The following is a 57671-nucleotide window of genomic DNA, read 5'->3' on the forward strand; positions in this document are numbered from 1 at the left end:
CAGAATGTCGTCATCCTCAAAAACGATATCGACCCAAGGATCGGTGGGAGGGGTATATTCAAGCATTGCCATGGGAGATCTCTACAAAATAAAAACGCCGCGATTATATACCCAAATAGCACCCAAATGCAGGGTGCTGAAGAAAAGTTCAAACCAATAAAACAAAGTCAATCCTTTAGCATAAAAACTAAAAATAGCATGTTGTAAATTTAGTTTGACAACAAGACGCATAACTGAATAGAGTGCTAGATGCACACAGCATGATATTCGCAAAGAATACTTAAAATAAATACATCAAAACACAGCATTTAAAAGACATTACCGTTGCGCAGTATAGGGCGAGCGCTCAGCTTGTCATGTACTGCGGTATGTATCTCTTTAGAAAGATACATAAGATAAAAAGGACAATAAGCAATGGACTCCGCCGTTATAGATAAACCCCAATCCAAACTTTCCTTATTTTTTCGTTCGCTAGGCCCCGGCATATTAATGGCATCTGCTGCGGTCGGTGGCTCTCACCTCGTCGCATCAACCAAAGCTGGTGCGATTTATGGCTGGCAACTGGCGGCGCTGATTCTGCTCGTAAACCTGTTTAAATACCCTTTTTTCCGAGCGGGCGTACAGTACACCATGGGGACAGGGCTCACCTTGGTTGAGGGCTACGCGAAATTAGGTCGGCCTTATCTATGGCTATTTCTATTTCTGAGCGTGGTCTCAGCCGTAATCAATACCGCCGCTTTGTTGATGTTTAGTGCTAGCTTGCTGGGCTACTTCATTCCGTTTTCACTATCAATGGCATCACTCAGTATCATTGTGATTGTCACCTGCCTGATCATATTATTTGCTGGTCATTACAAAGCGCTCGATACGTTATCTAAGGTGATCATGTCGGTGTTAACCATCGCGACTTTACTTGCCGTTTCTATCGCCTTTGGTAACCCTGTTGAGCAAGTGGCCAACTTCGAGCCACCGTCACCTTGGTCGATTGCGGCAATTGGCTTTATCGTCGTAACAATGGGGTGGATGCCAGCACCGATAGAGATCTCCTGTTTAACCTCAGCATGGTTAAAACGCCAATCAAGCCAGCAAGAAGTAACGTATCGCTCTGCTCTATTTGACTTTAATGTCGGTTACATTGGCACGGCTTTTCTTGCCATTATCTTTGTATCATTAGGTTCTTTGATGCTTTATGGATCTGGCGTTGCGCTTGAAAGTTCTGGCGTTGGCTTCTCCCATCAATTGGTTGGCTTATATGCGGCGACGATTGGCGAATGGTCTCGTTACTTGATAGCGGTAATTGCGTTTTTCTGTATCTTTGGCAGCACGATTACCGTTATTGATGGCTACTCGCGCGTTATTTCTGACTCTCAACGTCTACTGCGCTCGCAACCAGACACTAACCCTAAAACCACTTCAGCGATCATGCTGGTGGTCGCCTTATTTGCATTGGGTATTGTGGTTTTCTGGGCTTCTGCGTTATTGCCTATGCTGAACTTTGCGATGATCCTCGCCTTTATGACCACGCCATTCTTTGCTCTGCTAAATTACACATTAGTGAGCACAACCGAGTTACCTGAGCCCTTGGCTGTTGGACCTAAACTGAAGTGGTTGTCGATTGCAGGCCTGATTTACTTGTTTGGCTTCTTGGCTGTATTTATCTGGTGGAAATGGTTGATGTAAATGAGTTAGCGATGAGTGATTAGTGCATTCCGCATAAAGAAACTAAACCGCAAATAAAGAAAAAGGTCTTCAACTGAAGACCTTTTTTAATGAACAATAAATGCTTACTTAGTTGTGGCTCACCACAATCAAACGTAGCGAGTCGAGCTGCACTTGAGCTTGGTTGATGTAACCAGTGAGCTCCTTAATTTGTGCATCAATGGCTTCAATTTCTTCGTCACGAATATTTGGGTTTACCGCTTTCAGCGCTTGCAAACGCTCAAGTTCTGCATTCAAGCTATGCTGCATATCTTGATGAGCTTGCTTGCGTACTTCCTCAACCTTCGCTTCGATAAGATTGTCCCCCGCTTCGATCAAGCGGTGTACGTCTTTCTGTACCGACGTGACCAACTTGCTGCCTAAGTGACGGTTTACAGGGCTGAGCTGGCGGTTAAAGCTTTCAAATTCCACTTGAGCAGACAAATCATTACCACGCGAGTCCATCATCAAACGGATTGGCGTTTTCGGTAAGAAGCGCGCGATGCCACTGCGTTTTGGTGCTTGCGCATCTACCGCATAAATCAGCTCAAGAAGAATCGTACCTACTGGTAGCGCTTTGTTTTTCAGTAGAGATACCGCAGACGTACCCACTCCTTCACTCATCAGAAGGTCGATACCACCTTGGATCATTGGGTGCTCCCAACTGATAAAGTGCATATCTTCACGAGATAAAGCCGTATCACGATCAAACGTGATCGTCGCCCCTTCGTATGGCAGGCCTGGGTAGCTTGGTACCATCATGTGCTCAGATGGGGTCACAATCAGTGCGTTTTCACCTTTGTCGTCTTGGTTCAAGCCAATCGTATCAAAAAGAGAAAGTGCGAAGGTGACCAGATTGGTATCGCCGTCGGTTGATTCAATTTTCTCAACGATTTGTTGTGCTTTTTCCCCGCCATTTGAATGCATTTCTAACAGGCGATCACGGCCTTGCTCCAATTGGGATTTCAGCTCTTTATTCATTTTTGCTGACGCTTCAATGATCTCATCTAGCGTGCTGGTGTCACCAGAAGCAAGGATTTCAATCAGATCATCAGAGTACTTATCGTAAACGGCACGGCCTGTTGGGCAAGTTTCTGCAAAAGCGTTTAAACCTTCATCAAACCAGCGAGCAAGAATGGCTTGCGAGGTACCTTTCAGGTAAGGAATATGAATGTCGATGTCGCGGTTTTGGCCGATACGGTCCAAACGACCGATACGTTGCTCAAGCAAGTCAGGGTTGAACGGCAAGTCAAACATGACTAATTGGTTGGCAAACTGGAAGTTACGACCTTCAGAGCCGATTTCACTACAGATAAGAACCTGTGCACCACCTTCTTCTTGCGCAAAGTAAGCGGCTGCTTTGTCACGCTCAAGGATCGACATACCTTCATGGAAGACGGTCGCACGAATGCCTTCACGCTCACGCAGTGCTTGCTCCAATTGCAGAGCCGTACTTGCACGAGAGGCAATCACCAGAATTTTCTCGCTGCGCTTCTCCTTTACCTTTTCAAGTAACCAATTCACGCGCGAGTCAAACTGCCACCAGCTTGCGTCATCGCCTTCAAATTCTTGGAAAATTTCTTCCGGGTAAAGGTTCTTCATCGCACGTGCTTCAGAACTCATCTTACCGCCGATCATCCCAGCAACACGCATTGACGTGGTGTATTGCGGTGGAATATCCATTGGCATCAGGTGCACGTTACGCGCAGGGAAACCTTTGATAGCCGCACGTGTGTTACGGAACAGAACTCGTCCCGTACCGTGACGATCCATCAAGTTGTCGATCAACTCTTGGCGCGCTGACGCTTTCGCTTCTTCGTCCGCTTCACTTTCGATAATGCGGAAAAGTGGTTCTACGTCTTGTTCAGACAACAACTCAGTAATCTGGTTTTTCGCTTCATCAGGCAGTTTTTCACCAGAGAAAAGTGAAGTAATCGCATCCGCTACAGGTGCGTATTGCTCTTCTTCCTCGACAAACGCTTCATAATCGTAGAAACGGTCAGGATCCAGCAAACGCAGACGAGCAAAGTGGCTCTCACGACCAAGCTGTTCTGGCGTTGCCGTCAGTAACAACACTCCAGGAGTACGTTCAGCTAAACCTTCTACCACTTGGTATTCACGGCTCGGTTTATCTTGGCTCCACTCAAGGTGATGCGCTTCATCGACAACTAATAGGTCCCATTCGCCTTCCAGTGCTTGTTCAAAACGCTTGCGGCTCTTGCGTAGGAAGTCTAAAGAACACAGCACGTATTGCTGGGTATCAAATGGGTTTTCTGCATCCGCAAAAGCTTCGATACAGCGCTCTTCGTCAAAGATAGAGAAATGCAGGTTGAAACGACGCATCATCTCAACCAGCCATTGATGTTGCAGTGTTTCAGGTACCACAATCAAAATACGTTCTGCACGGCCAGACAGCACTTGCTGGTGGATGATCATGCCCGCTTCGATGGTTTTACCCAAACCCACTTCATCCGCCAGTAATACGCGTGGCGCGTGGCGACGGCCAACTTCGTGCGCGATATAAAGCTGATGAGGGATCAAACCTGCACGCATACCACACAAGCCACGCATTGGACTCTTATGCTGCTCAAACTGGTTGGTTAGCGCACGGTAACGCAGAACAAAGTTGTCCATGCGATCGATTTGACCGGCGTACAACTTATCTTGAGGTTTATTAAAACGAATTTGGTTGCTCAGAAAAATCTCACGCAGAACAACGGCGGTTTCTTGCGTGTCTTCACGAGTGCCGAAATAGGTGTATAGACCTTCATCTTCCAGTACTTCTTCAACTTTTAGAGACCAACCTTCTTGGCAGTCGATGACATCACCAACGTTAAAGGTGACTCGGGTAACAGGTGCATCGTTACGTGCGTAAACTCGGTTTTCCTCTGACGCTGCAAACATCAATGTCACAGTACGAGCATCCATTGCTACAACGGTACCTAAACCTAAATCGCTTTCCGTATCGCTAATCCAGCGCTGCCCCAAAGCAAATGTCATGAATTGACTACCTCGTTATTAGTTCTTGATTCGTGTTTCTTGTTGGTCTACTCATGCCCGTAGGCATGGATAATAGTTTAGATCTGATTCTGGCTTCTGCTATGCCGATAGCATTCGTCATTCCAGTATGAACTGAGTATTTTTAAGCCAGCTCAACATGATAAATCGGACGTAGCCTATACGCAGAAAAAGGTCGCTAATCTTACTTGAAGCTGTGATTTAGGTCACGCCGAAACCGCATCAAGCGGAAACTTTTTTCCCAAACTATAAATGCAATCAAATTGTAAAATACTCATGCCAATTATTAAGTTGTAGAACGTAAATATTACGTATACTTCTAGTGAGGGGCGTTTAAAACCATTGCATATGATTTAAGCGCGTTAGTACACGATTAGGATCAACACGGGTTTGCAGTAAGTTGTCTTGCTACTCGGTTGCATACTAACCGACATCAGCCCGACAACCTCTATTGCAAGCAATCAGAGTTAGGCCGCTTCACACCTATTTGAGAACGACCTAACCACTCGCATGCAGAGCCGTATTACGGCAAGGAGACGCTATGGGCGATACCGATCGGAAACTGTTTGTACTTGATACCAACATTCTTCTTCATGAACCCTTTGCCATCTTCTCTTTCCAAGAACACGATGTCGTTATCCCCATGACCGTGTTGGAAGAACTCGACCGAATCAAAGACAGCAAACGCGATGTCGCAAGAGACGCTCGCGTGGCTATTCGCGCTTTGGAAGATTTGTTTAAAGAAGCAACGCCCGATGAAATTTCTGAAGGTATTCCTGTTTCTAAAGACAGCCCCGACCAAGGCACCATTTCCATTTTGGCGGATTTTGAACTGCAGGAAACCGTCAAAGCCTTCGCCGACAAAGCCGGTGACAACCGCATACTCAATGCGGTGCTTTATCTGCAAAACAAACGAGCACCACGTGAAGTGGTACTGATCACGAAAGACATTAACATGCGTTTACGCGCCAAAGGCGCTGGCGTACGCTTTGTTGAAGACTACCGAACCGATCAACTGATTGACGACATTCAATACCTCACCAAAGGTTTTCAACTGCGTGAGGGGGACTTCTGGAGTGATATTGAGGAAGTGGAAAGTTATGCGCTGGGCGGAAAAACCTATCACAAGCTCAGTCGTGAACCTTTTGAACCAACCTTTATTAACCAATATGTGATTGATGAAGACAGCGACTTTGCTGGCCGCGTGGAAACCATCAATGAAGACAAATTAACGCTACTCGACCTGAGCCGTGAACGCATGATGCACCGTAAGGCTTGGGACATCACACCAAAAAACATCTACCAAGGAATGGCGTTGGATGCCTTACTTGACCCGGATATTGACCTAGTGATTTTAACTGGTGCCGCTGGTAGTGGTAAAACGCTATTAGCCATGGCAGCAGCACTGGAGCAAACCATTGAAAAAGGCATGTTCGATAAAATTATCGTGACGCGTAACACGCCAGACATCGGTGAATCCATCGGCTTCTTACCCGGCTCAGAAGAGGAGAAAATGATGCCGTGGTTAGCGGCGGTGACCGATACCTTGGAAGCGCTACATAAACACGATCACTGCACTGAAGGCTCATTGAAGTACATCTGCGATAAAGCCAACATTCAATTTAAATCGATCAACTTTATGCGTGGCCGTTCGATCCAAAATGCGTTTGTACTGCTTGATGAGTGTCAAAACCTCACCGCATCACAAATCAAAACCATCATCACCCGCTGTGGTGAAGGAACAAAAATCGTCTGCTCCGGTAACTTGGCGCAGATTGACTCTCATTACCTCACCCCAGTGACATCAGGGTTGACGTACATGGTTGAGCGCTTCAAGAACTTTGAAGGCAGCGCAAATATTCACCTCAACGGCGTGGTTCGTAGCCGCTTGGCGGAATTTGCTGAAGAAAATCTATAATCGACACCGACTCACAAAGCAAAAGAGCGCTCTAATGAGCGCTCTTTTTATAACGATTCGAATGAGTTACTCAGTGCCACCCACCGTCAGTGAGTCCAATTTCAAGGTCGGCTGACCAACACCAACTGGCACACTTTGACCTGCTTTACCACATACGCCAACGCCCTTGTCGATACTTAGGTCGTTGCCGACCATAGAGACTTGCTGCATGGCTTCGATACCTGAGCCAATCAACGTCGCACCTTTAACAGGGCGCGTAATTTTGCCGTTTTCAATCAAGTACGCTTCCGATGCGGAGAATACAAACTTACCCGAAGTAATGTCCACCTGACCGCCACCAAAGTTTGGCGCATACAACCCTTTCTCTACCGTCGAGATGATTTCTTCTGGCGTATGTTCACCTGGAAGCATGTAGGTGTTGGTCATACGCGGCATCGGCAAATGTGCATACGATTCACGACGACCGTTACCTGTTGGGTTCACACCCATTAACCGCGCGTTTAGCTTGTCTTGCATGTAACCTTTCAGCACACCATTTTCGATAAGCGTGTTGTACTGGCCATTCACCCCTTCATCATCCACATTGAGTGAACCACGAAGGTCTTTTAATGTACCGTCATCAACAATGGTACACAGTGAAGACGTCACTTGTTGACCCATTTTGCCAGAGAAAACCGAAGATTCCTTACGATTAAAGTCACCTTCTAGGCCATGACCTACCGCCTCATGTAGCAATACGCCTGGCCAACCTGAGCCCAATACCACTGGCATCATGCCTGCTGGTGCGGCTTCTGCTTCAAGGTTTACCAGCGCCATGCGAATCGCTTCGTCTGCATAATGGAAAGCTTGTTTCACACCATTGCTTTCCGTTAAAAAGAAATCGTAACCAAAACGGCCACCGCCACCAGCGCTACCTCGTTCACGTCGTTCACCTTTTTGAGCGAGCACGCTAATAGACAAACGCACCAAAGGACGAATATCGCCTGCATAAGTACCGTCTGTTGCCGCAACAAGCATCTGCTCATGCACACCGCTGATGCTGATCGAGACTTCTTTAATCAATGGTTCTTTAGTGCGGATGTAAGCATCTAGAGATTTGAGCAATTCTGTTTTTTGCTGCTTTTCCCACCCAGCTAATGGATTCACAGCCGCGTAGTACGCTTGGTTTTCGGTGCGTTTAAACGCTTGGACTTTACCATTCTGCCCTTGTTGAGCAATACCGCGCGCCGCCATTGCACTCTGCTTCAGACCTTCAGGCTGGATTTGATCAGAGTAGGCAAAGCCGGTTTTTTCACCAGTTACCGCACGGACACCAACACCACAATCAATGTTAAAAGAGCCATCTTTGATGATGCTGTCTTCTAGAACCAGAGACTCATGCCAGCTGGACTGAAAGTAAATGTCCGCATAATCGATCTGGCGTGTCGCAATGCTGGCAAGCGTGTCAGCAATGTCTTGCTCTGTCAGACCATTTGGGGCAAGGAGTGCCTGTTCTATTTGGTTTGTGCTCATAGTTAGCTCTTTTATTTCCGTCTCAATTCATTTTGAAAGCGACTGTGTTGAGTCAGCGGCATATTCTGCCTTACTTGTTGGCTCTGTGACAAATCTATCTCTGTCACCAATAAGCCTACTTCATCCTGAAGCTGTTTATGAATACGTCCCCAAGGGTCAACGACCATTGAGTGTCCCCATGTTTTTCGTCCACATGGATGCGTTCCAGTTTGTCCGCTCGCCAAAATCCAACATTGTGTCTCAATCGCTCTAGCTCGCAATAATACTTCCCAGTGAGCTTGCCCCGTCACAGCGGTAAACGCAGCAGGCACCACAATGATATCCGCGCCTTCTTGGCGCAATACTTTATAAAGCTCAGGGAAACGAAGATCGTAACAGATGCTCAATCCAACGCTGCCGATATCGGTTTCCGCCACGACTATTTGATTACCCGCCATAAACGTATCCGACTCACGATAACTACCATAACCATCGGCTACGTCGACATCAAACATATGCAGTTTGTCATAGTGAGCAATGCATTTACCGTGCGGCGGCAATACAAGCGTTGTGGTCGTGACACCTTTTGCGGTTTGAATAGGCATGCTTCCGACAATCAGTGTTAACTGGTTCTTTCTTGCGATTTCAGAGAGCCGCTGTTGAATCATGCCACTCCCAAGTGGCTCTGCATGTTGATGGTACGCTTCGCGGTTGGCAAACAGCACCGTATTTTCAGGGGTAAGGACAAGCTTGGCACCTTGCTTACTCGCCAAAGCACACTGTTTTTCAATAAAGTCCAGATTCGCAGTGATATCTGGACCCGATGTCATTTGCATAATGCCAACACGTTCCATGTGTTTCCTCCTTATTCCATTTTAGTCGGTGAGTTATTTCGCCTGTTCACGCAGCTTTTCTGGTAGTTTGTATTCACCTTTACTTCGAGAAATTTCTTTTACCGTTGGAGAGTCTAGTGGGCCTTTCACTTCATAATTGACTTGAGTGAAGACCTCAACCACCGGAGAAATCACTGTTGAGATGGCTAAAACATACAACGCGGTTTGTGGTGCTACTGCAAACGCGGTCAGCATTGGTAGGCCTGATGTGATGTCTGGGGTGAACTTCACTTCCGCATCGACCATTCTGCTGTTCATATTGGCGATGCCGCGGATCTGCATTTCCCCTGCTAACGCATCCATCACGATATCGTTGGTGATAAATACGCCATCTTGGATTTTGCCCGTGCCTGTGATCGAGTTAAACGCCATGCCTTTGTCGAATACGTCGGTAAAGTCGAGCTGCATCTTACGGATGATAGAATCCAAACTGAACAAGCCTAACAAGCGTGCCGCACCACTGACTTCACTGATCACGCCTTTACCAAATTCCGTTGAGACATTCCCTTGCAAGGTTTGTGTCTTCATCGACCAAGGCGCGCCGTCCCATTCCATATTGGCATTGATCTCAAATGGTGCCTGCTGAATACCTGATGTGATACCAAAGCGCTCCATAAGGTCAGTGTTGTTATCACCTTTCATTTTCATGGTTAAGTTGGAATGGCTATTCTCTTTTGTCAGGTCCCACCAACCGCTCATATCAATACGGTTTTTGCCGCTGCTAAAGGTGATATTTTTCCACTCCAAACGGTTCTCGCGACGCTGTAAATCAACATTCACCTTCCCCACTTTGTAACCTTGCAACCAGAAATCATCGATGTTCAAAGTTAAGTTTGGCATCTCAGCGTGAAACTGGCGGTCAAAATCGGTAATCAAAGGTGCGTTTTGATCCTCACTGGCAAAGAGCGAGCTACGCTCTTTGGTCATCTCTTCAAACCCTGGAATATACAGGTGCAAGTGCTCCAAAGAGACCGATAAGTCATACGGTTTCAGATAGTTAGCCTTACCTTTAACCTCTTGACTGTCCACATCGAGTTGCCAGCTCAAACTCTTTTTGCTTGCGGAGAAGTCCACATCATGAAACTCAATCCCACCAAGCTGCAAGTTTGGCGTTTCAACATCAATCCGTGTCGGCAATGGAATACTCGGCGTCTTCATGCTTGCCAGAACAGATGAGGATTGCTTACCTTCCGAGCCCTGAACCAGCTCTGCCCACTGGTCTAAATTAAGCTCAGCGACACGCACTGATGCATCGTGTCCGACAATAGGGCTGATCCTGAAACCACCTTTGCCGACCATTAAATGAGTCGCCGTCAGAACAGGTACGTCGCCAGTTATATCTATCTCGGTTTGATACTTAGCATTTGGTATCTGTAGTCTTGCTGAAATACTTTCTTGGTTGCCGGATGCCTGTAGTTTTGCTTGCCCGGACTCGCCAACTTGTTTCGCTAGCGGATAGGGATATTGACTCGCTAAACGATTTAGCTGCGCCAACACATCAAGTTGATAGGTGAAGCCTACATCATTAAGTTGTAAGTCAATGTCCATTTGCCACGGCGCATGCCCAGAAACAAGCTTTAACCAACGCTCACCAACATAAGGTTTGAGAGGCTCAACGTCCCAATCCCCTAATGTGTTAATCGTCACATTGTAGCCCTGTTCCGCACTCTCACCACGAAAATCGAGGGAGATAGGCTGGGTAAGCAACTCTGCAGACAAACCCGATGTGGTGACCACATCATTATCGAAGTGGATACGCCCTGTGGCTTTCTCCAGCGTCATTGGCGGCGCTTCAATATCGACACGATTTTCTGTTAAATCGGCATAACCCCAAGCACGGGACTCTTTTTCAAAATCAAACGGAATGTTGAGCTGGAACTCAGAGTAAACCGGACCACTCACTTGCAGCGCCGTCAACGCTGCCCCGACCGAGTCCACCAATGGCGTCGCCATCATGTAGTCACGAACTTCATTGCCCGGCGCGCTCGCTTTGGCTTCAATCTCAATGTGTCCACCTTCCGCCAACTCAGGGATTCGCCCAGTAATACGCTTGGCATGAACACCATTTAGCGTGGCGGACTTTGAATCCAAATACATGGCATCATTTTCAAACAGCAAGTCCAGCTGCAGATCCGTGATGGTTGGCCACGCCGTATCAAAGCTAAATTTCGCGTCTTTTAAACCGACCCACGCCTGAAACATGCCATTATGATCTTTGTAAGGAAAATCCCCTAACTCGCCATACCACAGCAGCTTAGCCGTATTAACTTTACCACCTTGAATCGCAGTCGATAGGTAATCCGTTAAGTCTTGTCCTAGTGCCAGAGTCGGCAGGTAACGCCATGTTTCACCTGCGTTATAGAGATCTGCTTCAGCATAAAACGATAAAAATGGGCTTTGTTCTTTTGGAAAATCAAGACGGAATGCTCCTAGTACTTGAAGATCTGGTGTCGCTGCCGTCACTTTATCAGACCACAAGCGCCAGCCGCTCTCATCTTGTTGCCAGATAATATCGACTTCACCTTGTTTGATATTCAGCGGAGCTTGAAATACATCACCGTACGGAAATACATCATCAATGACGGTTACTTTCGCTTTTGCCTGATCTAAATCACCAGATACACTGCCCTGTACATGATGGAATCCTGGTAGCAGTTCCCATTGCGTCATCGCAAGTTCATCCAGTTCCGCGGAGTAGCGTAACGTGTCTAAGCCACCGTTCATGGACAAGCGAACATCTTCAACTCGGCCTTTCGGTGCCAGTTTGTTGATAAGATCACTGGTCGATTCCGACTCTGGAGCCAATTTGATGAGCGGAATAAGTGCTTCGATATCGAGTTGAGAAAGGTTGAGCGTCCAACCATTCGGTTGCCAATCAAACGCTGCGTCTAATTCCGGCCAAGGGGTGTTGTCGGTTCGGATCCGAAGTGAGTGACCATTTACTTTCCAACCTTGTTTATCTGGTCGAAGATTGAAAATACCTGACTCGATAAACAGCTCATGACGACCGTTTTCATTCCACACCAGCTCAGAAGGCAACAGTTCAACATACGCATCATTCGGTTGGCTGTGTTTCAGCGTCAGCCAAGTGTTTAAGCTGACCTTACCCGACTCAGCACCCGACTCTTCTTGCATGTAAGTGGTTAACCAAGGCGTCACTGAGACATCTTGGGCACTCACGTAAAACTCACCAGACACATCACGCAGCGAACCATGGTCTTTAAAGTTAGCGCTCACTAACAATGAATTCAGACGAACATCGGCAATGTTCACGGTGCCTTCGGCTAAGTGGTGCTTGCCTTGGTTGCTCCAACGGAGCTGCTCGATATCTAAACGGCGAGTCTCACCAGATACCGATTTATACCAAATCCGTGAGTCGGTAATGGTGAAGTCTTCAAACTGACGTAAAAGAAGTGAGTCGAGTTGGTCGATGAGCTTCACTTCGCTCTTGTCCACACTCGGCTCCTGCTCTTGACGACTAGAGGTCGGCAGAATGTCTACGGTGTGAATATCCAGAGCAAGGTTATGGATGGTGAGGTCAGCAACCACCGGTTTGAGTTGCAAAAGAGATTGAATGAGATCGAATTCAATTTGGATTTCTTCAACGGCAAAGCGTGCATCCTGAATATTCGGCAGGTTCGCTTCTAAACCGAGTAGCGCGATCGAGGGGTGATTATTGCGCCACGTCCCTGCGACGTTGGCGATAGAAAAGTCAAAACCTGTGTCCTGCTTGACCCAGGTTTTGATCTCATCTTGGAAGTGGTTAAGTTGTGGCAATGTGACGCGCAGTGTGGTTACTAATATGGCCAATAACACCAGTACAGTAACTAAACTCCACGCACAAAAACGCCCAAAACGGTTAACACCAGAATTCACAAATGTTCCAAATTACATCATTACGACGTCAAACTGTTCCTGAATGTACAGGGGCTCAGCCTGAACTCGCACTTGCTTGCCAATAAATACTTCGAGCTCAGCCAATGCATGAGACTCATCACCCAACAGCGCTTCAGCAACAAACGGCGATGCGTACACAACAAAATTATCGGCGTCGTAAGCACGGTTTACACGAGTAATCTCGCGTAATATCTCAAAGCACACAGTTTCAACCGTTTTCACGCTACCACGGCCCTCACAAGTAGGACAGCCAGAACACAAGATATGTTCAATACTTTCTCGTGTGCGCTTACGCGTCATCTCGACTAAGCCGAGCTGAGTAAAGCCGTTGATGTTGGTTTTTACTCGATCTTTAGCCAGTGCGGTTTCCAATGAGGTAAGCACTCGCTGACGGTGCTCTTCAGACGCCATATCGATAAAGTCAATGATGATAATACCGCCGAGGTTACGTAAACGCAGCTGACGAGCAATAGCTTGCGTTGCCTCAATGTTGGTATTAAAGATGGTCTCTTCAAGATTACGACGACCAACAAATGCACCAGTGTTGATATCGATGGTTGTCATGGCTTCAGTTTGATCGATGATCAAGTAGCCACCCGACTTTAGTTCAACCTTGCGCTCTAAAGAACGCTGAATTTCATTCTCGGTGTCGTACATGTCAAAGATTGGCTTGTCACCTTCGTAAAGCTCAAGCTTGTCTGTTAACTCAGGTACATACTCAGAAGTGAATTCTTTCAGGTTTTCATATTCGAGGCGGGAGTCGACCATGATTTTATCGAGTTCTGTGCCGACAAAATCACGCAGAATGCGCTGGGCTAAACCAAGTTCACCGTAAAGCGTTGAACGCGTTTTGTATTTTGAACGACGCTCCATGACTTTTAGCCACAAGCGCTTAAGAAATGCCGCGTCTTGAGAAAGCTCTTTTTCATCTGCGCCTTCCGCTGCGGTACGAATGATAAAACCACCGTGCTCATCACAGTAATGGTTCACCACTTTTTTCAGACGCTCGCGCTCTTTCTCACTCTCAATACGCTGCGAGACACCAACATGGCTGGCACCCGGCATAAAAACAAGATAACGTGAAGGTAAGGTGATATCCGTCGTTAAACGCGCGCCTTTCGTGCCGAGCGGATCTTTGACCACTTGTACAACAATGTCTTGTCCCTGTCGTACCAGCTCAGAGATATCACGGACTTGAAACTGCTGTTTTTCGTTCTCTGCCACACATTCGGTATGCGGGACAATATCTGACGCATGTAAAAACGCCGCTTTATCTAAACCGATATCGACGAAAGCCGCTTGCATACCTGGCAGTACTCGGCTGACTTTGCCTTTGTATATATTGCCCACAATGCCGCGACGCGATTCGCGCTCGATATGTATTTCTTGTAGTACTCCACCTTCAATCATGGCCACACGAGTTTCACTCGGGGTCACGTTAAGCAGCAATTCTGCACTCATGTGCACACCTCAAAACAATTATAAAAATTCTTGAATTAGCTGATCGGTTTCGAACAAAGGTAAGCCTACTACAGCGTGATAACTGCCTTCGATTCGGGTGACAAATCGCCCTCCGAGTCCCTGAATACCATAACTTCCAGCTTTATCGCATGGCTCTCCTGACTGCCAATATTGTTCGATTTCTTCGTGAGTCAGTTGTTTGAACCACACGTCAGTGGTGACGACCACTGAATGTTGTTGTTCCGATGATACGACGCTCACCGCAGTCATCACTTGATGACGACGACAGGATAAGTCAGTAAGCATACGCTTTGAATCTTCAAAACTTTTTGGTTTTTCTAGCACACGGTCATCGCATACTACGACCGTGTCAGAGCCCAATACAACAGAATCAGGCTTAGCTAATGCTAAGCCTGCCTGAGCTTTTTCCAAAGAAAGACGCAGCACGTACTCTCGTGCCTGCTCATGAGCCTGTTTAGCTTCCTCAATATCAGGCAATACGATCTCAAAGTCATAACCTAGTTGAGCAAGCAGCTCTTTTCTTCTCGGAGAACCCGAAGCGAGAACGAGAGATAAGCTTTTCTTCACCGCTTTACCTTACGTGCCATGCACGACGAACTCGTCGCATTAATAAAAACATCCATGGCCAAAGTATACAGTTTATTGCTGCCGTCCACAGAGATAATGGATTAAATACTACGTCCTGGTTCAAATATTCCCCACAGAATATCAAAACTTCCAATAACGCAGTAAAAAAGGCAATTAAAATCGACTGTTGCCACAATGCCATGTTACGAATCAATAGGAAATTCAACGCCACCAGATAGATGACAATCGACATCATCATGCCGCGAATTCCAAGCGTTGAGCCGATCAAGATATCCCATAATAAGCCCAGCACTAGCGCGGTTCCAACGTTCACTCGGTGCGGCAGTGCCAACACCCAATAACACGTGACAAGGAACAACCATGATGGACGTAAAACATCTAACACACCTGGCCACGGAATGGTTTGCAATACCAGCGCAACGAAGAAACTGACACCAATCACCATTCGGCTACTCACTACATTATTGGCCATCAGTTACCTCTTGTTCTTCTTGCTCTAACCCTTCATCCACATTGGATCGCAGCACTTTGTGTTGACGATCTTCATTCGGCCAAATCAGCAGTAGGTAACGTAAGCGATCAAACTCTACAACTGGCTCAGCCTTGATTGACGCAAATTCTTGGCGCGTATCGTGATCCACATTAGTAACCGTCGCGACTGGGTACCCTTCTGGGTAAATCCCACCTAGGCCGGATGTCACCAATAGATCGCCAACCTGAATATCAGTACTGGTTGGAATGTGCTCCAGTTGGATTTCATCCATTTCACCATTGCCCGACGCGATCACTCGAATATCGTTACGGATCACCTGGACAGGAATCGCATTTTTCGCATCCGTTAGCAACAGAACACGTGCGTTGTGCGCTGCGACAAACGTGACCTGACCAACAATGCCTTTTTCGTTGATCACTGGCTGTCCGACGTACACACCGTCTATTTGTCCTTTATCAATCACCACTTGATGACGATAAGGTGAGGTATCAACCGCCATCACTTCAGTTACGACTTTCTTTTCATCCCGGACAAATGAAGAGCCTAACAATTTGCGTAGACGTTGGTTTTCTTCTTTATATTGATCGAGCAAGATCAGTTCGCTTTTCAGGCGTAGCACTTCTCGCTTTAAGTTGCGATTGCCTTCAACTAATGCCTGACGAGTATTAAAACGTTCAAATACGCCATCGAACATGCTGCGAGGCAAATTGGCTGCGTATTGAATGGGCGCAACCATACTGTTCAATAAGTATCGGACGTTGGAAAACGTATCTAGACGACTATCAGCCAGCATTAAGCTCGCCGACACGATGACAGCAAAAAACAGACGTAATTGCAGAGACGGACCTCTGCCAAAAATCGGTTTCATCTTGTTTTTGACCTGATTGCTTCCATGATTATTGAGCCTTACTTGGCAACCTAAAAATACTTAAATAAATACTTTTAGGTATGGAGCATGTTTGAATTACAGAGAGAGCAGAAATGAAGGTGAAGCCCGACATGAGCTTCACCTAAACCTTTATTCTTCAGAGAACAGATCGCCACCGTGCATGTCGATCATTTCTAGTGCTTTACCGCCACCACGCGCAACACACGTTAGTGGATCTTCCGCGATAACCACAGGGATACCGGTTTCTTCCATTAATAGACGATCAAGATCTTTCAGTAGCGCACCGCCACCGGTTAGAACCATACCATTTTCAGAAATGTCTGAAGCAAGCTCCGGTGGACACTGTTCTAGTGCAACCATGACTGCTGATACAATGCCAGATAACGGCTCTTGAAGCGCTTCTAAGATCTCGTTTGAGTTCAAGCTAAAGCTGCGTGGTACACCCTCTGCAAGGTTACGACCGCGAACTTCAATCTCTTGAACTTCATCACCAGGGTAAGCAGAACCGATTTCGTGTTTGATTTTTTCAGCCGTTGCTTCACCAATCAAGCTGCCGTAGTTACGACGTACGTAGTTGATCACGGCTTCATCAAAGCGATCACCACCGATACGTACAGACGATGAGTAAACCACACCGTTTAGAGAGATAACCGCAACTTCAGTTGTACCACCACCGATATCAACCACCATTGAACCTGTCGGCTCAGACACGCGCAGACCAGCACCAATTGCCGCCGCCATTGGCTCGTCGATTAGGTAAACTTCACGCGCACCAGCACCGAGTGCTGATTCACGAATTGCGCGGCGCTCAACTTGGGTAGAACCGCAAGGAACACAAACAAGAACACGTGGGCTTGGCTTTAGGATGCTGTTGTCATGCACTTGTTTGATAAAGTGCTGAAGCATTTTTTCGGTTACGTAGAAATCAGCGATTACGCCGTCTTTCATTGGGCGGATAGCGGAAATGTTGCCAGGTGTACGACCAAGCATCTGTTTTGCTGCGTGACCGACTGCAGCAACGCTTTTTGCAGAACCTACACGATCTTGACGAATAGCAACTACAGAAGGTTCATCAAGGACAATACCTTGCCCTTTTACGTAAATTAGAGTGTTGGCTGTACCTAAATCGATAGATAGATCGTTAGAAAACATGCCACGAAGTTTCTTAAACATACTCTTCGCTCATCCTGCAAAAATATAGAAGACAAAAATTGCTCTAAATGTACCAATGCCTCGCTGTCACAGCAAGGTATTGGTACACAAACATGAGCAGAAAGCCTCAATTTCTTGCAGTTTCCTAACTTAAGGGCAAAAACCTAAGTTGTTACTGTCCGGTTAACCCTGGCTCACCACGGTAAATCACGCGATCGTTACCACGGTGAATACCGAAGGTGACGACGGAGGATGGGTTTTCTTCTCCCGCTTTGTCATTATCCCAGTTGTACTTGAGCCAAGGTAAACCATTTTTTGAATCATCAAGGTCTAACCAAACGCGCGTTTGCTGACGGTATGGTTCAGCTTGAGTTGCAGTAACAGAGCGAGAAGAACCAGAAGAAACGGTCCCACCATCGCCTAGAGTTACCTCTTTTGCACTATTATCTGTCGGCCAAATGTGCACCTGAGAGTCATCTTCAATTTCTCCAAACACTTTAGTTTGGCTGTCATCAGGGTTAGCAATAAAGCGGCTACCATTCCAGTATTCAACTCGAAGTGGCACATGTAATGTCGTGCCTTGGTTGCCACCTACATCATCTAGGTCAACACGACCAAAACGGATGTCTGGTTGAGTTGTTAATACTCCGTCATTCCCATCTATCGACACAGGATCGCTATTAGCACTTATACCTTTAATGGATATTGTGGTGTCTTTGGCATTCTTATATAAGTTAAGAGGGCCATCAGGGTAACTTGCACCAGAACCTTTAGAGAACACCAACCCATCCGTTGTCGAACCAGTAAACTTACCAAGGCTTCTTGATGTAACGTAAGCGGTACCATTATTCAACCAAGTCCCCGAATACGTTTTATTCGAAGAAAAACGAGCTTCGTAAGAGCTTGTATCTTTCAACCCAAAACGAGCATGTAACCCATCAGAGAAGAAGGCATAGTTTGTCAAAGCACCTTTATCTGCATTTAGAGCTTCTACGTAAAACTCTTTTGCACCAAAAGTCTGCTCCATGTAGGTAAAACTTTGCCCATCACGATAGGCCCATTGATTATTCTTCACTTCATCGGTTCGGAAATATTTAGGGTAGAAGCGGCCAATCACTTCTTTTGCTGGAGTGATCGCAAAGGACTTACTTCCCAAATACGTTTCTGGTGGTGTTATTATAAATTCAAACGCTCCGACCTCAGAAATGGTCTGCTCAAAAGAACCAGTGCCGTTAGTTAGGTTCAAGTGATCGTATGCCGTTGTGCCCAGATTACCTGATACAGCAGCATCAGCAGCGGGGTAAGTCACTTTATGACTTACAGTCAATCCAGATTGTTGATAGTTTTGTGCGAGCTTCTTATCATCACCAAATTGGTAGGCCGTTACTTTCATCGTAAATGGCTCTCCAGCGGCAACAAAACTCTTATCACATGAATCGGATGCCCCACAAAGACCACCGTCAACCGTCAACTGAAGATAAGCAGGAAAACTAACAAAGCTATTTTGACCTAATGAATCCTTCTCACCTTTTATTTTCGCCTTCAGCGCAATTTTACCTGCTTCGGGGTATCTAAGGTTAAAGTAAGCTTTACCTTGCTTGTTAAAGTAGACATCGGCAACATCAACGCCGTCTGTCCCAACGGTAACCTCATCACTGAAGGTGTCATCTCGCTGTTTGAAAGAGACGTAAGCTGGAACTAATACTGCGTTGCTTGTCGGTTCTATTCTTTCGATAGATAATTGAACGTCTCGTTTTTCACCGTCACCGTTCTGCTGATTGGGCGCACTACAAAACTCAAGGTAAGGTCTATTTTCAATTCCATATAAAGGGGTTCCATCAGTAAAAAATGGTTTGCCCGCTACCTTATCTGGAATATTTACGCCCAACGCGGCAGAGTTAAACAAGATATTACAGTTCTGTTCAGACAAAGCTCCGCCAGCGATGCGACACTTAGCGCCTTCAAATCCGAACTGTGGAACTGAGCTACTCGCAATGCCAAGTTTTGCAGAGCCAGATTGATAAGCCTGCAATTTTAACGAAATAGAGTCAGAGAATGTGACACTATCTCCTTCCTCCCACTTAACCAAAGAGGAAGATTGAGGCAACAACGATACCGTGACGGGATCAATACTTGCCCCAGGGTTACTAGACAACACTGATGCTGGATATGTTTTCGAGCAAGAGTCATTCATACACGCTCGAAGCGTTACTTCCGATGCCTGACAAATGCTGCCAGTTCCAGCATAGTCAAACTCGAAGTGGTGAATACCTTCCGTTATTTTTTGATACTTATCAGCACAAACTTGGAAGTTATCCATTTCGTGTATATTGGTAATGTCACCGGTCGAGGCGGTAATTGACACACGGAAGTTTTCTGGAGGCGTGGTTTGCCCAAAGCCTCTCATGACATCAAATTTCGAGATCAATGTTGTCCAAGAATTCGCGCTACCGATCTTACGCTGAATCGTAATGTAGACTTTACCTTGTTGTTTAGAATCAATGATAACTTTGTATCTATGGTTTTGATTGCTACGCCCATCTAAGTCACCAACATTGTGATTACCTTTGATATAGCGATAGCCTCCCATCCAATGCCCAGAGTCATTCTTAATCCCAGATCCACGAATCGCGACTGTATTTGGCTTAAACCCTGGTCGGTAATTACTATCCTCAAAACTACCTTCTCTTGAGTAGTTGCCGTATTCATCGATACCAAACCCAAGCCAACCACCAGCAAAGCCTTGTATGTTGGGTTTCACGCCATAGCCAAGTGGACCACCAAATGCCCCAGTTTGTGGCGGAACATTTGCGTCAGATAAAACCAATGCCACACCATCAGCCCCAGAGCCGGAGTGCGCATAGTGGTCAAACTCCACCTCAAGGTAGTTATCTTTCGAAGGGAATAGATAGTTGTATGCCGATGCTGTTGCTTGATTTCTTTGAGACGAGTTTAAAACGAATCGACCACCAGACGGTTTAGGTTTAATACTTTGTCCAAAACCAATAACAGACCAGTTACTAATATCATTAGCATTGAAGTCTTCCATTGGTAAGTATTCACACTGTTTGGGAATTATATTTTCGTTATTAATTTTACTACTGTCAGTCAAAGTTAATATACGAGAGTTTACTTTTCCCAGAATAACAGAACCATTGTGGAGAGATATATCTTCATCTGCATAAAAATACCCCTCTAATGTTGAACTCTTGTGAACCGGCCAATAGCTATCATTCAGTGTTATAGAGTCTCGAGAAACAAAAATTAATTGTGAATTTTCATCTGCATACTCAATACTGGCTCCATTAAACTCTGCTTCATTCTTTAAATGTATCTTCACGTTACCATGAATGACGATTTTAGAGCTGTTTTGCATAGTCAGTTTATCAATCCAGTACTCCCCACTAAAAAAATGCACTGTAGAACTACCGTACATATTCATTTTTTTATCTTGTGCAAAGGTGAAGAAAACCAAGCATTACAATTTTGGTATCCATTAAAGGACTTAATATTTTCTCGATAAATACTGGTGATACTATTACAATGAATCTTTTTATTACCTGTCGCTTCTTTAAATGGTTTTAATTTTTTAGGTGATAACTGTTGGTAACTGACATTACATTTTCTCAAACTACCATCGTTATTATCACAAGAAGTTTCCGACATATATTGAAAACCATAACAAAAATTTAAATCTAATCCTTCAGTCCCCCAAATTGTAGCTTCATTATAGACCTTAAGATAACTAGCGTTACCATATCCATTACAGAAGCTATTTCCATTACCATGCCCTTGCGCAACAAAAGGAAAATCATTGATCGTAATAGTGTCACTAGAAGCTCTAACGCTATTTGTTACAAGAAATGTTAATAACAATATGAATGGAATGAATTTATTATTTAAGCTTAACTTCATTGTTCTAATCCTTAACCCAAATCTCTTGTCTGCGTTCAACCAAACTCAATCCAGAACCACACTGGACCGCAGCTTCGATACGATAAAAAGTTTGGTTATCTAGCTTTTTATCACCCCCGTCACACACAAGTGAAACTAATCGGCAACTTCCGTAATTTACACTATCTGAGCTTGGAGCTTTGCCATTTACTTTGTTGTTGCAGTTATCTCCAACTTTTGAGCTAGGCTCATTCAGCGGGTAAATCTCAGTAAGAGCCCACTCTGTTGAAGATTGAGCGTAAAACCATGCTTGTGTCCCTAAAAACTCACGAGTCATTGAGTTTTGATTAGACCAGTTCGTTTTTGTAAGCGTCGCGCCAAGATACCCCATAACAATGATCACAAAGAGGCATACGATAAGAACATTTCCACTACTTTTATGTTTATGGGACATTTAACACCTGCACATCTTGTTGGTAAGTGCTAACTTCACCATTTTGTTCAAAAGCAAATTTGAGATAAACAATACCACCAGTCTGCAAGCCCACATTCGTATAATCAAAATGACTTTCACTTGCTTTGATATTCTCTACTACAACACTATTTCTGGTTAAACTATCAATATTAACACCCGTTTTAATAATGCAGTACTCTACTTTTTTGGCTAGTTGGTATAGATATATACGATGAGCTATTGATTGACTTAATAACGGCATATTTTGATTAGGTGTAAATCTATAAAAGTTTGCATTGCCATTTTTATCATCCGTCCTTAAAGGGAGGTCATTTTTTATTAAATAGCTACTTACCGCTCCAGAAACTAAATCATCAGAAACCAAATCGGTAAACCGTGTAGGGTTGATGACAAAACGAATATTTTCAGACGCCTTCAAAGTCCCACCAGGAACATCTCCCCCTGTAATAAACAACAAGTCATCACTGGTCGGTTCTTGAAAATAATAACCGGAGTTCAATGTTGGAATAAAAGACAAACAAGATTTTTCAGCACTGTTTTTAATATCAAAGCTATTAGGCACTGCGTGTCTAATTTCACGCGCCATTTTTTCTAGCACAAATTGAGCTTGGGTCTGAATTCTTTGTCTTGAACTCGCATCAACATACCCTTTCATCCCAACTTGAACATAACCCGCAATCCCCAGCATGATGATGCTACCAATAACAATGGTCAGCACGAGTTCTATGAGAGTGAAACCTCTTTGACTCATCAGTAATTGCCTCTGTAACCAACCAATGAAATCGCTAACGAGGGGCCCGCAAATATATCTAGCTTCACTTGCTTCAATTTAGGGACACTTCCTTCGTACTCTGTCGTTTCTACCACTACCTCTACACGAAAATTGATATAACTACTGTCTGCACTATTACCCACAACATCTGAGAGTTGGTATTTTTCGATCCCTGACGGACAACTATTCTGAGTATTTTCGGTGTACCAACAACCAATATAGTCATCAACGTCATTAAAAGCAGAGGGCGAAGTCTCTCCATCTCTTCCAAGAGGTGAGCAAGCGTCTGCCCCGCTTTCGCCGCAGCGGAGCATGCCACCATTGTCATCATAATAATGGTCAAAATTGCGGGCCAAAATTTGCGACATCATACTATGCCCTAAAGCAATGGCTCGACTTTGATAATGGGAGGTGGAAGCATCTTTAATTTGTGGTATCAATGCTGTCGAAAACATCACCATTGCGATTCCCATCAAGACGATCGCAATAATCATCTCAATAAGCGTCATTCCTCGAAGCGTTTTTTTGCATTTCATCGTCATGAACAGCCACCTTTACTTACGTAGCCTTGCTCATTAATTGTGACCGTACAGGTTTGAGAGCTATTGTTTTCGCTAATAGAGATAGTGACCGAAGAAGGGGTCGGATTTCCTAGAAGATCAAATTTAACCTCTTGAACAGGAGAAAAAGTAACACTTCTGTCTTCGACCCAATCACTACGACTACTGGACTGAGATGAGCAAGAGGCTTTTGAACCGATACAATTGGTTGCTATGGATAGAATAAAATCGTTATTTCCTACCGCACTACTGACATTTGATTGCATGCGATTCACCTGGACTTGGCGAACAACAGAAATGACTTGATCTTGAATTGCGACGGCAGAAATACCAGTGCGTATAAATCGACTGGATGCATAAAGCGATAATATAGAGAGGATGACGATTACCATGATCAGCTCAATGAGAGTAAAACCTGATATCGTTGAGCGCGACTTCATACTGAGGAACCTTCGGCTTACAACAAGCGATTAAATTATAAGCAAAAAAGCATGGTAATTTTGGACTAAAATCACACTTCTTTTACGTAGTAAACAAGATTGCTCTAGGTTAGTTTTTCGATCTATCGATCTCTTCTTCAATCCGATCGTAAGTTTCTTTATTGCTCAGCGTTTCAGAAACGTGCTCGGCGGTTTGCTTAGTTTGCTCCCACTTTGCTTCGTAAGTTTCTGGCTCGAAGCTGATAAATCTTGGTAATACTACATAACCGATCACACCTAAGATAATCAGCACAACGACAAACTCTATTGCACTAAGACCCGATGATTTACGCATATGTACTTAATCAAAATAAAGAGATAAAGGCCAGGCTAGCTGGCCTTTATGCTATATTAACAGCCTGTATTAATAACTGATGTCGAAGCTTGTTGCGTTGCCCCCGTACCAGTAGCTTCATTATAGGTTACATAGCAGTTGGCTTTAGTTATATTTTCTTCATTATTATTAGCATGGTAGCCTTTTTTGTTAGTATCTGAAATAAATGTAGCAACTACGCTTTTACCCCCAGAAACAACGGCTAAAGCCCAATCGTCGCTTAGCCCCTGAACAGCTTTATCAATACCACCTGCTTCAGCCACAGGGAAACCGAAATCAGCAGTAATACCTTCGACGTCAGCGCCAGTCTCTCTATCTTTTCCATCAATTACCGCTTTTCCATATGTAATTCCCGCTGCACCATCAATAGCACCTTTCAACCCTTGAATAGACGCTTTTCTTGCATCATTTTGTAAATCAAGGAAACGTGGTGCTGCAGTGACCGCTAGAATACCTAGGATTACAATAACCACTACTAGTTCGATAAGGGTGAAACCACCTTGTCTTTTCATTGTTTACTCTCTCTATGTAAGCATGCAGTGTGACTGCAAGGTTTCGTTTAGGTCACGCGACCATTTTGGATATTGTCAAAACGGTTTGGGGCAGCAACGTTCACTAAAACTGACCGTGAAGTGGATACTGTATCTACCGCTTGAGCAGAATGACGATTCGCCATTATTCAGTTCATGCTGCAATGAGAAAAACACATTATTGTTTACCCTCTATTACAGCGTCTTACTTATGGTAATGATTGCATTATACCGACTTTCAATACCAATTATAGTGATTAAGTGTCAAAAAATTCACTCCGCCGACATTTCGACGTCTATTTTCAGTTGATTAGCTGTTGAAATAACTACAATCGACTGACCATTTTCATAAGTATAGTGACAGACATAACGATCAGTTTTGATGGCTCCACTGATATCTATTAACTTATTGGTCATTATTTTACGTTGTGGATAATGCACTGCTAACCAATAACCACAATCTAAAACACCTTGCTGAGTAAAGGGAGATACTAGCCCGCCCTCAGTCATGGTGAGGTTAAAACCATCCATCAGCATATGTTCTGGCTCGCCTTTTACGAGCCAAGCTTGACGATAACGCTGAACACTATCTTGTATCCAAACTCTTGCCAACTTCGCTCCAGTCACCTGCGCCTGCTCGGTAACAGGACGTAATTTGGCAGCCAAGCCAACAGCAATGATGGTAGCAATTACCCCAAAAACGATTAGCGTCGCTCGACTTTGATTTTCAACCACCTATTAGCCGCCTTTGATGATGTCTAGCATTCCCCACATTGGCAGGAAGATACCCAGTGCTAGCACCATGACCATGCCTGCGACAATCACCAAAAGTAGCGGTTCTATTCTTGCAGTCAGTGTTTTTAGATCGTAATCAACTTCTCTATCGTAAAAATCCGACACTTCCAGCAGCAGCTCATCAATACGACCAGTTTCTTCCCCTACTGCAATCATCTGAATCACCAATGGGGTGAATATTTTGCTGTTGATGGCCGTCACTGAAATGGTGCTACCCGCTTCAATCGCGGACTTAATCTCAAGAATTCGATTTTCTAAAAAGCGGTTCCCCAGAGCTTCCCCGGCTAAAGCTAAAGACTGGTTAAGTGGAACGCCGGACTTAAGCATCAACGAGAAGGTTCTGGCAAAACGGGAAAGCTGCGCGCGATTAACGATATCGCCCACAATTGGAAGCCGAAGCCGAAACTTATCGAACTTTTCCCGACCATCAGCCGTCGCCACCCAGGCTCTGAAAACCGCAAACGCGCCAATCATTGCCACAATCAACAACACCCAATAATTAACAAAGAAATTAGAAGTAGCGATCAAAATACGCGTCGGCAGTGGTAACTCAACACCAAAGCGCGTAAACATCGATGCAAACTCAGGGATCACCAAGATATTCAATATAAACATGGCGATAGTGATAAAGATAATGACAAACGTCGGATAACGCATCGCCGCTTTGATACGTTTACGAGTCTCGAGTTCCTGTTCGTAGTAATTTGCCAGTTGCAATAGCGCTTGATCGAGTCGACCCGTATTCTCACCTACATTGATCATAGAAACGAACAGTGGGCTGAATACTTTGCTGTGTTGCTGCATCGCAGAAGACAAACCTCGGCCATTACTCAGTTCAGAAACGACATCTTCCAGTGCCTCTTTGAGCTGTTTGTTTTCACAATTTTGCAGCAGGCCACGCATAGAACGCAGCAACGGTACGCCCGCTTTAGTTAAGCTAAACAACTGGCGAGAGAAAAGAATGATCACTTCCAATGGAATGGCTGGCACAAATAGCTTAGACAAGCTCACTTGGCTTTTTGCCGACTCTTTCTCTAACCGCACATTGAGCGGGATGATCCCTTTGTTCATCAATGCTTCCGCCGCAGCCTCTGAGTTCACTGCTTCGATTTTGCCGTTAGTGGATGAGCCGTCTAGCGTGCGGCCTTGATAACGAAAAGTTGGCATTCACTTACCTATATGAAAATGGGATCAGTCTTACCAGAAGCGTCACCCTCACCTAGGGTCATCACTTCATCCAAACTGACGGTGCCTTGTAGCGCCAGTTCCATTGCAGAAGCAAGCAGTGGCTTATAGTTTTCTGAGCGACGCGCGGCTTGGGCAAAGCCAACCGCATCATTGGCGCGCAATTTATCCATCATTTCTTGCTCCAGTTCAAGCATTTCAAACACACCAATTCGGCCTCGATAGCCAGTCAAGTTACAGTTTTGACAGCCTGCACCTTTATAAAAAGTGGTGCCCACTTGGTTTGGAAAACGCCCAGCTAACCACTGTTGGCGTGACTCGTCTAGATGGTCTTCTGTTTTGCAATCTGGACAAACACGGCGAACAAGACGCTGCGCCACCACTGCTCTGACCGCACTGGCAACCAAGTAACCCGGTGCGCCCATATCGATCATGCGTAAGGCACTGTCAACCGCGTCGTTAGTGTGAAGAGTGCTCAATACTAAGTGACCCGTTAGTGCAGCTCGCAGACCAATTTCTACCGTCTCTTGGTCACGCATCTCACCAACAAGAATGATGTCTGGGTCTTGACGCAAGAAGGTTCGAAGCACACGCGAGAAAGTCAGATCGATCTTACTGTTTACCTGTACCTGAGTGATACGAGGCAGGCGATATTCAACCGGGTCCTCTGCTGTAATGATCTTTTTCCCAGGTTCGTTGAGCTCACTTAATGCGCCGTAAAGCGTGGTGGTTTTACCTGAACCTGTCGGCCCCGTCACCAAGATCATGCCGTGCGGACGAGCCAACTGTCGACGTAAACGAGCAAGCAAATCTGGCGGCAAACCTGACTCTTCTAATGGACGCAAACCAGCAGACTGGTTAAGCAGACGCATTACCACGGACTCCCCGTATTGCGTTGGTAGCGTCGACATACGAATATCGATTGATTGACCACGCACTTTGATATTGAATCGGCCATCTTGTGGCAAGCGCTTCTCAGAGATGTCTAAGTGCGCCATCAACTTCAATCGAAGAACCAAAGCCGATGCGATATTCACTTCATTCAGGATGGTTTCATGAAGTACACCATCAATACGCTGACGTAAGCGCAAAATCTGATCGTCTGGCTCAATATGAATATCCGATGCCCCGACTTGTACCGCATCTTCAAACATGGAATTAACCAGCTTTACAACGGTAACTTCCTCACTGTCGGTTCCATCAATACCGTAATCGAAGCTTTGCTCGTCTTTATGCTCTTCATGCAACTGTTCCGCGAAAGAAGCGATCTCTTTAGTGCGGCGATAATAGCGGTCAAAGCTTGAAATGAGTTGGCGCTCTGAAGCCACAATGAACTCAAGGTTGTATTCACCTAGCAAATTCATCAGTGACTCTTGGATGAACAAATCTGCAGGGTCACTCATAGCAACGCGCAACGTGTCCCCATTTCGAGCAACGACCATCGCACGTAAGCGACGTGCGTGTACCTCAGGTAGAATCTGTACCGCTTCCGCATCCACAGGGGCACGACCAAGATCGATCAATGGCAAACCAAGTTGTTGGGACAAGAAGTCCAACATTTGCTTCTCAGTAATAAAGCCGAGATCAATTAACGCATCGCCTAGCTTCTGCCCGGTACTACGTTGTGCGTTTAGTGCTTGCTGGATTTGTTCTTCAGAGACGATGCCTTCTTCAACCAGAAGATCGCCTAAGCGTTTTCTCAACTGAATTTTCATTGTGCATTCTCCAGCTGTTTCAAGATGCTCAAACGGTCACGAATAAACGCTTGCGATTGATTCGAAATGCCAACTTTACCCAGAGCTTGGTTGTAAGAGTTGATCGCGGCGGTAAACGTCAGCGCGCGCTCTTGTTGAATCGCTAAACCTAGCCACCAGCGCGCATTTTCCGGCTCACGTTGAGTAAGGAGTTGATAACTCTCAAGCGCAATATCATTCTGCTTGTGTTTTTGTGCCAATGCCGCACGCATCGCCAAGTAATCTCGACTTGGTATTGGAGGCAAATGCACAAGCGGACTCAGCGCCGCTTCAGGTTGATTAGCTTTCACTAACAACTTAGACAAGGCCAAACGAAGTACTTGGTTGTTCGTGTCAAGGTTGATCCCTTCTTGGATAATCTCATACGCTTTACGCGTGTCGCCTTTGCCAAAGTACAACGCCGATAATTTTTGACGCGTGTCTGCATTCATTGGCTCATAACGTAACGCCTCAGCATAAGCCGACAACGCCGTTTGCATATCGTTAGCATCCAGTGCTTTTTCCGCTCGGCTAACCGCTTTAAGAGATAACTGGCGGTGCGTCAGCTCAACCTGCTCAATACGCATTGAACTGTTTTCTGCTGTCGTGCGGGTTACGTGATTAGATTGCTCATCGCTTGGCATCGTTGCCACTTGCGCGAGTAGCACTGCATCTTCAGAGACCGCATTTACCTCCGCTCTTGGCGTGAACCTATCAGTCTCAGGCATATGAAGCTGTTGCGCAGCCGGTTGTGTCACTGGCTTCGTGTAAACCACATGGGCTGTCTCGGGCGTCATTTTACTCGTTGGCGAATGAGTACTCTCTGATGATGTGATTGACGAAGCATTCACTGACGACAATGGCATGGTTTCTGTTTGAGCAGATGAAAGCTCGCCTGAAGGGATAGGACCGCGAGAGACCGCCCAGCCGCCCACCGCAAGGCTTAACGAGAAACCAGCAACGAGCCAAAGCCAAGGTTTACTGCGTGAAACGTTGGGAATGTCCGCACGAGTAAGCTCTGACGGTGATGTTTTTTCAGCGAGTTCTGATAATGCTTTATTGATGGCACTCAAGGTTGACTCCATCCCCAAAATACGGGTGTTTTAAACTTAGGTTTACGGGCATCAAACGTATCGTGCATAGCTGCGTAAACGTGATGATTTTTTAATAGTGTGCAACGATCATTAAATGCCGCAAGCAACGACTTGTGGCTAATTTGGTTGATCAAACGTGGAATCCCCATGGATGAACGCCAAATCGCTTTTTTCTGCTCAATAGAAAAAATGTGCGCTCCATTGCCTGCCTTGTCTAAACGATTATTGATGTAAGCCACGCCTTCATCGATAGAAAGAGGACGCAGCTGACAACTAAACGTAATACGTTGACGAAACTGCCTTAGCTCGTGGCTGGCTAACCGCTCATCCAACTCAGGTTGTCCGAATAATACCAGTTGAATGAGTTTATCTTGTTCCGTTTCTAGGTTACCGAACAGACGCAATGTTTCTAAAGCTTGTGGAGAAAGAGCTTGCGCTTCATCGACGATCAAGACGGTTTTCTTTCCCGCAGAATGCACTTGAATCAGGTGTTCTTGAATGAGAGAAACAATACGTAGCGGGTCATCGTTCTCGATGCCTAACTCTCTGGCGACAGCAAACTGCAACTGCTCTCCATTCAAAACTGGATTGGGTAAGTAAATCAGCTCGACTTCAGATTCAATCTGCTCAATTAACTTACGACACACCATGGTTTTTCCGGTGCCAACTTCTCCCGTCACCTTAATCACTCCTTCTCCCATTTGCACAGCGGCTAAAATGGTTTGGATCGCCTCATAGTGAGGGACTAACCCCAAGAACATTTCTGTGTTTGGGGTTAACGAAAAAGGCTGAACTCGAAATCCAAAATGTGACAAGTACATACTCGAATCACAAACTCATTGAAAAACGGAAGCTTTCCCCGCGCTTATTGCGCATCTGGGAACCACTCTTGCAGCAGATCACGAGAGCGCTCTAGCTCTTTCTGCCAAGAGTTCACACCAACTACGGTCGGTTTTAGCAAGATGACCAATTCTGTTTTCTCAGTCACGTTATTTACGTTGCGGAACAAATGCCCCAATGCGGGCACATCGCCCAAGAATGGGACTTTAGAAACAAGCTCACGATTTTGCTGTTTCATCAAACCGCCGATAACCACAACATCGCCATCTTTAGCACGAATAACCGAGTCTGATTCACGAATAGAGCTTTTTGCCAGTGGCAATTGGATGTTTTGGAACTCACCGCCCAAGTTCAATTTCTTCACTTCTTCCGAGACTTCAATAACCGCAGGGTGAACATGCAGGAACACATTGCCTTTGTTATCAATTTGCGGAGTCACATCGAGAGAGATACCTGAGAAGAATGGTGTTAATTCCACTTCTGGAACGGCATTTGAGTTTTCACCGTTGCCTGCATTGCTCGATAGCTCGGTAACAAAGTACTCATCGGTACCCACTTTGATGACTGACTTTTGGTTGTTGGCTGCGGTAATACGAGGGCTCGAAAGAACGTTCAAGTCACCTTGCGTAGACATAAAACTCAACACAGCATTGAAGTTGCCATCAGAGATAGTCACGTTGGTTTGGCCGCCCAATAGCGTGCCAATCGCATCCAACGGTGGTAATGCCGACGCTGGACGGTTCACTACGACACTACCCGTGTTACCAATTGACGCCGATAAGTTCGACCAGTTGATGCCTTGTTGGTAGCCATCATTCAACGTCACTTCTAGAATTTTAGCTTCAAGAATGACCTGACGCTGCATGCGCTCCTGCGATACACCTAAGAACTCACGGACTTCTCGAATATCATCTGGAAACGCTCGAACCGTAATCACTCCTGCTTGTGGTGTTACGACAACGCTTTGTCCTTTGCCTGAACCAATTAGATTCGCAACGGCTTGCTGCAGCATCGGCCAGAAGTCACTTTCGGTGATGGTTTCGATGCGCGTACCGCCCGTAGAAGTCGTCGAGCTATCGCCGCTGTTACTTCCATTGTCAGAGTCTGATGAGTCAGAACTGTCTGAGCTACCGCCAGAATTAGACGTACCAGCCGAGGTCACTGAGCCCGTGACAATGCTCGTCAATGATCGACCAGAGCGTTTGAACTGGAGGTAATCAACAGGAATGGTTACCGTACGCATACCAGCAGGGTAGATTTGAATAACTTTGCCAGACTTCACCACATCATAGCCATACATGTTCTGTACAACGCTCAGGACTTCATCCAACGTAACATCTGACAAGTTGACGGTGATATTACCTTGTACCGCTGGATGAATCGCCACGCTGTACTCAGTGCCTTTGACTAGAGAGGCAAAAAAGCTTCGTGCATCGACCGCATTCGCTTGAATACGGAAACGCTTCGAGGTGCCTTGCTCTGAAGCAACATTCGAGTCTAAGTTAGGCATCAGGTCCGCTTCGACAGAAGAAGGAATTTCTTCTAACGTGCGGCTGTTCGCTTGATTGATAGATTCATTGAGCGCTTCTTTGACTTCCACTGGGTCACGGTGACCCATTGAACATCCCATTAAAGAAGCAATCGTTATTCCTACAACTAATTTGCGCATATCTGATCAGGCTCTGGTTATTATTTTTTTACGTTTAAACCAAAAAGCTCTAGGTCCCACTGACGGTTACCACGCTTTAAAGTTACAAATTCACTATTAATGCTCGCGACGCGATAACCCTTAAATAGCTCGCCTTTTTCAACAAGCTTGTTATCCATAATCGCGACACAAGCAGTACTTGGCTTACACACAATACTGTTGAGCGTAGGCAGTCGGTACTGTTTTGCTTTTGGTTTCGCTGACGTTTCAACCGCAGGCTTTTCCCAGCCAAGTGGTGCCGTTGGATCTTGGTTCGCCCAAGCGGTTCCTGCCGCAGCCATGACAAGTAATGAGATGATGAGTTTTTTAACCACCAATAAACTCCTCTCGAGATCCTAGTGTGTAGACTTCCAACACAAGCTTCGCTTTCGGGTACTCTTCGACTTTGTAACTAAAGCTGCGCCAATAATAACTGGCAGGAAGGCTCTCCAACTTATTTAGGTAATTGGCAATAGAAAAGTAGTCGCCAGTCAGCTCCATACGTACAGGGTGTACGTAGTAACCAGAGTATTGCGATGCTTCTTTATCTTCCGTAATTGGCTCAGATGGCAAAGTTTGCAAAGACAAAAGGTGAATGCCACTTTGCTGCTCTAATACATTTTCCAGCAGCTCAGCCATTTGCGAAGGTGTAATAAGGTGTTCGATGATCTCCGCTAGCTGCATCGAAAGGTGCTGACTTTCTGTTAGCAGGTTAGATATCGCGCGATCAATCTCAGCGTTTGGATCTTTCTTCAGCTGCGCTTGAATACGTAGCGTGTCGATTTCAATCTTTTGATTGGCTTGCTTTAAATTGCTTAGTTGCCTCTCATTACTGATGATCTCGTTAAGCTTTGGTTCCAGTACCAGCGTAAAAAGCAACATGATCACGACAACTAAACCACACAGCGCGATAAGCACTTTTTCACGCGCGCTCATTTCGCCAAAGCGCTCTTCTAATGAGAGCCAGAATTCGTTCATTTCTCTTTATCCTCGCGCGTTTTTAGCTCAAACGTCACAATATCCTTATCATTTCGGCCAATTTTGACGTCGTCAAATGTCCGGCCAACCAAGCTAATTTCATTTTTAAATTGGTTAACCCAACTTGGTACTGAGCTCGGCTTTTTCGCCAGTCCCTTCAGATCTAAGGTATGGTTATTGATTCGAATTTCGGACAAAGAAATTTCTTGGTTTCCTAGCTTAGCTAATGATTGCATCACGCCAGAGTAACCCGTACGCTGCGAGTCATCGTATTTCCCGACGGCTTTAATCGAGTCTCGCTTCGCCTTGACTTCACGCTCTAAGCGGGCTTTAGCTGCCAGCTTATTATTGTCGGGCTGATGCTTACGTAGCTTGACTTGATAGCGTTCAAGCTCTGACTTCATGATATCGCCTTTGCTTTTTACAATAGCAATTTCATCTTCTAAACCACTGCTCTGCCAAGTCACATAGCCGTAAGAGAGTAGAATGGCCGCAGCCGCGACACCCCAAGATAACGCGATATTTCTTAGTGTCAGGAGCTCTTTTTTCGGCTTTAAGTAATCAGGGTATAAGTTAACGCGTCGAGTATTAGAAGCCGCAGCAGCATCTGCTAAAACGTGTCCTGATAACTCATGTTCTGGTGGTAATAACGGAGAAACTTTAGTGCTTAAACGGTAGTTCAGAGACTGAACAAGCTCACTCTCATCCTCCTCATCACAACACACTTTCAATTGATGCAGCTGCACATGGCGCAACTGAGAAGAAAGATAATCAATCGAACGTTGCAGTTCTAACGAGAGGCTATCCATCTGTAACTCGCTAGACGGAACCCCCGTTAACGGTGGCGTCACACTGCGAATCGAACGATGGAACGCGATAGTATTTTCGACAAAAGCGCTAATACGGAAGTGACCACGCACACTGCGTTGTAATAATAGGAAGTTACCTAGTTCACCTGCGGTCTCTCCCCAAATGTCGTCTTCAGGAAGAATAGCTTCTAATGGCAACTGGGCGCGACTGGCCAGTAACACGATCTTATCCAACATTTTTCGTGATAAGACGTAAGCTTGCACTTTGGTTGAATTGGGTAACTCGACCGCATCGGCAATGATGTCAATGGCACGCTCAGAGATCAGTTCTTTCAACAAAAACGGTAATGCTGCAGGCCATTCTTGGCGCGGCATGACAGGTTTGTCGATTTGATACATCTGATAATAGTTATGAGAAAGGACAACCGTTAGAGAATCATACGCACTCGCAGCAACGCTCAATGCTTGCTCTACGGCTTTCTCCCAATTGGATTCAGAAATATCAAATTGGTATGGGCGGCCACTTTTTATTGAAGATGATAAATAAACGGCGTCTGGCTGAATAACCAAAAAGCAGGAACGACCACCACCAGATGATCGTTTGAGCTTGTCGAGTAGTGCTTTGAAGTCCATGATTATTATCTTTATTTTTTACGCCAGCGATTTCGTCTTCCCAATTTCACTTGGGATTCTGATTGAGAACTTGGCAATGCTTGTGGACGAGGAAGAAACTGCTGCTCTGCAGAGAAGTAACGCCCTTGCCCACCATAAACCCCGAGCTCAATTAACGTGTTGAGCTCGTTTTGATTCTCAATTCCCACTGCTATGATTTTAGTTTTACTGTTTGCCGCAGCACCTAGCATGCTGCGGACAAATAGCTGGTTCTCATGTCGCTGGTCGATTTTTGCTACTAAACTGCGATGAAGTTTAAGGTAACGAATATCCACTTCTTTTAAATAGTGAGTGCTGACGATGGTTCGTCCAGCCTGCCCAACCATTAAGTGGCACCCTAAACCGGCCAGCATTTTAGCGACTGGTCGCATAAAGTCTAAGTGTCTTACAAATTGTGCTTCAACAAACTCAAAACTGAGACACTTTCTCTGTTCACGTGACAACTGTAAGAGTTCATCACGAAACCATTTAAAGTACTCTCGGTTAGAAAAAGGCGTTACATTCAAATTGAGCGCATACTCTCTCGAGTTATCAAAATTATCCTTAAATTCTCTTAAGAACTTATTAATAACTGACTTATCCATTTGCGCTTCATAACCAACCTGTCTGATCGCAGAAATAAACCGAGACGCTTTAACAATACCATTCTCAGGATCGCGAATCCGGCATGTTAACTCTTCATATAATGATTTTTTATGCGTCGCGTCACTTATTGGGTGCACAGATTGTGCGTAGAGTATCACATTTTCTGGTGTAAGTGCTGTGTCAAATAACGTTCTCCACCTCACACTTCCGCGAGCTTCTTCATCGTGGTTCCATTTTTTGAAGCGACTCCAATTATTGTTATTTTGTAGTTGTGCACTACGCAAAGCTGTCTCTGCCTCATCGATGATTTGGCTGTGTCGCTCACCCTCTTTATAAGTAGTGATGCCTATATGGCACCAGTTGTCTGGGTCGAGTGGCTCTGGCGGAATTAATTTTTCTAACTGGCGAATGCATTGTGATGCCAAATTAGCCACATCTTTGGCACTTTGATGCGGCAGAAATAACGCAAAATCAGCATCGTAATAACGAGAAAACACAACATCAGGGTATCGCTGAACTAAGTTGGATAATAAACTCCCAACTTCAACAATAAACTCATCCGTAATTTGCTTATCTTGCTCTTCTTCAACCAGTTTCCAGTCTTGAATACGTACTAGCAACACGGCGCCGCGAGCCCACTTTCTAGTAACGCCGATTCCAGTTTGCTATCAAACAGCACTCGATTGGCGGTACCTGTTAACTTATCAAGGAAGGTTTGAGTTCGAATAAAGGTATCAAATCGGCTTCGCTCTTGACGCGCATCTTGTAACTCTTCAATTAATACATCGAGCGCTTCACTGGCAGTATAAGGCCATTCTTTTTTGTCACCTTTTGCATACTGCTCTACCCGACCAGCAAGGATCATCCTGCCTCGCTCTTCGAGCATTTCAGAGCCTTCTAATTGCTCCTTAAGCCACGCAACGCCGCGCATTAAACAGAAGATGATCAAGATAACGGCAAGCGTGATCGACCAAAGCGCCTGCATTGAGTAGCTGTAACCTAAGTAAGGCGGGATCGCTTTAAAATGAATCGTGTAATCTTGATTGTGAGTCAGTTGGTATTCTGTCTCAAACAAGACTGACGCTTCCATTTGATGAGAAGTATCTTTGAAGCGATAAACAACCGCATTGTTGGTCGACAATGTCATTTCGACAATATTGGAAGCCTGCAGCATTTTCGGCATCCAGCGCTGCATAGAATAAGCAGCGTCAGGATCTTCCATCTCCTTGTCGACCACCTCTACGATCCCTTCTAAATAATGGGTGAGATATTCCTGCCCAAGACGTTTAAAAGAGAGGGTGCCACCGACAAACAAGATAAACATGGCGCAGATGACGATCATGGTGACAAAAGCCACCAGCCGTGTGCTTAACTTAAGAGTTGGGGTATACCTCATGAATACCAAATTCCTTTTTTATTCATCATATACCTTATTGAAATATTTATACTTGATAAGAGTTCATCAAACAATCGGATTCGTCTGATAGTGAGAGGCTGGAGCATAAAGAACATCACACTCATTGATAAGTTTTATTGTTACGCCTAACCTTGCTGAGATAAGCCTTTGAGATCATTAGATAGTGACAATAAAAAAGACCGCGATATTCGCGGCCTTTTCGATTCAAACATAAGCAGAATTTAGAACGGGATATCGTCGTCAAAATCCATTGGTGGCTCATTGTACTGCTGCTGTGGTTGCTGCGGAGCCTGCTGTTGTTGCTGTTGCTGAGGCGCATTGTACTGCTGCTGAGCTGGTTGTTGAGGCTGACCCCATCCACCTTGCTGCTGCTGTTGACCGCCCATTGGTGCGCCGCCACCTTGACCACGACCGCCAAGCATTTGCATCACGCCGTTGAAGCCTTGAACAACGACTTCAGTTGAGTAGCGATCTTGACCGCTTTGGTCTTGCCATTTACGAGTTTGCAGTTGGCCTTCAATGTATACTTGAGAACCTTTACGCAAGTACTCACCTGCTACTTCCGCAAGCTTGCCGAACAACACAACACGGTGCCATTCCGTTTTTTCGCGCTGTTCGCCAGTCGCTTTATCACGCCATGAATCAGAAGTCGCAATAGTAATGTTTGCTACTGCACCGCCGTTCGGCATGTAACGAATTTCAGGGTCGTTACCTAGATTCCCCACCAAAATAACTTTGTTAATTCCACGGCTGGCCATGATGTGCTCCGTTTCACTCTGGATATATAAAATTTTAGCGCATTAGAATAGCACGCTTTAATGTTTTGATTAAAGTCTAATACCATTGTGATCTAATGAGTCACTTACTAGAACCCAAATCGCATTTCAACTTACGCATGTAGCACTTTTGATTCGCGTTGCAGACATCGTTTCGTGAAGCTTTGAATTCGAACGCATTTATTCAGTAAGACTATGGTTATAACCTCTCTTTAATGCCAACTTATGGCCTTTATTGAACGCTGGGAGATTTGAACACGTGAGAAAGTCGGCTTACGCAAGAAAGCTATTTCTGATCAGTATGGAAGATAATGCGCAAAAAAAGGTGGCGGCACTCGAAAAGTACATTGATATGAGCATCCCGGTGATTTCAACCGAAGCACTCATGGAAGCTAAGCCACAGCATCGTAACAAAATCCTACTGATCGACTTCAGTGAACATAAATCACTCGTTCAATCGATCAAAAACTTACCGCTGGTATGGAAGAACTTTGAAACCGTTGTGTTCAATGTTCCTAAAAGGCTGACCACAGATGAGCTGCTTTCATTTGGTCAATTAAAGGGGCTGTTCTATTCCGAAGATACGCTAGAGCAAATTGGAGAAGGATTAAAAGGCATTGTTAACGGTCAAAACTGGCTGCCGCGTAATGTAACCAGTCAACTTTTACACTATTACCGTAACGTCATTAATACTCATACTGCCCCAGCCACGGTAGACCTAACCATTCGCGAGCTGCAAGTACTGCGTTGCTTGCAAGCTGGCGCATCGAACAGCCAAATGGCCGAGGAATTATTTGTCAGTGAATTCACCATCAAATCGCACTTGTATCAGATATTCAAAAAGCTATCAGTGAAGAATCGCGTTCAGGCTATCGCGTGGGCAGATCAAAACTTAATGTCATGATGCGATGCTGCGACTCTAATGACTGAAATGACGAGTCGCTCATCTTTTTTCCGCACTGAGTCTCACACTTTTTCCTACTTTATTCATGATTCATTGACGACTCTCGTGTTAAAGTTATGCGCAGATTCTTGATAATAACGAGATAGGATATTCCCCCAATGATTAAAAAATGTCTGTTCCCTGCTGCAGGCTATGGCACTCGCTTCTTACCGGCAACGAAATCTATGCCAAAAGAGATGATGCCAGTCGTGAATAAACCGCTTATTGAATACGGCGTTGAAGAAGCAATTCAAGCTGGTATGAACGGCATGTGTATTGTGACGGGTCGTGGCAAACACTCTATCATGGACCACTTTGATAAGAACTACGAACTGGAACACCAGATTAGCGGTACCAATAAAGAAGAGCTATTGGTAGATATCCGTGAAATCATTGAATCTGCAAACTTCACTTACATCCGTCAACGCGAGATGAAAGGCTTAGGCCACGCGATTCTGACCGGGCGTGAACTGGTGGGTGACGAACCATTTGCCGTCGTTCTTGCTGATGACCTTTGTGTCAACGAAGAAGAAGGCGTGCTAGCTCAAATGGTGGCGCTATTTAAACAGTTCCGTTGTTCTATCGTTGCCGTACAAGAAGTCCCAGAAGATGAGACTCACAAATACGGCGTTATCTCTGGTGAAATGATCAAAGATGACATCTACCGCGTAGACGACATGGTAGAAAAACCTGAGAAAGGCACGGCACCAAGCAACCTTGCGATCATTGGTCGTTACATCCTGACTCCCGATATTTTTGAACTGATTGAAAACACAGAGCCAGGTAAAGGTGGTGAAATTCAAATCACTGACGCGCTACTTAAACAAGCAAAAGCGGGCTGTGTCTTGGCTTATAAATTCAAAGGCAAACGCTTTGACTGTGGTAGTGTTGAAGGTTACATCGAAGCAACCAACTACTGTTTTGAAAACCTTTATCTAAAAGATGAAAAAGCCTCTGAGTTAGGTAAACACGCAACACAAAAAGCGGTATAAAGCATCGTCGTAGTACGAAATTATTGTTTATAAAGCCCAGCATTATGTTGGGCTTTTATTTTTACTGTTTTTTTATCCAGTAATTTTCTTTGCACATTTCTCACACTATGTAATACTTGCCCCACTTGGTTATACATAGAGCAAAAACGATGGATAAAATAGAAGTTCGCGGTGCCCGAACCCATAACCTCAAAGACATTAATCTTACAATCCCTCGCGATAAACTGATTGTCATTACTGGACTAAGTGGCTCCGGTAAATCCTCTCTCGCTTTCGATACATTGTATGCAGAAGGCCAACGACGCTACGTAGAGTCTCTCTCTGCCTACGCTCGTCAGTTTTTGTCTCTGATGGAAAAACCCGATGTCGACCATATTGAAGGGTTATCACCCGCAATTTCTATTGAACAGAAGTCAACTTCTCATAACCCGCGTTCAACCGTCGGTACAATTACCGAAGTGTACGACTACTTACGTCTGTTGTATGCTCGTGTGGGTGAACCCCGCTGTCCAACGCACCATGCCCCTCTTGCCGCACAAACCATCAGTCAAATGGTGGACAAAGTTCTAGAGATGCCAGAAGGCAGCAAAATGATGCTGTTGGCACCCATTGTCAAAGAGCGTAAAGGTGAGCATGTTAAAACGCTTGAGAACCTGGCGGCTCAGGGCTTTATTCGTGCGCGTATTGATGGAGAAACTTGCGATCTATCTGATCCTCCAACCCTTGAGCTACATAAAAAGCACACCATTGAAGTCGTGGTCGACCGCTTTAAAGTTCGTCCCGATCTGCAACAGCGCTTAGCGGAATCTTTCGAGACCACGCTCGAGTTATCAGGTGGTATTGCGGTCGTCGCACCAATGGATGGAGACGGTGAAGAGATTATTTTCTCCGCCAACTTCGCTTGTCCACAATGTGGTTACAGCATGCAAGAGTTGGAGCCGCGACTTTTCTCATTCAACAACCCTGCTGGTGCGTGTGGCACTTGTGATGGTTTGGGTGTGCAGCAATACTTCGATCCAAGCCGAGTAATTCAAGATGATTCATTAAGCTTGGCACAAGGTGCGATTCGCGGTTGGGATCAAAAGAACTATTACTACTTCCAAATGCTCACCTCATTGGCTGATCATTATGGTTTTGATCTCCATGCACCTTTTAATTCTCTGCCAAAGAAAACGCAAGATGTCATTCTAAAGGGCTCAGGTCGTACTGAGGTTGAGTTTAAATACATCAACGATCGTGGCGATATTCGTGTTAAGCGCCATCCATTTGAAGGTATTCTGAATACCCTAGAACGTCGTTATCGTGATACAGAATCCAACTCTGTCCGTGAAGAGCTTGCGAAATACATCTCCACTAAATCTTGTTCAAGCTGTGGTGGTACTCGTCTGCGCCTTGAAGCACGTAACGTGTTTATTGCTGATACGACACTGCCTGAGATTGTTGAACTTAGCATTGCTGATGCATTGGAATTCTTCCATTCCTTGAAACTGGAAGGTCAACGTGCCCAAATCGCCGAAAAAGTGATGAAGGAAATCAACGATCGCCTGCAGTTCTTGGTTAACGTTGGTTTGAACTATCTGAACCTTTCTCGCAGCGCCGAAACGCTCTCTGGTGGTGAAGCACAACGTATTCGTTTAGCAAGCCAAATTGGGGCGGGTCTTGTTGGTGTGATGTATGTTCTGGACGAACCGTCGATTGGTCTCCACCAGCGAGATAATGAACGCTTATTAAAAACGCTTACTCATTTGCGCGACTTGGGGAATACCGTACTCGTGGTAGAACACGATGAAGATGCTATTCGCTGTGCGGATCATGTCATAGATATCGGTCCTGGCGCTGGCGTACACGGTGGTAATGTTGTCGCGGAAGGCACCATGGAAGAGATAATCGCAAATCCGAATTCTCTGACAGGTCAGTACTTAAGTGGCGTTAAAGAAATCGCAGTACCGAAAGATCGCACGCCGCGTGATCCGAAAAAAACGGTTGAGCTCTTAGGCGCAACAGGTAATAACCTTAAGAACGTTAATCTCTCTATTCCTGTTGGGTTATTCAGCTGTATTACAGGGGTATCTGGCTCAGGTAAATCAACGCTGATTAATGATACTTTCTTTAAAATTGCTCACACCCAACTCAACGGAGCAACAACGGCTCAACCTTCACCTTATAAATCGATTAAAGGCCTAGAGCACTTCGACAAGGTTATCGATATCGATCAAAGCCCAATTGGTCGTACACCTCGCTCTAACCCTGCAACCTATACGGGGATCTTTACCCCAATCCGTGAACTGTTTGCAGGCACACAAGAGTCGCGTTCTCGCGGTTACAAGCCTGGACGTTTTAGCTTTAACGTACGCGGTGGTCGTTGTGAGGCCTGTCAAGGTGATGGTGTCATTAAAGTTGAAATGCATTTCCTACCAGATGTTTATGTGCCATGTGATGTATGTAAAGGTAAGCGCTACAACCGTGAAACACTTGAAGTACGTTACAAAGGCAAAACCATTGATGAAGTGCTAGAAATGACGGTCGAAGACGCCCGAACGTTCTTTGAACCCGTACCTGCTATAGCACGTAAGCTACAGACTCTAATGGATGTTGGCTTGTCTTACATTCGCCTAGGTCAAGCGGCAACGACACTCTCCGGTGGTGAAGCTCAGCGTGTGAAACTAGCGAGAGAGCTATCCAAGCGTGATACAGGAAAAACCTTGTACATTTTGGATGAACCAACAACCGGCCTGCACTTCCATGATATCCAGCAGTTGCTCACTGTATTGCACAGACTTCGCGACCACGGAAATACTGTCGTGGTGATCGAGCATAACCTAGATGTCATTAAGACTGCGGACTGGATTATCGATCTAGGGCCTGAAGGGGGACAGGGTGGCGGCGAGATAATCGCTCAAGGCACACCTGAAGATGTGTCGCAAATCGAGGGTTCGCACACAGCTCACTTCCTTAAGCCTATGTTGAAGTAGAAAAAACAGGTAAAGTACCGAGACCAGCAAGTGCTGGTCTTTTTTCATTCAAAACAACGCAATAACTATGGCTACTATACATGTAAGTGGAACAAAGCTTTCTCCCGAAAAAGTACAGGTTCCCCTCAATCGCAAGTTTCTCATTGCCTTGGCAACACTATTTGTGTTGGCAATGCACTTTTTCATGCCCAACCCCGGCGGTTCAGGGCTTTCACTTTCTTTCAATGCGACAACTTGGATTGCTTTTAGCTTTGCATTAGGCATTGGGTGCTACCAACTCGCGAATAATCGAGCGCTACGTTACTCAAAATTAACCATCGGCTTGTTCATTAGTGCTCTTATCATGACAGTGCCCATTCTGTACCCAAATGCGAATAGCAGTTTGGCAGCCAATAAGCTCATTGGCCTGTGGTGTGGTGTCCTGTTCTTTATTGTCTTACAACAATTTCATTTCAGTAATAAACATCGCCAACGCCTATTATGGTTCATTGTCCTTGCGGTTGTTATCGAAGCCATTTTTGGTCTGACACAATATCTGTATCTCAAACCAGGCAATCCGTTTGGTTACGACACGGTGGCCAATCGTCCTTATGGTATTTTCCAACAGCCCAATGTAATGGCCAGCTTTCTTGCGACAGGGTTGGTGATTGCTAGCTATTTACTTGCACGTCAGCCCTACAAATACGACCGTAAGTTAAGCGATGTTTACCTTCTCTATGCCGTACCAGTTTTAACTTTACCACTAATTGTGGCGTTGGCTTCACGCACTGGTTGGTTAGCCTCGGTCATCGCCGTGTTGTTGGTCATTCCATACATGTACCGCTTTGCAACCAAAGGGCGCTTTATCCGCTGGGTTGTGTCACTTGTATGTGGGCTCTTACTCTCAGTCGTTGTCATGCATCTTGCCTTTCCTGATGGAGGTGGGTTAGCCGCAGAAAAAGTAAATATGGAGTCTCCTCGAGCGTATACTTTTCCGCAAACATTAGACATGGTGATTGAAAAGCCTTTTACTGGTTATGGATATGGCAAGTTTGAATCTGAGTACATGCTGTATACGGCTCGTCAACATGCCCTTAATGAGAATTACCCAGCAGGTTTGCCTGCTATGGATCATCCGCATAACGAGCTGCTTTACTGGGGAGTAGAAGGTGGCTTACTGCCAATACTCGGCATCTTCTTAGCGATGGCACTGGTACTGTATCGAATCTATCAAGCCAAACGCGGAACTCGTCTTGCGTTGCTGGCCTTGTTTATACCTATCGTATTGCACTCACAACTGGAATACCCTTTCTACCACTCTCTCGTGCATTGGTTGATCTTCGTTATCCTACTGTACTGGGTCGATCAGCGCGTCTCTCGTTATCGACAAGTCGGCTTTAGTAATGTAACCAAAAGCTTGCTGCGTGTTTTTAGTTTGGTACTTCCCGTTGCGTTTACGTTTTACATGGTAAGCGCATTACATACGAACTATGTATTGACGAAGTTTGAGACCACTAGGCCAACTAACCCTGATATTCTGAATCAAGTCAGTAACCCTGTAGTTTGGAAAGACAGGTTTGATTGGGATGTCTATAGCACGTTTTTAAACATTGGGCTGTACCAACAAGACGCAACCTTGATTCAGCCTTATATCGATTGGTCGCTAAAAATCATCAAAGATAAGCCTCGCCCTGCATTTTATAATAATTTGATTTTGGCCTACCAAGGCTTAGATGACTCAAGTAAAGCGGAGCAAATCAGAGCTGAAGCGCAGTTTTTGTTCCCGAAGATTGATTTCAGTGACGTCAATTACCGACCACCTTCTCAAGCAATCTCTGCCTCACCAGCACCCACTTCAGGTGCAGAGTAATAATTACAAAAAAGCGAAGGGATGACCTTCGCTTTTCTTTATCTCATTGCGGTATAGCTTTATTCAGTGAGTGACTCTTCTAACGCTTTTAAGCACAGTGCAACGTTTTCAGGTCGAGCGCCGTAACCCATTAAGCCAATACGCCACGCTTTACCAGCTAATGCCCCGAGGCCTGCACCAATTTCTAGGTTATAGGTTTCTAGCAAGTGAGCACGAACTTTTGCTTCATCAATTCCTTCAGGCACGTAAATCGCATTTAATTGCGGCAAACGATGGGCTTCGTCCACAACAAATTCAAAACCTAGCTTTTGTAGGCCATTTTTGAGTTTTTCATGCATCAGTTGATGACGAGCCCAAGCGTTTTCTAATCCTTCATTTTTCAGTATCAATAAAGCTTCATGAAGCGCATACAAGCTATTAACTGGCGCCGTATGATGGTAACTACGCTTACCTTCTCCACTCCAATACCCCAACACTAAACTCTGATCGAGGAACCAACTCTTTACTGGTGTTGTTCTTGCTTGAATCTTTTCAATCGCGGCAGGAGAAAACGTCACTGGTGAGAGCCCTGGTACACATGACAAACATTTTTGACTGCCAGAGTAAACCGCATCCAGTTGCCATTCATCCACTTTTAACGGCACACCACCAAGTGACGTCACCGCATCAACAATAGATAATGCATTATGCTGTTTCGCCAGCTTACCCAATGCTTGAGCATCACTGACTGCACCAGTTGAGGTTTCCGCATGCACAAAAGCAAGAATTTTTGTATCTGGGTGCTGTTCGAGTGCTTGCTCGACTTTATCAATGGAAACAGGCGTCCCCCATTCATCATCGACGATAACAACTTCACCACCAGCACGGACGACATTTTCGCGCATGCGTTCACCAAAAACACCGTTACGGCAGACGATCACTTTGTCGCCTTTCTCGATCAAGTTTACAAAGCAGGTTTCCATCCCTGCACTACCTGGCGCTGAAACCGCAATAGTGAACTCATTGTCAGTTTGAAAGGCATACTTCAATAGCTGCTTGAGCTCATCCATCATACCGATAAACAGAGGATCAAGGTGACCTACGGTAGGACGGCTTAGCGCTTGTAACACTTGAGGATAAATATCAGAAGGACCAGGTCCCATTAAAATACGGTGAGGTGGAATAAAGCTTTGGATCGACATGTCAGCTCCTTGATTATCTTTTATCCTGAGCATTCTAAAAGTTCTATTCAATAACATGGCTCAGGTGTAGGGTTCTTCACCCTAATAGATTTTTCCTCTATCAGCAATTAGCCGTAAGTATGGAGGTCAAACCAGTGTCACAAAATCGTTAATAAAAAACACCATAAAGGTTGAAATATTAATTGACATTAAGGCCTCAAAACCGTTCAATGTTTGAGCTTTATGTAGAAGAGGAGCGCTACCCAGGTAGATGATTTGTGGAACCGCAATTCCAACACCAATCATTGAGGGGGAGTAGTGCCGAGGTAAGTCAAAGTTGCAGGGTTTGACTTGTCGGTTGAATTGGGCTGAATCCCATCAACTGTCATCAGCGCAGTCTGATGAAGGGCTTCTGAGGGTAAATTTTTCAAATAGCATTCTAAATACCTCTCTTTTTGCTCTGTTCCTTTTCTCACTAAACATTGGATGTACAATTTTTTAGGAAGTCGTGGGAGAACGCAGTGAGCGCATTTAACGTAGCTAAATTCGGTGGAACCAGTGTTGCCAACTTTGAGGCAATGAGTCGTTGTGCCACCATTATCGAAAACAATCCAAATACTCGCTTGGTCGTGAGCAGCGCTTGCTCTGGCGTCACCAACCTATTGGTAGAACTCGCCAACGGTGTTCAGGATCAAACGCACCGTACTGAGCTGCTGCAAAATCTGGCCAACATTCATGACGCCATTTTAACTCAGCTCGAAGACAGCACGAAAACTGCTGCCGAGGTGTATGGCATATTAGATACCGTAACCAGCCTGGCCGAGGCTGCATCTATCCAAGCTAGTGCGAAGTTAACCGATCATTTGGTCGCATGTGGCGAACTCATGTCGACGCATATTCTAACTCAGTTAATGTGTGAGCGAGGCATTCAAGCTGTGCGCTTTGATATCCGCGATGTGCTGCGTACTGATGACAACTTTGGTCGCGCGGAGCCAAACATTGAAGCAATTTCGACGCTTGCACAAGATAAACTCGTACCACTTTGCCAACAATCCGTTGTTGTTACTCAAGGCTTCATAGGATCTGACGAAGCCGGTAATACAACAACACTAGGTCGAGGAGGCAGCGATTACAGCGCCGCCTTAATTGCTGAGAGCGTCAAAGCGGCAGGGTTAGAAATCTGGACTGATGTTCCGGGCATCTACACAACAGACCCGCGAATTGCGCCAAAAGCCTCACCAATTCCCGAGATCAGCTTTAGTGAAGCTTCAGAAATGGCTAACTTTGGCGCTAAAATCCTTCACCCTTCTACGCTAGTACCCGCATTGCGCCACGACATTCCGGTATTTGTAGGGTCATCGAAAGAGCCAGAAAAAGGGGGAACTTGGATTCGTCACCAAGTCGAAAGCTCACCGTTGTTCCGTGCGCTAGCTTTGCGTTGTAACCAAACCATGGTAACGCTACGCAGCGCCAACATGTTCCACGCATACGGCTTCTTAGCAAAGGTCTTTGAGATCCTTGCAAAGCATAAGATCTCTGTCGATTTGATCACGACATCTGAAATCAGTGTATCGTTAACACTTGATCAAACTGATACCTCTGGCGGAGCACCACAGCTGCCGCAAGCTGTACGAGAAGAGTTAGAAGAGTTATGTAAGGTAGAAGTTGAACATGACCTATGCCTCGTTGCTCTCATTGGTAACAACATGAGTGAGAGTAAAGGCTACGCGAAACAGGTTTTTGGCACGCTAGAAGACTTTAACCTACGCATGATTTGTTATGGTGCTAGCCCTCACAACTTATGCTTCTTGCTCCATGAATCGGTATCGAAACAAGCCATACAAAAACTCCACACCGAGTTGTTTGAGAAGTAAGTTCAACTCAATAAAACAAAGGGCTGCGTATCTGCAGCCCTTTGTTGTTTCAATAGTTGTTACATTTGAACGAGGTAAACATCAATTTAACCGTTAATGTTTGGCCCTAACCATTTTTCAGCCTCGATCCTATCCCACCCTTTGCGATCGGCGTAGCTCTCTAGCTGATCTTCTTGGATCTGTGCGATCGCAAAGTAACGTGAGTCAGGATGAGAGAAATACCAACCAGAGACTGACGCGCCCGGATACATTGCATAGCTGGAGGTTAGAGTCATGCCAATGTTCTCTTCCACATTAAGTAGCTCCCAAAGCGGTCCTTTTTCAGTATGCTCAGGGCATGCTGGATAACCCGGCGCAGGGCGAATACCTTGGTATTTTTCACGAATGAGATCATCGTTAGATAAATCTTCATCCGCAGCATAACCCCAAATTTCTTTACGGACACGCTCATGCAAATACTCAGCAAACGCTTCGGCTAGGCGATCTGCCACCGCTTGAATCATAATTGCGTTGTAATCATCTCCCTGTGCTTTGTATTCATCAGCAAGCTCTCGTTCACCAATACCACCAGTGACAGCAAATGCCCCTATCCAATCATGTTTACCCGACTCTTTAGGTGCGATGTAGTCAGATAAACAATAGTTGAATCCTTTTGGTTTCTCGGTCTGTTGTCGCAAGTTACGTAATACTTTCACAACGTCGGTACGAGTTTCATCAGCATAAACTTCAATGTCGTCCCCCACGCTCGCAGCTGGGAATAAGCCACACATTCCACGCGCTTTTAACAGGCCTTCTCGCTCAACTCGATCAAGTAACTCGTTGGCATCTTCGAATAAACGTTTTGCTTCTTCACCAACTTCTTCATGTTGGAAAATTGTTGGATACTTACCCACAAGTGACCAAGTCATAAAGAATGGTGTCCAATCAATGTATTGACGTAATATAGCCACATCAAAATCACCGAAGATATGAATGCCAGGCTTAACAGGCACTGGAGGGGTGTAAGCTTCCCAATCGATCGCAACTTTATTCGCTCGAGCCGCTTCTAATGTCACTGGTTTGGTTCTCGGTTTCTTTCGATGATGTTGATCACGTACTCGTTCGTAATCAGCTTCAAGTTTTTCAACAAATTCAGGGCGACGTTCATCTGACAGAAGAGAAGTACATACGCCCACTGCACGTGAGGCGTTGTTCACGTAAACAACTGGATGCTTGTAATTTTGCTCAATCTTAACTGCTGTATGGGCTTTTGACGTTGTTGCGCCACCGATGAGAAGAGGTAAGTTAAAGTCGAGACGCTCCATCTCTTTTGCAACATGCACCATTTCGTCTAATGAAGGTGTGATCAACCCTGACAAACCAATAATATCGACGTTCTCTTCTTGCGCTACTTTTAAGATCTTTTCGCAAGGAACCATGACACCAAGATCGATAATTTCGTAGTTATTGCACTGCAATACAACGCCAACGATATTTTTCCCGATATCATGTACATCACCTTTGACCGTCGCTAGCAAAATCTTACCGTTTGTTTGTCCCACCTGCTTTTCTGCATTGATGTAGGGCTCGAGATGCGCTACCGCTTGCTTCATCACTCGGGCAGATTTTACGACCTGAGGAAGGAACATTTTACCTTCACCAAACAAGTCTCCGACGACGTTCATCCCATCCATTAGTGGACCTTCAATCACCTCTAATGGCTTTGAAGCGTTGACACGAGCCTCTTCGGTATCATCAACGATGAACTCAGTTATTCCTTTCACTAACGCGTGCTCTAAACGCTTTTCAACAGGCCAAGTTCTCCACTCAAGTGCAGAGGCATCCTCCTCTTTACCTACCCCTTTGCCTGCGTATTCCGCCGCGATATCTAACAATCTCTCAGTGGCGTCATCACGACGGTTAAGAACGACATCTTCCACAGCCTCACGCAATTTTTCAGGCACGTTATCGTAGATTTCTAACTGACCCGCATTCACAATCCCCATATCCATACCATTTTTAAAACAGTGGTAGAGGAACACCGCGTGAATCGCTTCACGTACATAGTTATTGCCACGGAAAGAGAATGAGACGTTAGAAACACCACCCGAGATCATCGCATATGGTAAATCACGTTTGATATCGCCAACGGCTTCAATGAAATCCACCGCGTAGTTATTATGCTCCTCGATCCCCGTAGCAATAGCAAAAATGTTTGGGTCAAAGATGATGTCTTCTGGTGGAAAGCCCACTTCATCAACGAGAATTCGGTAAGCGTTGGTACAAATTTCTACTTTGCGCTCACGTGTATCTGCTTGCCCAATCTCATCAAACGCCATCACAATCACAGCCGCACCGTAACGGCGGATCAACTTAGCTTGTTCAACGAATTTCTCTTTGCCTTCTTTGAGAGAGATCGAGTTAACAATGCCTTTGCCTTGGATGCACTTAAGACCGGCTTCAATAACCTCCCACTTGGAAGAGTCGACCATGATTGGTACTTTTGAGATTTCAGGTTCTGACGCACAAAGGTTTAAAAATCGAACCATACAAGCTTGTGCATCCAACATGCCTTCATCCATGTTGATATCGATAATTTGAGCGCCATTTTCAACTTGTTGACGAGCCACATCGAGCGCTTCATCGTACAGCTCTTCTTTAATCAAGCGTTTAAAACGCGCAGAACCGGTTACATTAGTACGCTCACCGACATTGATAAATAAAGAGTCTTTATCAATCGCGAGCGGCTCTAAGCCAGACAAGCGACAAGCAACGGGAAGATCAGGTAATTTACGAGGGGCGATATTTTCAACCGCGAGTGCCATTTGGCGAATGTGCTCAGGAGTTGTACCACAACACCCACCAATTAAGTTTAAAAAGCCACTTTGAGCCCACTCTTTAACATGCTTAGCCATATCTTCTGGCGACAAATCGTATTCGCCGAATGCATTCGGAAGCCCAGCATTTGGGTGAGCGGAAACAAAAGATTCTGATATACGCGAGAGCTCTTCAACATAAGGACGAAGCTCATCTGGGCCCAGCGCACAGTTCAAACCAAACGAAATCGGTTTAACATGACGTAATGAGTTGTAAAACGCTTCTGTGGTTTGACCGGATAATGTCCGACCGGAAGCATCGGTAATAGTCCCCGAGATCATCACAGGTAACTCAATACCCATCTCTTCAAACACACTTTCAACAGCAAATGAACAAGCCTTAGCGTTAAGAGTATCGAAGATGGTCTCGATAAGAATAAGGTCAGAACCACCTTTAATCAGCGCTCGAGTCGATTCAGAGTAAGCCTCAACTAACTCGTCGAAAGAAACATTTCGATATCCGGGGTCATTTACATCAGGAGAAATAGAACAAGTGCGGTTCGTCGGCCCTAAAACCCCTGCGACATAACGCGGTTTATCGGGTGTTTTTGCGGTCCATTCGTCTGCAACTTCACGTGCAAGCTTGGCAGCAGCAAAGTTAATTTCTTCACTTAGGCTTTCCATCTCGTAGTCAGCCATCGCAATGGTTGTTGCGTTAAACGTGTTGGTTTCGAGAATATCTGCACCCGCTTCTAAATATGCAGCGTGAATTTCCTTGATAAGTTGAGGCTGACTTAGAACCAACAGGTCGTTGTTACCTTTTAGATCACAATGCCAATCCGCAAAGCGCGTTCTTCGATAGTCTTGCTCTTCAAGTTTGTATCCCTGAATCATGGTTCCCATACCACCATCAATCAAAAGAATACGTTGCTTCAATTGAGCTTCAATCTGTTGTCTTACGTTACTTCCCACAGTACAGCCTCATTCCTTTAGTTATCTTTCCATCCTATCACACAAACTTCAGGAGTCTAGACGTCTAAACGTGGAATTAATGATTATTTTATCTCCTTCTTAACTTACAAAATAATCGCGAAAAAATGTTTGCTATTTAAGCAGCATCAGTCGAGAATCCCATTCATAAAATGTTACAAATAGAGAGCTCTATGTCGGTCTATCATACTTTATGTTTTCTATCCGCAGCTGCGATGCTAATTGCTTTTGTAAACAGCAAGATAGGAAAGATGCAAACCACCATTGCGATTACCGCAGGTTCAATGGTGCTTTCACTTCTAATCTTAATTGCGGGCCAAAACAACTGGTTCCACCTCACCGAAATTGCGACAGAAACGGTCACAAGGATCAACTTCGAAGATTTCTTGCTCAAAGGCATTCTTGGCTTCTTACTATTTGCGGGTGGATTAGGCATCAAACTCCCGAACCTTAAAGATCAAAAATGGGAAATTACCGTTTTGGCTCTCGGAGCCACCCTGTTTTCCACTTTCTTTATCGGGTTTGCGCTCTACGGATTCTGTCAGTTAATTGGCATCCAATTTGATTTAGTCTACTGCTTACTTTTCGGTGCACTTATATCGCCAACTGACCCAATCGCTGTACTCGCTATAGTTAAAAAGCTCGACGCTCCCAAGCGTATCTCCACCCAGATTGAAGGAGAATCGCTATTCAATGACGGCTTCGGTTTGGTTATCTTTGTCACTCTATTTACGATTGCATTTGGTACTGAGGCACCAACTGTAGGTAGTGTCACCTTGCTCTTCATCCAAGAAGCTATCGGTGGTATCACTTATGGTTTCGTCCTCGGTTTGCTATTCCACTACTTAATCAGTGCCACCGATGATCACTCAATGGAGTTATTACTTACTATTGGTGTCCCAACGGCAGGTTACGCATTTGCTGAATACATCCATGTATCAGGCCCACTCGCGATGGTTGTATCCGGTATTATGATTGGCAACTGGACACGCTTTATTGGCTTTTCAAAAGAGAGTGAAGACCACCTTGACCACTTTTGGGAACTCGTCGATGAGTTCTTGAATGGCGTGTTATTCCTACTGATCGGTATGTCGATGCTGCTATTTGAATTCCACAAAGAAGACTGGATCATGATGGCTATCTCAGTCCCTCTTGTGCTGGCAGCGCGCTATTTAAGCGTATTTCTCTCGTACATTGGCTTTAAGCGTTACAGAAAATATAACCCGTGGTCAGTACGTATTTTGACATGGGGCGGCTTACGCGGGGGCCTTGCATTAGCAATGGCACTTTCCATTCCATCTGGTATTTGGGTGATTCAAGATAAGTTAATCGATGTAAAAGAGATTATTCTTGTAATGACCTACTCCGTCGTTGTTTTCTCTATCCTCATTCAAGGCTCAACAATCACCCCAATGATTGAAAAAGCAAAAGATGAAGAGAAGAAAATGGAAGAGAACAACCAAGCAATAACCACTCCAGAGCATACGGAGCCAGTGGACTCTTAAAGGCACGTAACTTAATAGATGAAAAAGCAGCTACCTAGCTGCTTTTTTCATATCTAATCTTCGGACTCCCCTTCAAGAACAAAACGCTTGTTACTCTTTGATATACAGTTAAATATCCGAATAATCGTCACGCTACGGTTTCATAGATACTAACTATTGCCGATAGATAGCATCCATGGAGGGAGTCTTTTAGTTTAAGCATTTTCATCATCACTTCTCTTCCCTTAGCAATATAGGCTCCCTGTAAACACCACAGCTAAACTTCCACAACACTTAACAATGAGCGACTTTGTATTTGTATAGAGAAAGAAGCATTGAAGATGATTGCGAGATCACTCCCCCAAACGGGCTTGAAATCCCACCAAACTAAGGCCTGAGCTAGCACTCAGGTTGTTCAAGCCCTTAGCAGAAGTTTAGAGTCCTCATACTTGATCTCAGCGACACTGAACTTATATTCAAAGTTGTTCTGTTTTCGAGATAGGAACAAAGCGACACCTCGAACGACTAAGTTCTATCACATAGCTAGATATTTCTAATATGTTATAGAGGAATCTTTGGTAAGCACGTGCTGGTACTCAAAACGAGAGCTCGAGACTGGCATCAACTAGTTCATGACAGGGCTTAGAAAGCATAGCGAAGAGGGAAGCCTGCCTCTCAATGCAAGGTTTCAATATGGAAATGGGATTAAGGTAAGTCGGGTAACCAAAACGAAAAAAGCCCCAGTCTTTCGACTGAGGCTTAATATAAGTGGCGGAGTGGACGGGACTCGAACCCGCGACCCCCGGCGTGACAGGCCGGTATTCTAACCAACTGAACTACCACTCCGCAGTGGTATCACTCGCTTGTAATCAGCAAGTGTCCATAATTTAAAGCCTGGCGATGTCCTACTCTCACATGGGGAAGCCCCACACTACCATCGGCGCTATTTCGTTTCACTTCTGAGTTCGGCATGGAAATCAGGTGGGTCCAAAACGCTATGGTCGCCAAGCAAATTCTTTACGTTTTGTTTTAGGCTTTAAACTAAAAACTAAAACAAACAGTAAATGGTGCTGATACCCAGAATCGAACTGGGGACCTCATCCTTACCAAGGATGCGCTCTACCGACTGAGCCATATCAGCACATTATTTATGTCCGTCAGGACTAAAAAAGCCCGCTTTTACAAACGGGCTCTCTTAACTTTTGTTTTCACATTTTAATAATGTAAAAACTAAATTTAAAGCCTGGCGATGTCCTACTCTCACATGAGGAAGCCCCACACTACCATCGGCGCTATTTCGTTTCACTTCTGAGTTCGGCATGGAAGTCAGGTGGGTCCAAAACGCTATGGTCGCCAAGCAAATTCTTTAATCTGGAAAGCTGTTTCTTAATTCTCGTTCTTACACATTCAATGTTCTTTCATTGAGTCCATCAAAACCCCTTGGGTGTTGTATGGTTAAGCCTCACGGGCAATTAGTACAGGTTAGCTCAACGCCTCACAACGCTTACACACCCTGCCTATCAACGTCGTAGTCTACGACAACCCTTTAGGATACTTAAAGTATCAGGGAGAACTCATCTCAAGGCTCGCTTCCCGCTTAGATGCTTTCAGCGGTTATCGATCCCGAACTTAGCTACCGGGCAATGCGTCTGGCGACACAACCCGAACACCAGAGGTTCGTCCACTCCGGTCCTCTCGTACTAGGAGCAGCCCCTTTCAATTCTCCAACGCCCACGGCAGATAGGGACCGAACTGTCTCACGACGTTCTAAACCCAGCTCGCGTACCACTTTAAATGGCGAACAGCCATACCCTTGGGACCGACTTCAGCCCCAGGATGTGATGAGCCGACATCGAGGTGCCAAACACCGCCGTCGATATGAACTCTTGGGCGGTATCAGCCTGTTATCCCCGGAGTACCTTTTATCCGTTGAGCGATGGCCCTTCCATTCAGAACCACCGGATCACTATGACCTGCTTTCGCACCTGCTCGAATTGTCATTCTCGCAGTCAAGCGGGCTTATGCCATTGCACTAACCTCACGATGTCCAACCGTGATTAGCCCACCTTCGTGCTCCTCCGTTACGCTTTGGGAGGAGACCGCCCCAGTCAAACTACCCACCAGGCACTGTCCGCAACCCCGATAAGGGGTCGACGTTAGAACATCAACACTACAAGGGTGGTATTTCAAGGACGGCTCCACGCAATCTAGCGACTGCGCTTCAAAGCCTCCCACCTATCCTACACATGTAGGGTCAATGTTCAGTGCCAAGCTGTAGTAAAGGTTCACGGGGTCTTTCCGTCTAGCCGCGGGTACACTGCATCTTCACAGCGATTTCAATTTCACTGAGTCTCGGGTGGAGACAGCGTGGCCATCATTACGCCATTCGTGCAGGTCGGAACTTACCCGACAAGGAATTTCGCTACCTTAGGACCGTTATAGTTACGGCCGCCGTTTACCGGGGCTTCGATCAAGAGCTTCGACCGAAGTCTAACCCCATCAATTAACCTTCCGGCACCGGGCAGGCGTCACACCGTATACGTCATCTTACGATTTTGCACAGTGCTGTGTTTTTAATAAACAGTTGCAGCCACCTGGTATCTGCGACTCTCAATAGCTCCATCCGCGAGGGACTTCACCGTCGAGAGCGTACCTTCTCCCGAAGTTACGGTACCATTTTGCCTAGTTCCTTCACCCGAGTTCTCTCAAGCGCCTTGGTATTCTCTACCCGACCACCTGTGTCGGTTTGGGGTACGATTCCTTACAATCTGAAGCTTAGAGGCTTTTCCTGGAAGCATGGCATCAATGACTTCACATCCGTAGATGCTCGACGTCGTGTCTCAGCCTTAAAGAGAGCCGGATTTACCTAACTCTCAAGCCTACGCACTTGAACCTGGACAACCGTCGCCAGGCCCACCTAGCCTTCTCCGTCCCCCCATCGCAATTGTAAGAAGTACGGGAATATTAACCCGTTTCCCATCGACTACGCCTTTCGGCCTCGCCTTAGGGGTCGACTTACCCTGCCCCGATTAACGTTGGACAGGAACCCTTGGTCTTCCGGCGAGGAGGTTTTTCACCCCCTTTATCGTTACTCATGTCAGCATTCGCACTTCTGATACGTCCAGCATGCGTTACCACACACCTTCAACCGCTTACAGAACGCTCCCCTACCCAATACTCAAAGAGTATTGCCGCAGCTTCGGTTTACTACTTAGCCCCGTTACATCTTCCGCGCAGGCCGACTCGACCAGTGAGCTATTACGCTTTCTTTAAATGATGGCTGCTTCTAAGCCAACATCCTGGCTGTCTGAGCCTTCCCACATCGTTTCCCACTTAGTAGTAATTTGGGACCTTAGCTGGCGGTCTGGGTTGTTTCCCTCTCCACGACGGACGTTAGCACCCGCCGTGTGTCTCCCGGATAGTACTTACTGGTATTCGGAGTTTGCAAAGGGTTGGTAAGTCGGGATGACCCCCTAGCCTTAACAGTGCTCTACCCCCAGTAGTATTCGTCCGAGGCGCTACCTAAATAGCTTTCGGGGAGAACCAGCTATCTCCAGGTTTGATTGGCCTTTCACCCCTAGCCACAAGTCATCCGCTAATTTTTCAACATTAGTCGGTTCGGTCCTCCAGTTGATGTTACTCAACCTTCAACCTGCCCATGGCTAGATCACCTGGTTTCGGGTCTATATCCAGAGACTGAACGCCCAGTTAAGACTCGGTTTCCCTACGGCTCCCCTAGATGGTTAACCTTGCCACTGAATATAAGTCGCTGACCCATTATACAAAAGGTACGCAGTCACAGGACAAGCCTGCTCCTACTGCTTGTACGTACACGGTTTCAGGTTCTATTTCACTCCCCTCACAGGGGTTCTTTTCGCCTTTCCCTCACGGTACTGGTTCACTATCGGTCAGTCAGTAGTATTTAGCCTTGGAGGATGGTCCCCCCATATTCAGACAGGATATCACGTGTCCCGCCCTACTCGATTTCACTGAATATGCGTCGTCAGTTACGGGGCTATCACCCTGTATCGCCAAGCTTTCCAGCTTGTTCACCTAACGCCTATAAAGCTTAAGGGCTAGTCCAATTTCGCTCGCCGCTACTTTCGGAATCTCGGTTGATTTCTTTTCCTCGGGGTACTTAGATGTTTCAGTTCCCCCGGTTCGCCTCGTTATGCTATGTATTCACATAACGATACTTACTTATGTAAGTGGGTTTCCCCATTCGGAAATCCCAGACTCAAATGGTTTTTACTACCTAATCTGGGCTTATCGCAAGTTAATACGTCCTTCATCGCCTCTGACTGCCAAGGCATCCACCGTGTACGCTTAGTCACTTAACCATACAACCCGAAGGAGTTTCGAATTGATGTTAAACAACCAAAGTTGTCTCTCATTATTTGAATGAGCGAGAGACATATCGATTTTGTCGGACTCAAATTCCAAGAACACTTGAATGTGTTTTTAGTTGTATTCAAATACATGAATACTTTGAGAACTTTACAAACAACAATAAATTGTTGTTTTGTCAGCTTTCCAAATTGTTAAAGAGCAATAATAGCTCGAAGCTTTCGCTTCAAAACCATCAATCTGTGTGAACACTCATCGCAATAATCATCGTTTAAGGAGGTGATCCAGCGCCAGGTTCCCCTAGCGCTACCTTGTTACGACTTCACCCCAGTCATGAACCACAAAGTGGTAAGCGTCCCCCCGAAGGTTAAACTACCTACTTCTTTTGCAGCCCACTCCCATGGTGTGACGGGCGGTGTGTACAAGGCCCGGGAACGTATTCACCGTGGCATTCTGATCCACGATTACTAGCGATTCCGACTTCATGGAGTCGAGTTGCAGACTCCAATCCGGACTACGACGCACTTTTTGGGATTCGCTCACTTTCGCAAGTTGGCCGCCCTCTGTATGCGCCATTGTAGCACGTGTGTAGCCCTACTCGTAAGGGCCATGATGACTTGACGTCGTCCCCACCTTCCTCCGGTTTATCACCGGCAGTCTCCCTGGAGTTCCCGACATTACTCGCTGGCAAACAAGGATAAGGGTTGCGCTCGTTGCGGGACTTAACCCAACATTTCACAACACGAGCTGACGACAGCCATGCAGCACCTGTCTCAGAGTTCCCGAAGGCACCAATCCATCTCTGGAAAGTTCTCTGGATGTCAAGAGTAGGTAAGGTTCTTCGCGTTGCATCGAATTAAACCACATGCTCCACCGCTTGTGCGGGCCCCCGTCAATTCATTTGAGTTTTAATCTTGCGACCGTACTCCCCAGGCGGTCTACTTAACGCGTTAGCTCCGAAAGCCACGGCTCAAGGCCACAACCTCCAAGTAGACATCGTTTACGGCGTGGACTACCAGGGTATCTAATCCTGTTTGCTCCCCACGCTTTCGCATCTGAGTGTCAGTATCTGTCCAGGGGGCCGCCTTCGCCACCGGTATTCCTTCAGATCTCTACGCATTTCACCGCTAC

Annotated in this window: 38 protein-coding genes, 2 tRNA genes, 4 rRNA genes, 1 pseudogene and 1 riboswitch (2 of these 46 cut by a window edge); of the genes and pseudogenes, 8 read left to right on the forward strand and 37 right to left on the reverse strand. The window is 45.5% G+C overall.

The window, feature by feature from the left end; all coding sequences use genetic code 11:
- Positions 1-72, reverse strand: partial view of a pseudouridine synthase gene (locus P4S59_RS13745; RefSeq protein ID WP_243328137.1) — the start only. The gene continues 681 nt to the left of window position 1, outside the view; 72 of the gene's 753 nt are visible here — the first part of the coding sequence; its start codon is at positions 70-72; its stop codon lies beyond the left edge, outside the window.
- Between the two features lie 342 nt (positions 73-414).
- Between P4S59_RS13745 and P4S59_RS13750 the strand changes: the two genes are divergently transcribed.
- On the forward strand, positions 415-1680 hold the full coding sequence (locus P4S59_RS13750; RefSeq protein ID WP_337168544.1) for an NRAMP family divalent metal transporter: 1266 nt from the start codon (positions 415-417) through the stop codon (positions 1678-1680).
- Between the two features lie 108 nt (positions 1681-1788).
- On the opposite strand, the gene rapA is transcribed toward P4S59_RS13750, so the two are convergent.
- Positions 1789-4698: an RNA polymerase-associated protein RapA gene (gene rapA, locus P4S59_RS13755; RefSeq protein WP_006742347.1), complete on the reverse strand. Its 2910-nt coding sequence runs from the start codon at positions 4696-4698 to the stop codon at positions 1789-1791.
- A gap of 559 nt (positions 4699-5257) precedes the next feature.
- Here rapA and P4S59_RS13760 point away from each other — a divergent pair.
- A complete protein-coding gene (locus tag P4S59_RS13760; RefSeq protein WP_006742346.1) occupies positions 5258-6634 on the forward strand; it encodes a PhoH family protein in 1377 nt (458 codons plus the stop codon).
- Between the two features lie 66 nt (positions 6635-6700).
- On the opposite strand, the gene tldD is transcribed toward P4S59_RS13760, so the two are convergent.
- The 27 genes and pseudogenes from tldD to P4S59_RS13895 form a co-directional block, all read right to left on the reverse strand.
- Positions 6701-8146, reverse strand: coding sequence for a metalloprotease TldD (gene tldD, locus P4S59_RS13765; RefSeq protein WP_170892775.1), 1446 nt, complete (start codon positions 8144-8146; stop codon positions 6701-6703).
- An 11-nt stretch (positions 8147-8157) separates the two neighbouring features.
- Entirely contained in the window at positions 8158-8979 is an 822-nt protein-coding gene (locus P4S59_RS13770; protein WP_337168545.1) for a carbon-nitrogen hydrolase family protein, read from the reverse strand.
- A 33-nt stretch (positions 8980-9012) separates the two neighbouring features.
- Complete coding sequence (locus tag P4S59_RS13775) at positions 9013-12894, reverse strand: YhdP family protein (RefSeq protein ID WP_337168546.1); 3882 nt, start codon at positions 12892-12894, stop codon at positions 9013-9015.
- A gap of 12 nt (positions 12895-12906) precedes the next feature.
- Positions 12907-14376: a ribonuclease G gene (gene rng, locus P4S59_RS13780; RefSeq protein ID WP_005381138.1), complete on the reverse strand. Its 1470-nt coding sequence runs from the start codon at positions 14374-14376 to the stop codon at positions 12907-12909.
- A gap of 18 nt (positions 14377-14394) precedes the next feature.
- Positions 14395-14964 carry a Maf family protein gene (locus tag P4S59_RS13785; RefSeq protein ID WP_256935781.1) on the reverse strand — a complete coding sequence of 190 codons (570 nt, stop codon included), beginning with the start codon at positions 14962-14964 and terminating at the stop codon, positions 14395-14397.
- A gap of 4 nt (positions 14965-14968) precedes the next feature.
- On the reverse strand, positions 14969-15457 hold the full coding sequence (mreD, locus tag P4S59_RS13790; protein WP_012841380.1) for a rod shape-determining protein MreD: 489 nt from the start codon (positions 15455-15457) through the stop codon (positions 14969-14971).
- Positions 15447-16346, reverse strand: a complete 900-nt coding sequence (gene mreC / locus P4S59_RS13795; RefSeq protein ID WP_005396268.1) for a rod shape-determining protein MreC — start codon at positions 16344-16346, stop codon at positions 15447-15449. Before mreC ends, mreD begins: the two co-directional genes overlap by 11 nt.
- Positions 16347-16496: 150 nt before the next feature.
- Positions 16497-17540 carry a rod shape-determining protein gene (locus P4S59_RS13800; RefSeq protein ID WP_005381144.1) on the reverse strand — a complete coding sequence of 348 codons (1044 nt, stop codon included), beginning with the start codon at positions 17538-17540 and terminating at the stop codon, positions 16497-16499.
- Between the two features lie 151 nt (positions 17541-17691).
- A complete protein-coding gene (locus P4S59_RS13805) occupies positions 17692-20568 on the reverse strand; it encodes a DUF6701 domain-containing protein (protein WP_337168547.1) in 2877 nt (958 codons plus the stop codon).
- A 389-nt stretch (positions 20569-20957) separates the two neighbouring features.
- On the reverse strand, positions 20958-21434 hold the full coding sequence (locus tag P4S59_RS13810; RefSeq protein ID WP_337168548.1) for a hypothetical protein: 477 nt from the start codon (positions 21432-21434) through the stop codon (positions 20958-20960).
- Between the two features lie 4 nt (positions 21435-21438).
- A complete protein-coding gene (locus tag P4S59_RS13815; protein WP_256952645.1) occupies positions 21439-21867 on the reverse strand; it encodes an MSHA biogenesis protein MshP in 429 nt (142 codons plus the stop codon).
- Complete coding sequence (locus P4S59_RS13820) at positions 21857-22639, reverse strand: PilW family protein (protein WP_337168549.1); 783 nt, start codon at positions 22637-22639, stop codon at positions 21857-21859. Before P4S59_RS13820 ends, P4S59_RS13815 begins: the two co-directional genes overlap by 11 nt.
- Positions 22639-23202 carry a type II secretion system protein gene (locus tag P4S59_RS13825; protein ID WP_046873596.1) on the reverse strand — a complete coding sequence of 188 codons (564 nt, stop codon included), beginning with the start codon at positions 23200-23202 and terminating at the stop codon, positions 22639-22641. The genes P4S59_RS13820 and P4S59_RS13825 overlap by 1 nt, the downstream gene beginning before the upstream one ends.
- The gene (locus P4S59_RS13830) at positions 23199-23660 is read right to left on the reverse strand and encodes a type II secretion system protein (RefSeq protein ID WP_046873595.1); all 462 of its coding nucleotides are present in this window, start codon (positions 23658-23660) and stop codon (positions 23199-23201) included. Before P4S59_RS13830 ends, P4S59_RS13825 begins: the two co-directional genes overlap by 4 nt.
- A gap of 109 nt (positions 23661-23769) precedes the next feature.
- Positions 23770-23994, reverse strand: a complete 225-nt coding sequence (locus P4S59_RS13835; protein WP_012841374.1) for a type II secretion system protein — start codon at positions 23992-23994, stop codon at positions 23770-23772.
- A gap of 56 nt (positions 23995-24050) precedes the next feature.
- Positions 24051-24545 (reverse strand): type II secretion system protein, encoded by a 495-nt coding sequence (locus P4S59_RS13840; protein ID WP_158159797.1) that lies wholly within the window; start codon positions 24543-24545, stop codon positions 24051-24053.
- A 291-nt stretch (positions 24546-24836) separates the two neighbouring features.
- Positions 24837-25298 carry an MSHA biogenesis protein MshF gene (locus tag P4S59_RS13845; protein ID WP_164666947.1) on the reverse strand — a complete coding sequence of 154 codons (462 nt, stop codon included), beginning with the start codon at positions 25296-25298 and terminating at the stop codon, positions 24837-24839.
- Positions 25299-25301: 3 nt separating this feature from the next.
- Positions 25302-26525, reverse strand: coding sequence for a type II secretion system F family protein (locus tag P4S59_RS13850; protein ID WP_337168550.1), 1224 nt, complete (start codon positions 26523-26525; stop codon positions 25302-25304).
- A gap of 8 nt (positions 26526-26533) precedes the next feature.
- On the reverse strand, positions 26534-28258 hold the full coding sequence (locus tag P4S59_RS13855) for a GspE/PulE family protein (protein ID WP_005397401.1): 1725 nt from the start codon (positions 28256-28258) through the stop codon (positions 26534-26536).
- Positions 28255-29349, reverse strand: coding sequence for a tetratricopeptide repeat protein (locus P4S59_RS13860; RefSeq protein ID WP_005397402.1), 1095 nt, complete (start codon positions 29347-29349; stop codon positions 28255-28257). The genes P4S59_RS13855 and P4S59_RS13860 overlap by 4 nt, the downstream gene beginning before the upstream one ends.
- Positions 29346-30191 carry an ExeA family protein gene (locus tag P4S59_RS13865; protein ID WP_046873590.1) on the reverse strand — a complete coding sequence of 282 codons (846 nt, stop codon included), beginning with the start codon at positions 30189-30191 and terminating at the stop codon, positions 29346-29348. The genes P4S59_RS13860 and P4S59_RS13865 overlap by 4 nt, the downstream gene beginning before the upstream one ends.
- A gap of 44 nt (positions 30192-30235) precedes the next feature.
- Complete coding sequence (gene mshL, locus P4S59_RS13870; protein ID WP_337168551.1) at positions 30236-31879, reverse strand: pilus (MSHA type) biogenesis protein MshL; 1644 nt, start codon at positions 31877-31879, stop codon at positions 30236-30238.
- A 20-nt stretch (positions 31880-31899) separates the two neighbouring features.
- A complete protein-coding gene (locus P4S59_RS13875; RefSeq protein WP_046873588.1) occupies positions 31900-32232 on the reverse strand; it encodes a hypothetical protein in 333 nt (110 codons plus the stop codon).
- A complete protein-coding gene (gene gspM, locus P4S59_RS13880; protein WP_104974757.1) occupies positions 32225-32875 on the reverse strand; it encodes a type II secretion system protein GspM in 651 nt (216 codons plus the stop codon). Before gspM ends, P4S59_RS13875 begins: the two co-directional genes overlap by 8 nt.
- Complete coding sequence (locus P4S59_RS13885; RefSeq protein WP_337168552.1) at positions 32872-34317, reverse strand: MSHA biogenesis protein MshI; 1446 nt, start codon at positions 34315-34317, stop codon at positions 32872-32874. Before P4S59_RS13885 ends, gspM begins: the two co-directional genes overlap by 4 nt.
- 11 nt (positions 34318-34328) lie before the next feature.
- Positions 34329-36337, reverse strand: a pseudogene (gene csrD / locus P4S59_RS13890) (RNase E specificity factor CsrD).
- 242 nt (positions 36338-36579) lie between these two features.
- On the reverse strand, positions 36580-37116 hold the full coding sequence (locus tag P4S59_RS13895) for a single-stranded DNA-binding protein (protein ID WP_012841367.1): 537 nt from the start codon (positions 37114-37116) through the stop codon (positions 36580-36582).
- Between the two features lie 277 nt (positions 37117-37393).
- Between P4S59_RS13895 and P4S59_RS13900 the strand changes: the two genes are divergently transcribed.
- The 4 genes from P4S59_RS13900 to P4S59_RS13915 all read left to right on the forward strand — a co-directional run bounded on the left by P4S59_RS13900 (position 37394) and on the right by P4S59_RS13915 (position 43890).
- On the forward strand, positions 37394-38038 hold the full coding sequence (locus P4S59_RS13900) for a LuxR C-terminal-related transcriptional regulator (protein ID WP_005397417.1): 645 nt from the start codon (positions 37394-37396) through the stop codon (positions 38036-38038).
- A gap of 158 nt (positions 38039-38196) precedes the next feature.
- Positions 38197-39069 (forward strand): UTP--glucose-1-phosphate uridylyltransferase GalU, encoded by an 873-nt coding sequence (galU, locus tag P4S59_RS13905; protein ID WP_005397418.1) that lies wholly within the window; start codon positions 38197-38199, stop codon positions 39067-39069.
- A 149-nt stretch (positions 39070-39218) separates the two neighbouring features.
- Entirely contained in the window at positions 39219-42041 is a 2823-nt protein-coding gene (uvrA, locus tag P4S59_RS13910) for an excinuclease ABC subunit UvrA (RefSeq protein ID WP_301568568.1), read from the forward strand.
- 67 nt (positions 42042-42108) lie between these two features.
- Positions 42109-43890 carry a PglL family O-oligosaccharyltransferase gene (locus tag P4S59_RS13915; RefSeq protein WP_337168553.1) on the forward strand — a complete coding sequence of 594 codons (1782 nt, stop codon included), beginning with the start codon at positions 42109-42111 and terminating at the stop codon, positions 43888-43890.
- A 59-nt stretch (positions 43891-43949) separates the two neighbouring features.
- Here the strand turns inward: P4S59_RS13915 and P4S59_RS13920 are convergent, their stop codons facing one another.
- Positions 43950-45071, reverse strand: coding sequence for a pyridoxal-phosphate-dependent aminotransferase family protein (locus tag P4S59_RS13920; protein ID WP_337168554.1), 1122 nt, complete (start codon positions 45069-45071; stop codon positions 43950-43952).
- 220 nt (positions 45072-45291) lie between these two features.
- Positions 45292-45470, forward strand: a riboswitch (Lysine riboswitch).
- Positions 45471-45571: 101 nt separating this feature from the next.
- On the opposite strand from P4S59_RS13920, the gene lysC reads away from it, so the two are divergent.
- Entirely contained in the window at positions 45572-46924 is a 1353-nt protein-coding gene (lysC, locus tag P4S59_RS13925) for a lysine-sensitive aspartokinase 3 (protein ID WP_042523508.1), read from the forward strand.
- Between the two features lie 86 nt (positions 46925-47010).
- Here lysC and metH read toward each other — a convergent pair whose 3' ends face one another.
- Positions 47011-50691, reverse strand: a complete 3681-nt coding sequence (gene metH / locus P4S59_RS13930) for a methionine synthase (RefSeq protein WP_337168555.1) — start codon at positions 50689-50691, stop codon at positions 47011-47013.
- Between the two features lie 191 nt (positions 50692-50882).
- Here metH and P4S59_RS13935 point away from each other — a divergent pair, with 191 nt between their 5' ends.
- Positions 50883-52214 carry a cation:proton antiporter gene (locus P4S59_RS13935; RefSeq protein WP_041852885.1) on the forward strand — a complete coding sequence of 444 codons (1332 nt, stop codon included), beginning with the start codon at positions 50883-50885 and terminating at the stop codon, positions 52212-52214.
- A gap of 748 nt (positions 52215-52962) precedes the next feature.
- Here the strand turns inward: P4S59_RS13935 and P4S59_RS13940 are convergent.
- The 6 genes from P4S59_RS13940 to P4S59_RS13965 form a co-directional block, all read right to left on the reverse strand.
- Positions 52963-53039 (reverse strand) — tRNA-Asp (locus P4S59_RS13940).
- A 46-nt stretch (positions 53040-53085) separates the two neighbouring features.
- Positions 53086-53202 (reverse strand): 5S ribosomal RNA (rrf, locus tag P4S59_RS13945).
- A gap of 56 nt (positions 53203-53258) precedes the next feature.
- Positions 53259-53334: transfer RNA gene (locus P4S59_RS13950), tRNA-Thr, on the reverse strand.
- A 100-nt stretch (positions 53335-53434) separates the two neighbouring features.
- Positions 53435-53551: ribosomal RNA gene (rrf, locus tag P4S59_RS13955) — 5S ribosomal RNA — on the reverse strand.
- Positions 53552-53644: 93 nt separating this feature from the next.
- Positions 53645-56533 (reverse strand): 23S ribosomal RNA (locus P4S59_RS13960).
- A 279-nt stretch (positions 56534-56812) separates the two neighbouring features.
- Positions 56813-57671: ribosomal RNA gene (locus P4S59_RS13965) — 16S ribosomal RNA — on the reverse strand; it runs 693 nt beyond the window's last position.
- Together the 16S, 23S and 5S rRNA genes with 2 tRNA genes alongside form the textbook arrangement of a ribosomal RNA operon.

Origin of the sequence: Vibrio sp. M60_M70 (genome assembly GCF_037162085.1) — a bacterium.
Lineage (GTDB): Bacteria > Pseudomonadota > Gammaproteobacteria > Enterobacterales > Vibrionaceae > Vibrio > Vibrio diabolicus.

Bases quoted from the DNA above. Each gene is read 5' to 3' on its own strand.
- P4S59_RS13895 (WP_012841367.1), bottom strand. From the start codon at position 37,116: ATGGCCAGCCGTGGAATTAACAAAGTTATTTTGGTGGGGAATCTAGGT.
- P4S59_RS13770 (WP_337168545.1), bottom strand. From the start codon at position 8,979: ATGGAACGTGTTGGCATTATGCAAATGACATCGGGTCCAGATATCACT.
- P4S59_RS13820 (WP_337168549.1), bottom strand. From the start codon at position 22,639: ATGAGTCAAAGAGGTTTCACTCTCATAGAACTCGTGCTGACCATTGTT.
- tldD (WP_170892775.1), bottom strand. From the start codon at position 8,146: ATGAGCACAAACCAAATAGAACAGGCACTCCTTGCCCCAAATGGTCTG.
- P4S59_RS13920 (WP_337168554.1), bottom strand. From the start codon at position 45,071: ATGTCGATCCAAAGCTTTATTCCACCTCACCGTATTTTAATGGGACCT.
- galU (WP_005397418.1), top strand. From the start codon at position 38,197: ATGATTAAAAAATGTCTGTTCCCTGCTGCAGGCTATGGCACTCGCTTC.
- rapA (WP_006742347.1), bottom strand. From the start codon at position 4,698: ATGACATTTGCTTTGGGGCAGCGCTGGATTAGCGATACGGAAAGCGAT.
- rng (WP_005381138.1), bottom strand. From the start codon at position 14,376: ATGAGTGCAGAATTGCTGCTTAACGTGACCCCGAGTGAAACTCGTGTG.
- P4S59_RS13915 (WP_337168553.1), top strand. From the start codon at position 42,109: ATGGCTACTATACATGTAAGTGGAACAAAGCTTTCTCCCGAAAAAGTA.
- P4S59_RS13825 (WP_046873596.1), bottom strand. From the start codon at position 23,202: ATGACGATGAAATGCAAAAAAACGCTTCGAGGAATGACGCTTATTGAG.
- P4S59_RS13855 (WP_005397401.1), bottom strand. From the start codon at position 28,258: ATGAAAATTCAGTTGAGAAAACGCTTAGGCGATCTTCTGGTTGAAGAA.
- P4S59_RS13835 (WP_012841374.1), bottom strand. From the start codon at position 23,994: ATGCGTAAATCATCGGGTCTTAGTGCAATAGAGTTTGTCGTTGTGCTG.
- P4S59_RS13865 (WP_046873590.1), bottom strand. From the start codon at position 30,191: ATGTACTTGTCACATTTTGGATTTCGAGTTCAGCCTTTTTCGTTAACC.
- uvrA (WP_301568568.1), top strand. From the start codon at position 39,219: ATGGATAAAATAGAAGTTCGCGGTGCCCGAACCCATAACCTCAAAGAC.
- P4S59_RS13935 (WP_041852885.1), top strand. From the start codon at position 50,883: ATGTCGGTCTATCATACTTTATGTTTTCTATCCGCAGCTGCGATGCTA.
- P4S59_RS13810 (WP_337168548.1), bottom strand. From the start codon at position 21,434: ATGAAGTTAAGCTTAAATAATAAATTCATTCCATTCATATTGTTATTA.
- P4S59_RS13760 (WP_006742346.1), top strand. From the start codon at position 5,258: ATGGGCGATACCGATCGGAAACTGTTTGTACTTGATACCAACATTCTT.
- mreD (WP_012841380.1), bottom strand. From the start codon at position 15,457: ATGGCCAATAATGTAGTGAGTAGCCGAATGGTGATTGGTGTCAGTTTC.
- mreC (WP_005396268.1), bottom strand. From the start codon at position 16,346: ATGAAACCGATTTTTGGCAGAGGTCCGTCTCTGCAATTACGTCTGTTT.
- P4S59_RS13885 (WP_337168552.1), bottom strand. From the start codon at position 34,317: ATGGACTTCAAAGCACTACTCGACAAGCTCAAACGATCATCTGGTGGT.
- P4S59_RS13805 (WP_337168547.1), bottom strand. From the start codon at position 20,568: ATGGAAGACTTCAATGCTAATGATATTAGTAACTGGTCTGTTATTGGT.
- P4S59_RS13815 (WP_256952645.1), bottom strand. From the start codon at position 21,867: ATGTCCCATAAACATAAAAGTAGTGGAAATGTTCTTATCGTATGCCTC.
- P4S59_RS13800 (WP_005381144.1), bottom strand. From the start codon at position 17,540: ATGTTTAAGAAACTTCGTGGCATGTTTTCTAACGATCTATCTATCGAT.
- gspM (WP_104974757.1), bottom strand. From the start codon at position 32,875: ATGAACGAATTCTGGCTCTCATTAGAAGAGCGCTTTGGCGAAATGAGC.
- P4S59_RS13750 (WP_337168544.1), top strand. From the start codon at position 415: ATGGACTCCGCCGTTATAGATAAACCCCAATCCAAACTTTCCTTATTT.
- mshL (WP_337168551.1), bottom strand. From the start codon at position 31,879: ATGCGCAAATTAGTTGTAGGAATAACGATTGCTTCTTTAATGGGATGT.
- P4S59_RS13850 (WP_337168550.1), bottom strand. From the start codon at position 26,525: ATGCCAACTTTTCGTTATCAAGGCCGCACGCTAGACGGCTCATCCACT.
- P4S59_RS13840 (WP_158159797.1), bottom strand. From the start codon at position 24,545: ATGAAAAGACAAGGTGGTTTCACCCTTATCGAACTAGTAGTGGTTATT.
- P4S59_RS13830 (WP_046873595.1), bottom strand. From the start codon at position 23,660: ATGAAGTCGCGCTCAACGATATCAGGTTTTACTCTCATTGAGCTGATC.